Origin of the sequence: Streptomyces sp. CB02058 (genome assembly GCF_001905505.1) — a bacterium.
Taxonomy (GTDB): domain Bacteria; phylum Actinomycetota; class Actinomycetes; order Streptomycetales; family Streptomycetaceae; genus Streptomyces.
In genome coordinates this window covers 226,896-283,805 of sequence record NZ_LIPG01000005.1, presented here as the reverse complement: position 1 = coordinate 283,805, position 56,910 = coordinate 226,896, and the positions used below count along the sequence as shown (strand labels likewise).

General features: G+C 70.4%; 51 protein-coding genes, 1 tRNA gene and 2 pseudogenes (2 of these 54 running past the window's edge). 24 read left to right on the top strand and 30 right to left on the bottom strand.

The genetic code is table 11. The features are described from left to right. Positions 1–920, bottom strand: the 5' portion of a protein-coding gene (locus AMK10_RS26240) for an ABC-F family ATP-binding cassette domain-containing protein (protein WP_073750422.1). It extends 739 nt beyond the left edge of the window; only the first 920 of its 1,659 coding nucleotides appear in the window; the start codon lies at positions 918–920; the stop codon falls past the left edge of the window. A 469-nt stretch (positions 921–1,389) separates the two neighbouring features. Between AMK10_RS26240 and AMK10_RS26235 the strand changes: the two genes are divergently transcribed. Then, positions 1,390–2,721 (top strand): SGNH/GDSL hydrolase family protein, encoded by a 1,332-nt coding sequence (locus AMK10_RS26235; protein ID WP_073750421.1) that lies wholly within the window; start codon positions 1,390–1,392, stop codon positions 2,719–2,721. 10 nt (positions 2,722–2,731) lie between these two features. On the opposite strand, the gene AMK10_RS26230 is transcribed toward AMK10_RS26235, so the two are convergent. From AMK10_RS26230 to AMK10_RS26190, 9 genes are all read right to left on the bottom strand, one after another. Beyond that, complete coding sequence (locus AMK10_RS26230) at positions 2,732–5,680, bottom strand: trypsin-like peptidase domain-containing protein (RefSeq protein WP_073750420.1); 2,949 nt, start codon at positions 5,678–5,680, stop codon at positions 2,732–2,734. Further along, complete coding sequence (locus AMK10_RS26225; RefSeq protein ID WP_241839688.1) at positions 5,670–5,981, bottom strand: trypco2 family protein; 312 nt, start codon at positions 5,979–5,981, stop codon at positions 5,670–5,672. The genes AMK10_RS26230 and AMK10_RS26225 overlap by 11 nt, the downstream gene beginning before the upstream one ends. Before the next feature lie 170 nt (positions 5,982–6,151). Further along, entirely contained in the window at positions 6,152–6,868 is a 717-nt protein-coding gene (locus tag AMK10_RS26220) for an ABC transporter ATP-binding protein (RefSeq protein ID WP_073750419.1), read from the bottom strand. Further along, a complete protein-coding gene (locus AMK10_RS26215) occupies positions 6,865–7,755 on the bottom strand; it encodes an ABC transporter ATP-binding protein (protein WP_073750418.1) in 891 nt (296 codons plus the stop codon). Before AMK10_RS26215 ends, AMK10_RS26220 begins: the two co-directional genes overlap by 4 nt. Beyond that, a complete protein-coding gene (locus AMK10_RS26210) occupies positions 7,752–9,461 on the bottom strand; it encodes a branched-chain amino acid ABC transporter permease (RefSeq protein ID WP_073751018.1) in 1,710 nt (569 codons plus the stop codon). The genes AMK10_RS26215 and AMK10_RS26210 overlap by 4 nt, the downstream gene beginning before the upstream one ends. 5 nt (positions 9,462–9,466) lie before the next feature. Beyond that, positions 9,467–10,426, bottom strand: coding sequence for a branched-chain amino acid ABC transporter permease (locus tag AMK10_RS26205; protein ID WP_073750417.1), 960 nt, complete (start codon positions 10,424–10,426; stop codon positions 9,467–9,469). 186 nt (positions 10,427–10,612) lie between these two features. Next, complete coding sequence (locus AMK10_RS26200; RefSeq protein WP_073750416.1) at positions 10,613–11,854, bottom strand: branched-chain amino acid ABC transporter substrate-binding protein; 1,242 nt, start codon at positions 11,852–11,854, stop codon at positions 10,613–10,615. A 229-nt stretch (positions 11,855–12,083) separates the two neighbouring features. Next, positions 12,084–13,769 carry a PucR family transcriptional regulator gene (locus tag AMK10_RS26195; protein WP_073750415.1) on the bottom strand — a complete coding sequence of 562 codons (1,686 nt, stop codon included), beginning with the start codon at positions 13,767–13,769 and terminating at the stop codon, positions 12,084–12,086. A 153-nt stretch (positions 13,770–13,922) separates the two neighbouring features. Beyond that, positions 13,923–15,584: a PucR family transcriptional regulator gene (locus AMK10_RS26190; RefSeq protein WP_073750414.1), complete on the bottom strand. Its 1,662-nt coding sequence runs from the start codon at positions 15,582–15,584 to the stop codon at positions 13,923–13,925. A gap of 180 nt (positions 15,585–15,764) precedes the next feature. Between AMK10_RS26190 and AMK10_RS26185 the strand changes: the two genes are divergently transcribed. The 3 genes from AMK10_RS26185 to AMK10_RS26175 all read left to right on the top strand — a co-directional run bounded on the left by AMK10_RS26185 (position 15,765) and on the right by AMK10_RS26175 (position 21,101). Beyond that, a complete protein-coding gene (locus AMK10_RS26185; protein WP_073750413.1) occupies positions 15,765–16,721 on the top strand; it encodes an SMP-30/gluconolactonase/LRE family protein in 957 nt (318 codons plus the stop codon). A gap of 294 nt (positions 16,722–17,015) precedes the next feature. Beyond that, a complete protein-coding gene (locus tag AMK10_RS26180) occupies positions 17,016–18,227 on the top strand; it encodes a S8 family peptidase (protein WP_073750412.1) in 1,212 nt (403 codons plus the stop codon). A 567-nt stretch (positions 18,228–18,794) separates the two neighbouring features. Continuing rightward, positions 18,795–21,101: an esterase-like activity of phytase family protein gene (locus AMK10_RS26175; RefSeq protein ID WP_073750411.1), complete on the top strand. Its 2,307-nt coding sequence runs from the start codon at positions 18,795–18,797 to the stop codon at positions 21,099–21,101. 58 nt (positions 21,102–21,159) lie between these two features. Here the strand turns inward: AMK10_RS26175 and AMK10_RS26170 are convergent, their stop codons facing one another. Continuing rightward, entirely contained in the window at positions 21,160–21,909 is a 750-nt protein-coding gene (locus AMK10_RS26170; RefSeq protein ID WP_073750410.1) for a DUF1838 family protein, read from the bottom strand. 323 nt (positions 21,910–22,232) lie between these two features. Here AMK10_RS26170 and AMK10_RS26165 point away from each other — a divergent pair, with 323 nt between their 5' ends. Both AMK10_RS26165 and AMK10_RS26160 read left to right on the top strand, forming a co-directional pair. Next, on the top strand, positions 22,233–22,832 hold the full coding sequence (locus AMK10_RS26165) for a hypothetical protein (RefSeq protein WP_073750409.1): 600 nt from the start codon (positions 22,233–22,235) through the stop codon (positions 22,830–22,832). A 240-nt stretch (positions 22,833–23,072) separates the two neighbouring features. Then, positions 23,073–23,837, top strand: a complete 765-nt coding sequence (locus AMK10_RS26160; protein ID WP_073750408.1) for a polysaccharide deacetylase family protein — start codon at positions 23,073–23,075, stop codon at positions 23,835–23,837. Positions 23,838–23,993: 156 nt separating this feature from the next. On the opposite strand, the gene AMK10_RS26155 is transcribed toward AMK10_RS26160, so the two are convergent. Further along, the gene (locus AMK10_RS26155) at positions 23,994–24,209 is read right to left on the bottom strand and encodes a DUF6243 family protein (protein WP_073750407.1); all 216 of its coding nucleotides are present in this window, start codon (positions 24,207–24,209) and stop codon (positions 23,994–23,996) included. Between the two features lie 397 nt (positions 24,210–24,606). Between AMK10_RS26155 and AMK10_RS26150 the strand changes: the two genes are divergently transcribed. From AMK10_RS26150 to AMK10_RS26125, 6 genes are all read left to right on the top strand, one after another. Beyond that, positions 24,607–25,887 (top strand): phospholipase D-like domain-containing protein, encoded by a 1,281-nt coding sequence (locus AMK10_RS26150; protein ID WP_079180878.1) that lies wholly within the window; start codon positions 24,607–24,609, stop codon positions 25,885–25,887. Between the two features lie 226 nt (positions 25,888–26,113). Next, a complete protein-coding gene (locus tag AMK10_RS26145) occupies positions 26,114–26,749 on the top strand; it encodes a DUF998 domain-containing protein (RefSeq protein ID WP_073750406.1) in 636 nt (211 codons plus the stop codon). Further along, the gene (locus tag AMK10_RS26140; RefSeq protein WP_143194988.1) at positions 26,746–27,849 is read left to right on the top strand and encodes a sensor histidine kinase; all 1,104 of its coding nucleotides are present in this window, start codon (positions 26,746–26,748) and stop codon (positions 27,847–27,849) included. Before AMK10_RS26145 ends, AMK10_RS26140 begins: the two co-directional genes overlap by 4 nt. After that, on the top strand, positions 27,846–28,505 hold the full coding sequence (locus AMK10_RS26135) for a response regulator transcription factor (protein WP_073750405.1): 660 nt from the start codon (positions 27,846–27,848) through the stop codon (positions 28,503–28,505). Before AMK10_RS26140 ends, AMK10_RS26135 begins: the two co-directional genes overlap by 4 nt. Before the next feature lie 166 nt (positions 28,506–28,671). Next, on the top strand, positions 28,672–29,157 hold the full coding sequence (locus AMK10_RS26130; RefSeq protein ID WP_241839687.1) for a hypothetical protein: 486 nt from the start codon (positions 28,672–28,674) through the stop codon (positions 29,155–29,157). A gap of 174 nt (positions 29,158–29,331) precedes the next feature. Continuing rightward, entirely contained in the window at positions 29,332–29,841 is a 510-nt protein-coding gene (locus tag AMK10_RS26125; RefSeq protein ID WP_073750404.1) for a GNAT family N-acetyltransferase, read from the top strand. A gap of 158 nt (positions 29,842–29,999) precedes the next feature. Here the strand turns inward: AMK10_RS26125 and AMK10_RS26120 are convergent, their stop codons facing one another. The 3 genes and pseudogenes from AMK10_RS26120 to AMK10_RS26110 all read right to left on the bottom strand — a co-directional run bounded on the left by AMK10_RS26120 (position 30,000) and on the right by AMK10_RS26110 (position 31,762). After that, positions 30,000–30,287: a hypothetical protein gene (locus AMK10_RS26120; protein WP_241839686.1), complete on the bottom strand. Its 288-nt coding sequence runs from the start codon at positions 30,285–30,287 to the stop codon at positions 30,000–30,002. Between the two features lie 107 nt (positions 30,288–30,394). Continuing rightward, positions 30,395–30,532: pseudogene (locus AMK10_RS37770) on the bottom strand (transcriptional regulator); the annotation flags it as partial. 90 nt (positions 30,533–30,622) lie between these two features. After that, the gene (locus tag AMK10_RS26110) at positions 30,623–31,762 is read right to left on the bottom strand and encodes a PucR family transcriptional regulator (RefSeq protein WP_073750402.1); all 1,140 of its coding nucleotides are present in this window, start codon (positions 31,760–31,762) and stop codon (positions 30,623–30,625) included. Positions 31,763–31,849: 87 nt separating this feature from the next. Between AMK10_RS26110 and AMK10_RS26105 the strand changes: the two genes are divergently transcribed. Both AMK10_RS26105 and AMK10_RS26100 read left to right on the top strand, forming a co-directional pair. Next, positions 31,850–32,905, top strand: a complete 1,056-nt coding sequence (locus AMK10_RS26105; RefSeq protein WP_073750401.1) for a ferredoxin reductase — start codon at positions 31,850–31,852, stop codon at positions 32,903–32,905. A 7-nt stretch (positions 32,906–32,912) separates the two neighbouring features. Further along, positions 32,913–34,031: a fatty acid desaturase family protein gene (locus AMK10_RS26100; RefSeq protein ID WP_073750400.1), complete on the top strand. Its 1,119-nt coding sequence runs from the start codon at positions 32,913–32,915 to the stop codon at positions 34,029–34,031. Positions 34,032–34,462: 431 nt separating this feature from the next. On the opposite strand, the pseudogene AMK10_RS26095 reads toward AMK10_RS26100, so the two are convergent. The 9 genes and pseudogenes from AMK10_RS26095 to AMK10_RS26050 form a co-directional block, all read right to left on the bottom strand. After that, positions 34,463–34,651 (bottom strand): annotated as a pseudogene (locus tag AMK10_RS26095) (DNA-binding protein); the annotation flags it as partial. Between the two features lie 21 nt (positions 34,652–34,672). Continuing rightward, complete coding sequence (locus AMK10_RS26090) at positions 34,673–35,422, bottom strand: SDR family NAD(P)-dependent oxidoreductase (protein WP_073750399.1); 750 nt, start codon at positions 35,420–35,422, stop codon at positions 34,673–34,675. An 822-nt stretch (positions 35,423–36,244) separates the two neighbouring features. After that, the gene (locus tag AMK10_RS37095; RefSeq protein ID WP_107428503.1) at positions 36,245–36,424 is read right to left on the bottom strand and encodes a transcriptional regulator; all 180 of its coding nucleotides are present in this window, start codon (positions 36,422–36,424) and stop codon (positions 36,245–36,247) included. Between the two features lie 401 nt (positions 36,425–36,825). After that, entirely contained in the window at positions 36,826–37,116 is a 291-nt protein-coding gene (locus tag AMK10_RS26075; protein WP_079180876.1) for a hypothetical protein, read from the bottom strand. Between the two features lie 29 nt (positions 37,117–37,145). Beyond that, on the bottom strand, positions 37,146–37,511 hold the full coding sequence (locus AMK10_RS26070; RefSeq protein ID WP_073750396.1) for a hypothetical protein: 366 nt from the start codon (positions 37,509–37,511) through the stop codon (positions 37,146–37,148). A gap of 28 nt (positions 37,512–37,539) precedes the next feature. Continuing rightward, positions 37,540–37,734, bottom strand: a complete 195-nt coding sequence (locus AMK10_RS26065; RefSeq protein ID WP_073750395.1) for a type II toxin-antitoxin system Phd/YefM family antitoxin — start codon at positions 37,732–37,734, stop codon at positions 37,540–37,542. Between the two features lie 257 nt (positions 37,735–37,991). After that, positions 37,992–38,663, bottom strand: a complete 672-nt coding sequence (locus AMK10_RS26060; protein ID WP_073750394.1) for a nucleotidyl transferase AbiEii/AbiGii toxin family protein — start codon at positions 38,661–38,663, stop codon at positions 37,992–37,994. Then, positions 38,660–39,007 (bottom strand): transcriptional regulator, encoded by a 348-nt coding sequence (locus AMK10_RS26055; RefSeq protein WP_073750393.1) that lies wholly within the window; start codon positions 39,005–39,007, stop codon positions 38,660–38,662. The genes AMK10_RS26060 and AMK10_RS26055 overlap by 4 nt, the downstream gene beginning before the upstream one ends. Positions 39,008–39,103: 96 nt before the next feature. Further along, positions 39,104–39,177, bottom strand: a tRNA-Gly gene (locus tag AMK10_RS26050). Between the two features lie 487 nt (positions 39,178–39,664). Between AMK10_RS26050 and dcd the strand changes: the two genes are divergently transcribed. Then, positions 39,665–40,240, top strand: coding sequence for a dCTP deaminase (gene dcd / locus AMK10_RS26040; RefSeq protein WP_033296629.1), 576 nt, complete (start codon positions 39,665–39,667; stop codon positions 40,238–40,240). A 6-nt stretch (positions 40,241–40,246) separates the two neighbouring features. Next, positions 40,247–40,747, top strand: coding sequence for a phosphoribosyltransferase (locus tag AMK10_RS26035; protein ID WP_073750391.1), 501 nt, complete (start codon positions 40,247–40,249; stop codon positions 40,745–40,747). Positions 40,748–40,849: 102 nt separating this feature from the next. Here the strand turns inward: AMK10_RS26035 and AMK10_RS26030 are convergent, their stop codons facing one another. From AMK10_RS26030 to AMK10_RS26020, 3 genes are all read right to left on the bottom strand, one after another. Further along, positions 40,850–41,779, bottom strand: a complete 930-nt coding sequence (locus AMK10_RS26030) for a Yip1 family protein (RefSeq protein WP_073750390.1) — start codon at positions 41,777–41,779, stop codon at positions 40,850–40,852. Positions 41,780–41,995: 216 nt separating this feature from the next. Continuing rightward, positions 41,996–44,278 (bottom strand): (Fe-S)-binding protein, encoded by a 2,283-nt coding sequence (locus AMK10_RS26025; protein WP_073750389.1) that lies wholly within the window; start codon positions 44,276–44,278, stop codon positions 41,996–41,998. A 92-nt stretch (positions 44,279–44,370) separates the two neighbouring features. Then, positions 44,371–44,928 (bottom strand): sugar transferase, encoded by a 558-nt coding sequence (locus AMK10_RS26020; protein WP_382563191.1) that lies wholly within the window; start codon positions 44,926–44,928, stop codon positions 44,371–44,373. Between the two features lie 427 nt (positions 44,929–45,355). On the opposite strand from AMK10_RS26020, the gene dnaK reads away from it, so the two are divergent. The 4 genes from dnaK to AMK10_RS26000 all read left to right on the top strand — a co-directional run bounded on the left by dnaK (position 45,356) and on the right by AMK10_RS26000 (position 49,591). Beyond that, a complete protein-coding gene (gene dnaK / locus AMK10_RS26015) occupies positions 45,356–47,209 on the top strand; it encodes a molecular chaperone DnaK (protein WP_073750387.1) in 1,854 nt (617 codons plus the stop codon). Continuing rightward, on the top strand, positions 47,206–47,856 hold the full coding sequence (grpE, locus tag AMK10_RS26010) for a nucleotide exchange factor GrpE (protein ID WP_073750386.1): 651 nt from the start codon (positions 47,206–47,208) through the stop codon (positions 47,854–47,856). Before dnaK ends, grpE begins: the two co-directional genes overlap by 4 nt. Positions 47,857–47,949: 93 nt before the next feature. Then, positions 47,950–49,143: a molecular chaperone DnaJ gene (gene dnaJ, locus AMK10_RS26005; protein ID WP_073750385.1), complete on the top strand. Its 1,194-nt coding sequence runs from the start codon at positions 47,950–47,952 to the stop codon at positions 49,141–49,143. A 1-nt stretch (position 49,144) separates the two neighbouring features. After that, entirely contained in the window at positions 49,145–49,591 is a 447-nt protein-coding gene (locus tag AMK10_RS26000; protein WP_014155378.1) for a heat shock protein transcriptional repressor HspR, read from the top strand. Positions 49,592–49,626: 35 nt separating this feature from the next. Here the strand turns inward: AMK10_RS26000 and AMK10_RS25995 are convergent, their stop codons facing one another. After that, complete coding sequence (locus tag AMK10_RS25995; protein ID WP_073750384.1) at positions 49,627–50,628, bottom strand: helix-turn-helix transcriptional regulator; 1,002 nt, start codon at positions 50,626–50,628, stop codon at positions 49,627–49,629. A gap of 181 nt (positions 50,629–50,809) precedes the next feature. Continuing rightward, positions 50,810–51,793 carry a helix-turn-helix transcriptional regulator gene (locus AMK10_RS25990; RefSeq protein ID WP_198959792.1) on the bottom strand — a complete coding sequence of 328 codons (984 nt, stop codon included), beginning with the start codon at positions 51,791–51,793 and terminating at the stop codon, positions 50,810–50,812. 128 nt (positions 51,794–51,921) lie between these two features. Here AMK10_RS25990 and AMK10_RS25985 point away from each other — a divergent pair, with 128 nt between their 5' ends. Together AMK10_RS25985 and AMK10_RS25980 are read left to right on the top strand one after the other, a co-directional pair. Further along, positions 51,922–52,197, top strand: coding sequence for a hypothetical protein (locus tag AMK10_RS25985; RefSeq protein WP_073750383.1), 276 nt, complete (start codon positions 51,922–51,924; stop codon positions 52,195–52,197). Then, positions 52,194–52,514, top strand: a complete 321-nt coding sequence (locus tag AMK10_RS25980; protein ID WP_073751012.1) for a (2Fe-2S)-binding protein — start codon at positions 52,194–52,196, stop codon at positions 52,512–52,514. Before AMK10_RS25985 ends, AMK10_RS25980 begins: the two co-directional genes overlap by 4 nt. A gap of 99 nt (positions 52,515–52,613) precedes the next feature. On the opposite strand, the gene AMK10_RS25975 is transcribed toward AMK10_RS25980, so the two are convergent. Next, positions 52,614–53,015 carry a pyridoxamine 5'-phosphate oxidase family protein gene (locus AMK10_RS25975; protein WP_073750382.1) on the bottom strand — a complete coding sequence of 134 codons (402 nt, stop codon included), beginning with the start codon at positions 53,013–53,015 and terminating at the stop codon, positions 52,614–52,616. A 138-nt stretch (positions 53,016–53,153) separates the two neighbouring features. Here AMK10_RS25975 and clpB point away from each other — a divergent pair, with 138 nt between their 5' ends. Both clpB and AMK10_RS25965 read left to right on the top strand, forming a co-directional pair. Further along, positions 53,154–55,754, top strand: coding sequence for an ATP-dependent chaperone ClpB (clpB, locus tag AMK10_RS25970; RefSeq protein ID WP_073750381.1), 2,601 nt, complete (start codon positions 53,154–53,156; stop codon positions 55,752–55,754). 345 nt (positions 55,755–56,099) lie between these two features. After that, positions 56,100–56,910, top strand: partial view of an MFS transporter gene (locus AMK10_RS25965; RefSeq protein WP_073750380.1) — the 5' portion only. It continues 458 nt past the right edge of the window; only the first 811 of its 1,269 coding nucleotides appear in the window; the start codon lies at positions 56,100–56,102; its stop codon lies off the right edge, out of view.

The following is a 56,910-nucleotide window of genomic DNA, read 5'->3' as shown; positions in this document are numbered from 1 at the left end:
TCGTGCAGACCGCGCAGCTTGCCCGCGGCCTCCTGGGACGACCGCTTGTGCTCGCCCGCGACGATCCTCGGCGCGCGCCGCTGGGCGTCCATCTTCTTGTTGTGCCGCTGGCGGCGGGCGACCTTGATCTGTGCCTCCTCCAGCTCGCGCTTCTGGCGGCGTACGTCGGACTCGGCGGCCCGCACCATGCGCCCGGCCGCCTCCTGCTGGGTGGCGAGCGCCTCCTCGTACGCCGACCAGCCGCCGCCGTACCAGCTCACCGTGCCGGCGCGGAGGTCGGCGATGCGGTCGACTCGTTCCAGCAGGTCACGGTCGTGGCTGACCACGAGGAGCACACCGGAGCGCCAGGACTCGACGGCGTCGTACAGCCGGCGACGCGCGAACACGTCGAGGTTGTTGGTCGGCTCGTCGAGCAGCAGCACGTCGGGGCGCTCCAGCAGCAGTGCGGCCAGCCGGAGCAGCACGGTCTCGCCGCCGGACAGCTGCCCGGCGGTGCGGTCGAGGCCGACGTCGCCGAGGCCGAGCGAGCCCAGGGTCGCCAGGGCTCGTTCCTCGACGTCCCAGTCGTCGCCGACCGTCTCGAAGTGCTGCTCGGAGACGTCGCCGGCCTCGATCGCGCGCAGCGCCGTACGCCGCTCGGTGATGCCGAGGGCGTCCTCGACACGCAGGTCCGTGTCGAGCGTGATGTTCTGCGGCAGATACGCGAGGTGACCGCCGACGGTCACCGAGCCCGCCGAGGGGTGGAGCCGGCCGGCCAGCAGCCGCAGCAGGGTGGACTTTCCGGAGCCGTTGGTGCCGACGAGACCGGTGCGGCCCCTGGGGACGCTCAGGGAGAGCCCGTCGAAGACCTCCGTGCCGTCCGGGTGGCTGAAGGACAGGGCGGAGCAGGAGAGCGACGCGGCGGGCGTGGGCTGGGACATGTGATCCTCGCGGTCGTAAGCATGTGATCAGGGGCTTCGTGTGCGAGCACCACGCGGCGACCGGCCGAGGAGAAAAAGGGGTGCGGTCCTCCGGAGAAACGGAAGGACGGTCCATGCACCGAGGTCGCATCCACGCGGGGTCACGGGGCGGCAGGAGAGCCGACGGCGGCGTGACGGGCTACGGCAGGGGCCGTACCGCGCGATGATCGCGGACCTCAGATGCGCAACGTCCACCTCTATCGGAGACAACAGGACTCAAAAACTGTACACCGTGTGCGGGCCGGCGGCCCGGGATTTCACGGGGACGCCGTCTTGACGCGGGGGCGCGGGTTCCTTAGCGTCTGCTCGCCCGATCGCGGAGTGTTCCGAAACATTCGGGATCGGCGCTGTGTGACGCCCGGGGAGGGTTCCTCGGCAGGCCCGCCCGGCCTGACACCCTTCCGTCTTCCTCCCGCACAGGAGACCCCGCATGAGACCGCACTCCACGGGCCCCGCCCGCCCCACTGCCTTACGGGCACGACGCGCGGCCCGCCATCTGGTGGCCCTGGTCACCGGCGCCCTGCTCCTCGCGGCGGCCCCGGCCGTCTCCGCCGAGCCCGCGCCCCGGGGCGCGGGCGCCCCCTCCTGGACCGGGACCTGGGCCACCACACCCACACAGACCCCGGCCTCGGACACCACGGCCTTCGACGACGAGACGATCCGCCAGACCGTCCACACGAGCATCGGCGGGGACCGGGTCCGCGTCCGGCTGTCGAACGAGTTCGGCAGCGGGCCCCTGGTCATCGGCGAGGCCCGGATCGCCCGCGCGGCCGGCGGACCGGGCACGCGCATCGACCCGCGCACCGACCGGCCGCTCACCTTCGGCGGGCGCACCTCCGTGAGCGTGCCCGCGGGGGCCCCGCTCCTCAGCGACCCGGTCGCCCTGAAGGTGCCCGCGGGGACCGACCTCGTGGTGAGCATCCATCTGCCCGGACCCACCCCGGGCTCGACGCTCCACGCGTTCGCCCTCCAGCACAACTACAGGGCCGCCGGGAACGTCACCGGGGACACCGACATCGAGCCGACCGAGACCTTCGACCGCTGGTACTTCCTGACCGGCGTCAGCGTGAGCACCGGCAGGTCCTCCTCGGCGGTCGTCGCCTTCGGCGACTCCATCACCGACGGCTCCGTCACCGAGACCGGCGCCAACCACCGCTGGCCGGACCGTCTCGCCGGCCGGCTGCGCACCACCCTGGGACCGGACGCGGTGGGCGTGCTCAACCAGGGCATCAGCGGCAACCGCCTTCTCCACGACCCCAATCCCCCGGCCGGGTCCGACGCCGAGAACTTCGCCGCGTACTTCGGCCAGAGCGCCCTGCGCCGCTTCGACCGCGACGTCGCCTCCCAGCCCGGTGCCGAGCACCTGATCGTGCTGCTCGGCGTGAACGACCTCGGCCACCCCGGCACCGTCGCCCCGGAGTCGGAGCGGGTCACGGCGGCGGAACTCATCGGCGCCCACCGCCAGATCATCGCCCGCGCGCACGACCGGGGCCTCAAGGCCTACGGCGGCACGGTCCTCCCCTTCAAGGACGACACCCTCGGCTTCTACACCCCGGAGAACGAGGCCGCCCGCCAGGCCCTCAACCACTGGATCCGCACCGGCGGGGAGTACGACGCGGTGATCGACTTCGACAGGGCGCTGCGCGACCCGTCGGACCCGCAGCGCCTCCTCGCCCGCTACGACAGCGGCGACCACCTCCACCCCAACGACGCGGGCGCCGAGGCGATGGCCCGCGCCGTCCCCCTGCGCCTCCTGCGCTGAGGGGACCGGCTCACGCTCCGCGCAGGCGCTCCGCCTCCTCGACGAGCCAGGCGGGCCGGACCATCTCGACGTTGCGTCCGGTGCCCTGGGCGGCCCGGACCAGCGCGTCGGCCGCCGCCGCCGGGCCGGGCGGGGTCAGGGCCAGTGCCCCGGCCGCCTCGGCGAGCGCCTGCGCGGCGGCGGCCTCCACCGCCCCGGCGAGCTGGAGCGAGGCGGCCGAACGCTCGGCCGCCTCGGCCGCCTCTGCGTACCGGGCCTCGGTCCAGTGGGCCCAGGCGGTGTTGTAGAGGCAGACGCCCTCCGCCCGAGGGTTCTCCATCTTCGAGGCCTCGTCGAGCGCGCCGCCCAACGCGGTCAGTGCCTCGGCCGTCCGCCCGGTCGCGATCAGGGCGATCCCCTGGGCGTTGAGTGCGTAGGCGACCGCCTCCAGACTGTCGGCCTCCCGGTACGCGCGCACCGCCTCGCCGCCCGCCGTCACCGCGTCCTCCCAACGGCGCAGCACCAGAAGGGCGATGGACCGGGCGTTCCATGAGCGCGCCTCGGTGAGCGTGTCGCGCGAAGCGCGGGCATGCGTGTACAGCCGGTCGGCACCGGCCAGCGCCGCGGTCCCCTCGCCGAGGTAGCTGTGCGTCAGGCTGAGGCTCAGGAAGGCGTGGACCTCGGCCTCGGAATCACCCAGCTCGTGCGCCAGTTCACCGGCGCGGGCCAGCGGTTCCACCGCCGCGTCGAGGCTGCCCAGCTGACGGTGGGTGTCGCCCAGGCCGAACAGGGCGTTCTGCCACGAGGGACGGTCGTCCAGCCGCTCGGCCAGTCCGGCCGCCTCGGTGAACAGCCCGACCGCGTCGGCCATCGGGCCACCGCTGAGCCGGGCGTGTCCGAGGCCGATGAGATGGGCGAGCCGCGCCCGGTCGTCGGTCACATGTCCCTCCAAGGTCATGTGCAGAGAGATCGCGGCCAGCACCGACCCGTGCCAGACCAGCCACTCGCTGATCGAACCGAGCAGCAGCGCGGCCTCGTTCATGTCCCCGGCGCGCACCAGGTGGTCGAAGGCGCGCCGGTGGGGGCGGATGTCGTCCAGGGTCCGCCAGTCCTCCCGGGGCGGCGCGATGCTCGCGTACCAGCCGGCGGCCCGCCGCTCCACGGCCCTCCGGCCCAGGGAGCCTTCCCGCGCCATCGCCCCGTACGCGAGGTCCGCGTCCATCGGGTGCAGCGCGAGGGTCCGGCTGGCCCGGTCGACCGAGAGCATGCGCGTCCGCAGCAGCCCCGCGAGCACGGGGCCGACGGCCAGGCCCGGTTCGAGGCCCGCCACGATCCACTCGACGGCCTCCCGGGTCACCGGCGTACGCAGCACCGCGAGGACGTTCAGCACGGTGCGGCCCTCGGGGCCGAGCCGCTGGTAGCGGTCCTGGGCGAGCCCCGCGACCACATCGCCGCGCAGAGCGAAGTCCTCCAGCACCTCCTGGAGCGTGGGCAGGGTCAGCATGTCGTCCGCCATGACGCCCACCAGCAGCTCCAGCGCGCGCGGGACGCCGTGCACATGGACCGCGGCCTGCAACAGCTCCTCGTCGGACAGCTGCCCCACCCCGATGCTGCCGTCCTGGTCGAGCTCGCGCAGGAGCGCGACGGACTCGACCGGCGGAAGGCCGTCCGCGAGATCGACCTCGGCCGCGAAGCGGCGCAGCTCGGGCGCGAGCCGCAGGGGTATCTGCGAGGTGGCCAGCAGCCGGGGGGTGGAGCGGGCCCGGAACAGGCAGTCCAGGAAGACCGCGAGCTCGTCCTCGTCGTCGAGCCGGCCGTCGTCCGTGAGCCGGTCGTCGAGGTTGTCCATCAGGATGACGAACAGGTCGCCGCGCATCGCCGCGAACAGCTCGCCGATCTTGTCCTGGACGGGCCGGTCCGTGGCCCAGACCTCCAGCAGCCGGGTCCGCTCCTCGCCGCCGATCACCTCGGCGCAGTCGAAGTAGAGGCGCTCCAGCGAGATCCCCGACGTACGGGTGCTGAGATTGACCAGCCCGCGCGGCAGGGGCGCCCGCAGCTGGCCGGGCCACTCGCCGTGCTCCAGCAGCTCCATGACCTTGGCCGCGACGGAGCTCTTGCCCATGCCGCGCCGCCCGGTGACGGTGACCATGCGGACGGCGGGATCGGCCAGGTGACGGCCGATCCGGTCACGCACCTCGACACGGTCCTTGAACAGCTCCAGCCCGTGGGTGACCGGCAGCCCGATGACCCTGGAACCGGCCGGTCCGCCCGCCGGGCCCGCGTAGGGCAGCGCCGCCGGATCGGCGATGGCCAGCAGCCGTGCCAGCTCCGCCGCGCGCGGGGCGCCGACCCGGCCCAGGACGTGGTCGATACGGGCCGCCGTCAGCCGGCCCGCGCCCTCACGGCGGTGGTGCTCGGCGACGACCCCGACGATGCGGGCCCCCGCCCACACGGCGGCGCCCGACATCCCCGACCACGGCGACACCTCGGGGTCGGGATCTGCGGCGGCCTCCCGCACGGTGATCTCCAGGGTGCCGGTGCGCAGATTGGACAGCGCCGCCACGGTCCCGTCCGCCTGGTGCAGCTCCCGGAACTGCCGGCCGTCGGCCCCGCGCCGCCGTTTCCACAGCGGGAATCCCGCGGCGTGCACTGGGACGAGGGCATGCCGGTCGTCGCCGATCCGCCCGAACAGCGCGGGCCCCACGGCCCCGGTGCCCGGCGGCGGCGCGAAGGTCAGCACCGCCACATCGGTCCCGCCGTCCGACCAGGCGACGACCGCCGCCGCCGACCACTGCCCCGGCCGGTCCGCGTCGAAGCGCACCTTCACCCCGGCGGCACCGGCCACCACGTGCAGCGCGGTCAGCACCGCCGTGTCGCCGACCCGGTACCCGGACCCGCGCCTCCCGCCTGAGGCCGTGGTGACGATGACCTCCGCGATGCGGTGCGGATCGAGGCCGCCCGCCGCCGTCTCAGTCCTCACCGAGCAGCTCGTCTCCGGAGATCAGCGCCATCTGGTCCGGCGCGTCCGCGAGGACCGGCTGAAGGGTCAGCGTGAGCCGCTGGGTGACCGTCGACGACCGCTTCGCCGCCGCACTCGCGTCGAACACCCAGAACCGGACCTTCACCCCCGGCTCCCGGCTCCGCTCCACCCCGACCGTCAGCTCCAGCTCGACCCGCTCCGCCTTGAACCGCAGCCCGGAGCCCTCCCCGTCCGCAAGGGCACGGCTCAGCTCCTCGCGCAGCTGCGCGATCATGTCCGCCAGCTCGACCGCATCGTTCACAACCAGATCCCCCACGGGCTCGTACCGCCAACTACCCACCGGTCAGGCCCACATCATCACGCACGGAGCCCCGGTCGCGTCGGCCGATCCGCCCCGCGACAGGGCTCCGCCCCCGCACGCACGCGGGGAGGCGTGCACGTGCGGGGGCGGAATCGGGGGACGGGGCGTGGTCAGTCCTCGCCGAGGTACGCCTTGCGGACGCTCTCGTCGTGCAGGAGCTCGGCGCCCGTGCCGGACAGCACGATGCGGCCGGTCTCCATCACGTACGCGTGATCCGCCAGCGCCAGCGCGGCGCGGGCGTTCTGCTCGACGAGGAGGATCGTCGTGCCGGACGCCTTGAGCTCGGCCACGGTCGCCATGATCTTCTGCATCATGATCGGCGACAGCCCCATGGACGGCTCGTCCAGCATCAGCAGCGACGGCCGGCACATCAGCGCGCGGGCCATCGCGAGCATCTGCTGCTCACCGCCGGACATGGTGCCCGCCGGCTGGGAGCGGCGCTCCCGCAGGCGGGGGAAGAGCTCGTACGAGCGCTCGATGTCCTCGGCGATCGACGGGTCGTCCTTGCGGATGTACGCGCCGAGCAGCAGGTTCTCCTCGACGGTCAGCCGGGGGAAGATGTGCCGCCCCTCCGGCGAGTGGGCCAGGCCCAGCGAGACCACCTTGTGGGCGGGGACGCCCGCGAGGTCCTGGCCGTCGAAGCGGATCGAGCCCGCCGACGGGAGCAGCTGACCGCTCAGGGCCTGGAGCGTCGTCGTCTTGCCGGCGCCGTTGGTGCCGATCAGGGTGACGACCTGGCCCGCGTCCACGGTGAAGGAGATGCCCTTGACGGCCTCCACCTTCCCGTAGGCGACGCGCAGTTCGTTCACTTCCAGCAGCGCGCTCATGGCGTCTCCTCCTCGGCGGTCGCGGTGGTGGCACCGGGGGTGGACGGGGCGTCGCCGTCGAGCGCCTCCTCCAGTTCCGGCGGGGCGCCCAGATAGGCGTCGATGACGCGCGGGTCCGCCTGGACCACGGCGGGGGCCCCCTCGATGATCTTGCTGCCCTGGACGAGGACCGCGACCCGGTGGCAGAGGTTCATGATGAAGCGCATGTCGTGCTCGATCACCAGGATCGCCACGCCCCGCTCCCGTATCGCCAGGACCAGTTCCTCGGCCTCGCGGGTCTCCTGCGGGTTCATGCCCGCCGTCGGCTCGTCGAGCAGGAGCAGCGCGGGGTCGGACGCCATGGCACGGGCGATCTCCAGGCGGCGCTGGGCACCGTAGGAGAGGTTGCGGGCCAGTGAGTCGCCCTGGCCGTCCAGGCCGGTGAAGGCGAGGAGTTCGTCGGCCTTCGCCCGCGACTCGCGCTCGGTGCGCCGGTGGCGCGGGCCGTGGCCGATCGCGGAGAGCAGCCCGGCCCGGCTGCGGGTGTGGTGCCCGACCATGACGTTCTCGCGGACCGTCATGTTGGCGAAGAGCCGGATGTTCTGGAAGGTACGGGCGACTCCGGCGCGGGTGACCTTCGCGGGGCGCGGCGGCAGGGTCGCGCCCCGGAACCGCACCTCGCCCTCGGTGGGCACGTACAGGCCGGTCAGACAGTTGAAGAAGGTGGTCTTGCCGGCGCCGTTCGGGCCGATCAGCCCCACGATCTCGCCCGCGCGGACGGTCAGGTCCACGCCGTCGACGGCGGTCAGGCCGCCGAACCGCATGGTCACACCCCGGGCGTCCAGGATCGCTTCGGCGGTGGCCGCTTCCGCGGGCTCCGCCGCGGCGTGTTCGGTGGTCTCGGTCATGCCCTGGCCTCCACAGCGGCCTCGTGTGCCTCGGCTTGCGCCACTTCTTCCTCGTGGAACTCCAGTTGCCGCTTGCGGTCGGGCACCAGGCCCTCCGGGCGGTAGCGCATCATGAGGATGAGCGCGAGACCGAAGAGCATCATCTGGTACTTGCTGAAGAACTCGAACTTCGCCGGGATCAGGTAGAGCAGCGCGGCCCCGACCAGCGGACCCGAGATCGTGCCCATGCCGCCGAGGACGACGGCCGCCAGCAGGAACGCCGAGTTGGGCGGGGCGGTGTCGGCGAACTTGTAGTTGTCCGGTACCGCGTTGGTCTGGAGATGGGCCATGACCGCCCCGGCGAGCCCGGCCAGCGAGGCGCCGAGGCCGAAGGCCAGCAGCTTGAAGCGGAAGCCCTCGATGCCCATCGCCGTCGCCGCGGTCTCGTCCTCACGGAGCGCGACCCAGGCCCGGCCGACACGGGAGTTGCCGACCTGCGCGTAGACGAAGACCACCAGGGCGATCACCGCGAGCAGCAGCAGGTAGTAGTTGGCGAACCGGCCGAACGTCACACCGAGGACGGTGTGGCTCTGCCCGAAGTCGAAGCCGAGGACGCTCAGGTTCGGGATGGAGTTGATGCCGTTCGGGCCACGGGTCAGCAGCGGACCGGACGTGCCGTCGAGGTTGTTGACGGTGATGCGGAAGATCTCGCCGAAGCCGAGCGTCACGATCGCCAGGTAGTCGCCGTGCAGACGCAGCGTCGGCGCTCCGATCACCACACCCGCCACCAGCGAGACGGCCATGCCGAGCAGCGCCGCCGCCCAGAACGGCAGGGTGATCCCGATCGTGGAGAACGAGGACCCGGAGACCAGGGCGGCGGTGTACGCGCCGGTGCCGAGGAAGGCGACGTAACCGAGGTCGAGCAGTCCGACCATGCCGACCACGATGTTCAGCCCCAGCGCCACGGCGGCGAACACGAGGATGTTGTCCGCGATGGCGGTGTACTGCTCGTTGCTCTGGGTGAAGGGGAAGACGAGCGCGGCGGCCAGGGTGGCGACCGCGACGGCGATCCGGTGACGGGAGTTGATCTCGCTCATCCGCGCGGTGAGGCCGCTGACCACCAGGGCGCGCAGACCGAGTCCGGCTGCGGGCAGGAAGGCCAGGAACTCCTCGGCGGAGCCCGTGGTGATCCCGTACGTCAGCGTGTACATCGCGGCCAGGAACACCACGGTGATCAGGGCGACCTCGGCGGCGTGCGGCAGCCGTACGGCGGCCTTCCTGGCCACCGGCGCGTCCTCGCCCGGCGGCAGCCCGTAGGCCCCGGCGGTGAGCAGCAGGACGGCCGCGGCGGCGAGCCAGCCGCCCGGTTCGACGTTGACGGCGCCGCCCAGGGTGACGGCGATGGCGCCGACGGTGATCAGGGTGCTGGTCAGCGCGGCGAGCGCGGCGGCCCGGACGGCCCCGACCTGGCGCATCACGGCGAAGAGCAGGGTCAGCAGACCCGTGGCCAGCGTGACGAACTGGCTGCCGCCGGGATAGCCGGCCAGGGTCAGGTTGCCGGGGAACGCGGCGGTCCACGTCCACGGCAGGAACGGCGAGACGAGGGTCAGGGCGAGGCCGGTGCCGGTGAGGGCCTTGGCCACCACCGGGTTCATGGGCTTCATGGGCATCACGGATTTCATGGAACGCGCGGGGGTGCGGGCGTCGGAGGCGGGAGTCGTCGTCATCGCGGTCACGCCCTGTCCGCGACGCGTTCGCCGAGCAGGCCCTGTGGCCTGATCAGCAGCACGACGATGAGGATGACGAAGGCCCACACGTCCTTCCAGACGGACCCGCCGAACATCGACAGCGACGGGATGTGCGGGAGGATTCCGGAGGCGGCGGACTCGGCGACACCGAGCACCACCCCGCCGAGCATGGCTCCGCGGATGTTGCCGATCCCGCCGAGCACGGCGGCGGTGAAGCCCTTCAGACCGGCGATGAAGCCCATGTTGTACGAGATGAGCCCGAGGCGGAGCCCTTGGGTGATGCAGGCGACGGCGGCCAGCACGGCGCCGATCGCGAAGGCGATGACGATGACCCGGTCGGTGTCGATGCCCATCAGCCGTGCGGTCGCCGGGTCCTGGGCGGTCGCCTGCATGGCGCGGCCGGTACGGGTGCGGCGCACGAACCAGGCGAGGGCCGTCATGCACAGCGCGGCGACGACGACGGTCAGTACGGCCGCGTGGCTGATGGCCACTCCGCCGATCTCCAGCGGCTTGCCAGGGAGCTGGGGGAACGCCACGGGGGCGGTGACACCGACGGACTCGCCCGGCAGCGTGAAGAAGTTGAAGACGACCTGCTGGAGGAAGAGCGACAGGCCGATCGCCGCGATCAGCGGGGCGAGCCGGGGCGCCCGGCGCAGCGGCCGGTAGGCGAAGCGCTCGGCGGCCACCGCCGCGGTCACCGCGATGATGATCCCGGCGATCAGCAGGACGGGCAGGGCCAGCCAGAGCGAGACCGACTGGAGCCCGGGGACCCAGGCGTAGACGAAGAGGGCGCCGAAGCCGCCCAGCATGAAGATCTCGCCGTGGGCGAAGTTGATGAGCTGGAGGATGCCGTAGACCATCGTGTATCCGACGGCTATCAGCCCGTACATGGAGCCGAGGACGAGTCCGTCGGCCAGGAGTTGTATGAGTTCGGTGAGGGTCACCCGGGGTCCTTAGGGGCGGGGTGGATCTGGGGCGCTGGGTGCGGGGGCGGCGGGGCCGCGTCCTGGGCGGGTCCGGGACAGGCCGCCGGAGCCGGGTGGCCCGGGGGAGTCCTCGCGGGGGAACGGCCGGGTGCGCGGGAGGGCGGGCCGCCGGGGAAGAGGCGGCCCGCCCGCCGTGCGCCGCCGCTACTTCTCGACGGTGACGACCTCGACGCCGTCCTTCCAGGCGCCGTTCTGCACCGCGTTGACGCTGATCACCTGGTTGACGCTGTCCCCGAACTCGTCGAAGGCGACCTGGCCGGTGGCGCCGGAGAAGGAGACCTTCTGCATCGCGGTGACGACGTCGGGCCGGAGGTCCTTCACCGCGCCGATCTTCCCTTCCTTGCCCTCGGCCGCCGCCTTGACCGCCTGGATCAGGGCGGTCGTCGCGTCGTAGGTGTACGCGCCGAAGACGCCGTACGGCTCGGAGTAGCCGGCCGCCTTGTAGTCGGCGATGAAGCTCTTCGCCGAGTCGAGCGTGTCCACGGGGGCGCCGTCGGACGTCGTGTACGTACCGTTCGCCGCCTCCTTGCCCGCGAGCTCGACGAGCTTGTCGTCCTTCACGGCGTCACCCGCACCCATCGGGCCGTCGAAGCCGGCCGCCACGAGCTGCTTCTTCAGCGGGCCCGCCTGCGGGTACTCGCCGCCGTAGAACACGCCCTGCGCCCCGGAGGACTTGACGCTGTTGACGACGGCCGCGTAGTCGCTCTCGTCCGGGTTGATGCTCTGGTGGATGGCGATCTTGCCGCCGAGCTCCTTGTAGGCGTCGGTGAAGTTGACGACGATGCCGGCGCCGTACGTCTTCTTGTCGTCGACCGTGGCGATCTTCTTGATCTTGAGGTCGTTGAAGAAGTACTCCGCCATGACCGGGGCCGCCACCGCGTCCGTGGTGATGGTGCGGAAGTAGCTGGCGTACTCCCGCTTCGGCGTCTTCTTGTAGTCGGAGCCCTGGGTGAGGGTGGGGTTGGTGTTGGCGCCGGACACCTGGACGAGCTTCGCGTCGGCCAGGGTGGACTGCATGGCCGCGGACACCGAGGAGTTGTACGCCCCGACGACGCCGATCACGCTCTCGTCGGCGGCGAACGCGGCGGCGTTCTGCTGACCGATGTTCGGCAGCGCCTGGTCGTCCTTGGCGAGGAGCTCGAACGTGACGCCCGGGACGGTCTTGTCCTTGTTGGCCTTCTTCACGGCCAGCTCGGCGGCGTTCTTCATACCGAGGCCGACAGCCGCCAGGTCCTTCGAGAGCGGGGCGTCGAAACCGATGGTGACGGTGGTGGAGCCGCCGGCGGCATCGGTGCCGTCCCCGGTGTCCCGGCTGCCGCACGCGGACAGGGCGAGCGCCCCGGCCATGACGGGCACACCGATTCTGAGCAGGCGAACGTGACGCATGGTTCCTCCCCAAGACATGTCCGCGGCCGACGGGCGTCCGGGCTGCGCGGTGACTGAACGTTATGGGGGCGGTGGCTTGATCCAGGCTGTCTGCGCGGACGACGTTGGCGCCCTCACGTTGTCCGACCGGACAATGCGCGACACGCGAGGGACGCATTGCCGCGACCTGAGCGCGCGGAAACCCCCCATCCCGGGCGGCACAAGGGATTTCAGGGCTCCGGCAGCCCGGTCAGGAGGTCGGTCCGACCGCCGTACGGAGCTGGAGCATGGCCATCAGCCGCTGCTCCGGGTCGTCGAGGTCGAGGCCGCTGAGGGAGACCGCGCGCCGGATGCGGTGGCGCAGCGTGTTCGGGTGGATGTGCAGCCGCTCCGCGACCTTGGAGACGTCCCCGAAGGCGTCGAGGTACAGGAGCAGCGAGGACGCCAGCTCGGTGCGCTGTCTGCGGTCGCGCTCGATCAGCACGTCGAGCGCGGGATCGCGTACGTCGGGTCTGGAGTCCAGCAGTTCGAGGATCGCGCCGAGCGCGACGGAGGACCGCACGTCGTCGTACGTCGCCACCGCCCGCCCCGGGGCACCGGCCATCGCGTCCAGCACGGTGTCGGCGGTGCGCCGTGCCGTCGGGGCGTCCGCGAGCCGGGCCACCGGCCGGGCGAGCGCTCCCTGCACGGGCGTCCCGAGATGACTGCGCAGCGTGGACACCAGATCGGCCGCCCAGGCCAGCACCGCGGGATCGGACGGCGCGGTCCCGGCCTGCGGACCGGCGGCCCCGGACCCGCTGCCGGCCGCGGGCTCCTGGGCGCCGGGTCCTGGCGGGGTCTCCGGCAGCAGGACGTAGACCCGGCCGTCCAGCCGCGCCGCCACGGCGCTGCGCCGGTAGGCGGCGGCGTGCACGGCGACGATCCCGGCCGCCCGGGTCCTGCGCAGCTCCAGCTCGGGCCCGGCGGACCCGGTGGCGTCCTCGCGTTCCCGCAGGTCGAGCCCCATGACCGTGGCCCCGCTGTCGGCGGCCACCCCCAGCTGCCCGGCGGGCGAACCCGCGGTCAGCCGTCCGGCCAGCAGCCCCGCCACCAGCTCCTCGCGCAAGGCGGAGCCCGGTCCCGCCCTGCCGTGCCCGCGTACGAGGAGGAGCGCCGCCAGCCGGGCGGCACCGCGCAGCACCCGGTCGGTGCGCTCCTCCAGGGGACCCTGGCCCTCCTGCACCCAGATCGTCCCGAGCAGCCTGCTGCCCGCGCTGATCCCGGCGACCCGGCGGCTGCGGATGCCCAGCTCGGGTCTCTCCCGCACGGCCACGATCTCCTCGCCGCCCCGCAGCCGGGTGTAGACCCCCCAGTCGCGCAGGACGGCGAGGAACTCCTCGGGGCAGACCCGCCCGAGGATCGAGAGCCGGCGCAGCTCGTCGACCTGGTCGCCCGAGCGGCTGTACGCCAGGACGCGGTTGGCCGCGTCCTCGATGCTCACGATGCCGCCGGTGAGGGTCGCCACGGTCTGGGCGAGCGAGAACAGGTCGCCGTCCGTGCCGAGTTCCGCCGGATCGGGCACCCCGCCGACGGAGTCCACGACCGCGCGGGCCGCCGACTCCACCTGCTCCCAGCGGGCCCGCGGGTCCACGGCGAGCAGCGCGGTCCCGCACTCCGCGGCGGCCCTGCGCAGCTCCTCGCCGTCGTCGGCGCCGGTCTTGACGGCGACCGCGACCGCGCCGGCCCGTCCGGCGGCGATGAGCGCGCGCAGCGCGGCCCGGCCCCGGGCGCCGATCAGGAGCACCAGATCCCCCTGGCAGTCCAGGAGTTCGGTGTCGCACGGCTCGGCGATCACGACGTCGCGCAACGGCGCCTCCAGACCGCGCGGAGCCGTCAGCAGGTCCACGCCCGGACCGCCGAGCGCGCTCACCACGTGGTGCAGCTGGACGGCGGGCACAACGACCTCCCCACGATCGGCAGCTGCGTCAGCAGGCACGCTAGCGGCGGAGAAGGGGCGGCCGGGTTGTCCTGCCGGACAACATCTGGCGGCCCGGACTGTCGAGGCGTCCAGCGCGGTGGTGCCGGTCGTGGCGTGCGGGAGGCCGCGGGGTCAGCGCGCCGGGAAGGGGCTGGGCCCCGCCTCCCCCGTGCCGTCGAGCAGCCGCAGCTGGAGCATGGCCGCGAGCCGGTCCTCGGGGTCGTCCAGGTCGAGCCCCGTGCGCTCGGATGCCTTGCGCACCCGGTACCGCAGGGTGTTGGGGTGGACGTTCAGGGACTTCGCGACCCGGGTCACGTCGCCGAAGCCGTTCAGATACGCGAGCAGGGAGGCCGCCAGCTCCGTACCGTTCTCCGCGTCGTGGGCGACCAGCGCCTCCAGCCCCGGGTGGCGGATCTCGCGGTGGCTCTCCAGGACCTCCAGCAGATCGCGCACCATGAGCGACGCGGTGAGTCTGCTGTGGCTGTCCACGGCACGGTCGGGGGTACGGGCCATGACCTGGAGCGCGTGGTAGCCGCGGAGTTTGACCGAGGGGATGCCGTCGAGCCGCTGCGCGGTGCCCGCGACGGCCGCCTGGACCGGGGTCCTGTGGTGGCGGCGCAGCGTGGCGACCAGATCGGCGGCCCAGCGGAGCAGCGGCGCCTCGTCGGTGTGCCCCGCGGGGCCGGGCAGGATGGCGTAGATCTGCCCGCAGGCCTGGGCGACGACGGCGTTGGTCCGGTAGGCGGCGGCGTGCACGGAGACGATCTGCGCGGCCTCGGCCCGCCGGGCGTCGTGCCAGGCCGTGTCCCCGTCGTCCGGGTCGCGCAGGTCCACGGCGACGACGGAGGCGGACGCGGCGGGGGCGATCCCCAGCTGGGTGGCGAGCGCGGTGGAGTTGAACCGCCCGGTGAGCAGGCCGTGCGCGAGGTCGGCCCGTGCGGGGAGCCGGGCGGTGGAGTCGCCCCTGTAGTAGTGGTCGACCATCTGCGGCACGGCGAGCCGGGCGGCGCCCCGCAGCACCTCGTCCGTGCGGTCGGAGAGCGGGCGCCGCCCCTCCTGCACCCAGATGGTGCCCAGCGGCCTGCTGCCCGCGTTGATGCCGATGACCAGCCGCCGCCGCACCCCGAGGTCGGAGCGGTCCGGCACCTCGATCACCTCTTCCCCGGCGCGGGCCTGCCGGTAGACGCCCCACTCGCGGAGCAGGGCGAGGAACGCCTCGGGGCAGGCGCGGCCGAGGATGGACTCGCGCCGGAAGGCGTCGGCCTCCTCACCCGATCCGGCGTAGGCCACGATCCGGTGGGCGTTGTCCTCGACGGCGACGACGCCGTGCGTCAGCGTGACGACCGTCTGAGCCAGGGAGAAGAGGTCGCCCGACCGGTCCGCCGGCTGTGTCGCCCCGCTGTCCAGCAGCCCGCGCACCCGGGCCTCGACCTGGTCCCAGCGCAGCCCGTCGGGTACACCGAGCACGGAGACCCCGGCCCCCATGGCGGCGGCCCGTACGCCCTCGGTCAGTCCCTCGGGCCCGACCCGCACCGCGACGGCCACCGCGCCCGCCGCACCGGCGGCGCCCACGGCCGCCACCGCCGCGGCTCCCCGCGCCCCGGCGACCAGCACGAGCGCGCCGGGAACAGGGCCGAGCGCCTCCCCGGGCGCGGCGATGACCACCTGGGCCACGTCGTCGTCGGCGCTCCCTCCCGCCTGGACGACGGGAACCCCGAGATACGCGACGAGCAGCGGGAGAGCCACCCCGGCGCGGGGGCGTGCCGACGTGTCGCGTCTGTCAGCCAGATCCATGTGCGAAGGGTAAGGGCACTTCCTGGGAACGACGGTGGGCGTCTACAACGGTTCCGCTACTTCCCCGCCCGGGGTCCGTACACCCCCGTACCCAGGGGCTCTTGATCTCCGCCCGGCCGCCGGGCAATCCTTCGGCGGGCGGCCGAAAGCGGTCGGCGCCCGCCGAAGGGATGGATGGCCATGACCAGCGAGCACCCCGGGCTGTACGAGAGCTTCGACGACCGGTTCCGCGCGGGGCGGTGCATGAACGGGGACGACGGCCTGGAGGTCCTGTACACGGGCTGCCGCTGGGCCGAGGGGCCTGTGTACGTGCCCGCCTGGCGGCAGCTGGTCTGGAGCGACATCCCGAACGACCGGCTGCTGCGCTGGGACGAGGAGACCGGCGCCGTGAGCGTCTTCCGGCGCACCGCCGGGCACCCGAACGGCAACACCCTGGACCGCGAGGGGCGGCTCATCAGCTGCGAGCAGGGCAACCGCCGGGTGACGCGGACCGAGCACGACGGCACGGTGACGGTGCTGGCCGAGCGGTGGGAGGGCAGGCGGCTGAACAGCCCGAACGACGCGACGGTGAAGTCGGACGGCTCGGTCTGGTTCTCCGACCCGGACTTCGGCATCACCAGCGACTACGAGGGCTATCGCGCGGAGAGCGAGATCGGCGCCAACAACGTCTACCGCGTCGATCCGTCCACCGGCGAGGTGCGTCTGGTCGCCGACGGCTTCGGCGCGCCGAACGGGCTGGTCTTCTCGCCGGACGAGCGGCAGTTGTACGTCTCCGACACCCGCGCCGGCGTCGTCCGCGTCTTCGACGTACGCGAGGACGGCACGCTCTCGGACGGCGAGGTCTTCGCGGAGGCGGCGGCGCGCGGGGCCGCCCGCTTCGACAACCTCCGCTTCGACGACGGCGGCAGGCTCTGGGTCGCGGCCATGGACGACGGCGTGCACTGCTACGACCCGGACGGCACGCTGATCGGACGGCTCGTCGTCCCCGAGGCGGTCGCCAACATCTCCTGGGGCGGGGCCAAGCGCAACCGCCTCTTCCTCACCGCGGAGACGAGCCTCTACTCGGTCGTCATGGGGGTCACGGGCACCCACCCGACGGGCCCCGGACGCAGGCCCTGGCTGGACACGGCACGGTGAGACGGGCCGGCCGGCCCTGACGCGGGCCGGGCCGTTCCACGGTCCCGGGGCCGCCGCCGCGCGTCGCCCGGGACCGTACGCGCCTGTGCACGAGGTGCGAAGCCTGTGTTGCCTTGTGTTTACGCCGGATGACGCGCAGTCAACAGTGTGGCGCGGTCATGACAGCTGCCCGGGAATCCTTGCCCCTCCCGAACGCGCCCGGCCATCGTCGGATGCGGCGCACGAACCCCCGTACGCCACACCCGTCGGCGCGCCGGACCCAGGGGCGCGCCACCTTTCGAGGAGGACCTCTCGATGGCAGCAGTGCGCAACACCAAGCGGCGGATCGCCGCCGCGATCGCGACCGCGACGACCGTGGCACTCGCAGTCGGAGCAGGAGCGGCCTTACCCGCCCAGGCGGCCCAGCCGGAAGGCAGAGTCCTGCACGCCGGGGCGGCAGGGGCGGTGCCCGGAAGCTACATCGTCACGCTCAAGCAGACGGCCGGCTTCAAGGCGTCCGCGAGCGAGGGCAAGCGGCTGATAGCCGAGCACGGCGGCACGATCAAGCGCACCTACGCGTCGGCGCTGAACGGTTACGCCGCCACGCTGAGCAGCACCGAGGCCAGGCGGCTCGCCGCCGACCCGGCGGTCGCCTCGGTCGAGCAGGACCAGAAGGTCCACTCGACCGCCACCCAGACGAGCGCGCCCTGGGGCCTCGACCGGATCGACCAGACCAACCTCCCGCTGAGCGGCACGTACACCTACCCGGACACGGGCGGCAACGGCGCGACGGTCTACGTCCTCGACACCGGCGTGCGCATCACCCACCAGGAGATCAGCGGCCGGGCCTCGTACGGCTACGACTTCGTCGACAACGACGCCACCGCCCAGGACGGCGCCGGCCACGGCACCCACGTCGCCACGACCGTCGCCGGCACCACCTACGGCGTGGCGAAGAAGGCGAAGATCGTCGCGGTCCGGGTCCTCGGCAACGACGGCTCCGGCACCACCGCCGGAGTGATCGCCGGCGTCGACTGGATCACCGCCAACCACGTGGCCAACTCCGTCGCCAACGTCTCGCTCGGCGGCGGGGCCAGCACCACGCTGGACAACGCGGTACGCCGCTCCATCGCGTCCGGGGTGACCTACTCCATCGCGGCGGGCAACTCGGGCGCCCTGGCCTCCGCCTACTCACCGGCCAGGGTCGACACCGCGATCACGGTCGGCGCCACGACGAGGACCGACGCCAGGGCCACGTACTCCAACTACGGTCCCGTCGTCGACATCTTCGCGCCGGGCTCCGCCATCACCGCGGGCTGGAACACGTCGGACAGCGCGACCTACACCGGCAACGGCACCTCGTTCGCCGCCCCGCACGTCTCGGGCGCCGCGGCGGTCTACCTGACGAGCCACCCGGGCGCCAGCCCGGCGACGGTGGCCTCGGCACTCGTGAACGGCGCGACGTCCAACGTCCTCACCGGCGTCGGAACCGGCTCCCCGAACAAGCTCCTCAAGCTCGTCCCGTAAGTCCCGTAAGTCCCGTAAGACCCACAAGTCCCGCAGGACCCGTGCGTCCTGTGACACCACCGGCGGCCGGGGACCCGTGTGCCGGGGCCCGTACGGGGCGATCCCCCGTACGGGCCCCGGCTCCCGCCGTTCCCGGCCCTTCTCGGACGTACGGTCCGCCGGTTCCCACAGCGCATTCACAGGTGTTCTTCAGACGGTGCTCATCCCCGCGCCGCAAGGTGGACGCACACACCCCGCAAGGTGGACGCACACACCCCGCAGGGTGGAGGCACACACCCCGCACGGTGGGCGGCGCGCCCATCGAGGACGACCATGGAGACCCGACCGCAGGACCGTACACACCGAGCACCACCCCTGGACGGGCGTCCGCCGGAGCACCTCGCAGGCTCCGGCACACCCCTGGACATCCGCCGCGAACGACGGGGAGGCCCCGGGCCGCGCACACGCGGTCCGGGGCTTCGCCGTACCGCCACCCGGCCGCACACGCGCTGTTCACCCGGACGCCGCTTCACGCTCGCCCGCAGGTGGGACGCTCTCGCTCCGTCACTGTCGCGCAACGGAGAAACGATGCCCCCGAAGAGAACCTACGCCGCGCTCACAGCCGTGGCTGTCGCCGTCGGCACGCTGGCGGTCACGGGCGCGGCGAGCGCCCACCAGGAGACGCGGCGGCCCCTCGCCTTCGACCGCACCGCGACCTACCCGGTCTTCCAGAACCGGCCGGCCGGCGAGGACCCGTCCGCCGCGACCGTCGCCGAGATCTCCGCGACGAGCGAGGACGGCAGGACCCTGATCTACACCGACGCGCTCGCGCGCCGGATCGGCTTCCTCGACATCAGCCGGCCCGGAGAGCCGCGCGGGCTCGGCACGCTGTCGCTGGCCGAACTCGGCGACGCGGAGGACGAGCCGACCTCCGTCGCCGTGGTCGGCGACCACGTCCTGGTGGTGGTGAACACCAGCGCCGGCCACACCACCCCGTCCGGACGCCTCGACGTCATCTCGCTGCGCGACCGCAAGCGGGTCACCAGCTTCGACCTGGGCGGCCAGCCGGACTCCATCACCGTCACCAAGGACAAGCGGTACGCCGCCATCGCGATCGAGAACGAGCGCGACGAGGAGGCGACCCCGCCCGGAGGCGAGGAGGGCGACCTCCCGCAGGCCCCGGCCGGCTTCGTCCGCATCGTCGACATCGAGGGGAGCAAGCCCCAGGGCTGGAGCACCCGGTCCGTCCCGCTGACCCGCCCGGACGGCACGGCGCTCCCCGTGCTGGCCGACGCCGGTATCGCGGAACCCACCGACCCGGAACCGGAGTACGTCTCCGTCAACAGCCGGAACCAGCTCGCCGTGACCCTCCAGGAGAACAACGGCATCGCCCTGGTGGACCTGCCGACGGGCCGGATCATTAAGGCATTCGGCGCGGGTACGGCCACGGTGCACGGCATCGACACGGTCAAGGACGGAGTGATCGACCAGACCGGCTCGATCACCGGTGTGGCACGCGAGCCCGACGCCGTCAGCTGGGTCGACGACCGCTATCTGGCGACCGCCAACGAGGGCGACTGGAAGGGCGGCACGCGCGGCTGGTCCATCTTCGACAGCCGGACCGGCAAGGTCGCCTGGGACGCGGGCAACAGCTTCGAGCGGATCGCCGTACGCCACGGCCTGCACAACGAGGACCGCGCGGGCAAGAAGGGCACCGAGCCCGAGGGCGTCGTGGTCGCCACCTTCCGAGGCGTGCGCTACGCCTTCGTCGGCTCGGAACGCAGCAACTTCGTCGCCGTCTACGACCTGACCCGGCCGACCGCCCCCGTCTTCCGCCAGGTCCTGTCCACCACCAACGGCCCCGAGGGCCTGCTGCCGATCCCGTCGCGGAACCTGCTCGCGGTCTCCAGCGAGGAGGACGACGCCTCGGTCAACGTACGTGCCTCGGTGAGCCTGTTCGAGCTGGGCCGGGGCCCCGCCGCCGCGTCCCCGGGCATCGTCTCCGCCCCCGGCTCCACGGGCGCGCCCCTCGGCTGGGGTGCCCTCGGGGCCCTGTCCGCGGCCCCCGGCAGGCCGCACGAGCTGTACACGGTCACCGACGCGGCGTACGACGACACCCGCATCATGACCCTGGACACCTCACGCACCCCGGCGGTCATCACCCGGGCCCTCACGGTCAAGGACGCGGACGGCCGGCCGGTCGGCTACGACGCCGAAGGCATCTTCGCCCGGCCCCAGGGCGGGTTCTGGCTCGCCGTCGAGGGCGCGACGGGCGACGGCAACAAGCTGGTCCGGCTCGACCGCGACGGGGTGACCCGACAGGTCGTCACCCTCCCCGCCGACATCGCCGCGGGCCTGACGAAGCAGGGTTTCGAGGGAGTCACCGCCACCACGGACCGCACGGGCCACGAGGTCGTCTGGGCCACGCTGCAACGAGAGGTCAAGGGCGACCCGGCCGGAACGGTCCGGCTCGGCCGGTACGACGTCCGCGCGGGCACCTGGAGCTGGTACGGCTACCGGATCGGCACCACCGACACCCCGGGCGACTGGATCGGCCTCTCCGAGATCACGGTGGTCGGCGACAGGCTCGCCCTGATCGAACGGGACAAGCTCAACGGCCCGTCGGCCGCGGTCAAGCGGATCTACACCGTCGCCCTCCCCGGGTCCGCCGCCCCCTCGGGCCCGCTGCGCGTCCTGCCCAAGACGCTCGCCCACGACGTGCTGCCCGACCTGCGGGCGACGAACGGCTGGACCCAGGAGAAGCTGGAGGGCCTGACCGTGGGCGGAGACGGCCAGGTCTACGCCGTGACGGACAACGACGGAGTGTCCGACGCCACCGGTGAAACGGTCTTCCTGCGCCTCGGCTCCAGCAAGCGGGTCCTCGGCCGCGACTGACCCGCGGAACCCGCGCCCGACGAGGCAGCCGCACCGGGCCCATGGGAGCCCGGTGCGGCTACCGGCGCGGGTGGAGCGTGCGGTAGTACGTCCAGCTGGTCTCGTTCGGCTCGCTCCACTCCTCCGGCGCCCGGGCGAACTCCGGGTGCCGGTCGGCGATGTAGGCGCGGGTGCGCTCGGGGACCTCGGCGTACGAGCCGAGCTTGCGGCCCCGGCAGTGGAACGTGAGACCGCCGGGCCGCTGCCCCTGGGCCATCCACGGGAGCCAGGGGGACATCCGGGTCCACGACATGGTGGCCGGGACACCGGGCGCCGAACCGGCCAGGTCCGCGCGGTCGGCGAAGAACTGGAACAGCTCCAGGGCCTTGTACGTGTCCCCGGCCGACTCCACCGGGTACCGGGCCACCGGCAGCGGTGACGGATACGCCAGCGGGATCTCCAGGCTGAAGCAGACCTGCCCACCGAGCTCGGTCACAGGGATCGGGAACGGACGCCACCTCTGGTTCGCCGGATCGTTCCAGACGTGCACCACCGGCAGGTCCTGCCAGGTCTCCAGGATCTCGCGGCTCACCGGGTCCAGATAGAACGCGGCTTCGCGGGTGAGCAGTCGGTACGCGTCCGGACCGGCCTCGGTGTCCTGGACGAGGCGGGCGACATTGAGCCCCTCGAAGCCGAAGAGGCGCTGGTAGGGCTCGTCGGGTGCCCAGGAGTACACGTCGCCCGACCACCAGTACGTGACCTCCTCCCCGTCGAGGGAGGCGCGGGTGCGGGCGAAGGAGCGGAGCAGCCCTGCCGGTGTCGTCGTCATGGGAACCACTCTGCGCGACCCCCGTCCCGGCAGGGCGGAAAACAGCCAGGACCGGGCGCGTCCACGAACGGACGAACGGTCCCGCACACCGCTCGTCCGCTGCCGGTGCTGCCGGTGCTGCCGGTGCTGCCGGGAATACCGAACCGTGAGGTCTTTTTCGATCCTCGCCCCGACAGGTTTGTTCCGGTGTTTCGTGCAGAAAAGCGCTCGAAAGGTTCACCGTATTTTCGAGGGGGTTGAGGTGCGTAAAGGAGCTGGGGTGTCACACCCCCATGATATAGTCCTAATGAATTTACAGGACGCCACGAAAAAAGGGGAATGGCGTGAATACCGAGAAGGTCACGGCTCGACGTCTCACGGCCGAAGACGTTGCTGAATTGGGCCTCCAGGACGCCATCTTCGTCTCGGCGGAGATGGACGGCCTCCCTCTCGACTGCTACGCCCCGGCTTTTCTCACCGAGCCGGGTAAGAATTTCGAAGGAGGGTCCTTCGTCGCGAGGACGGTCTTCGGGAAGGAAATTCATGTCCTTCCGAACAATTCCGATGAGCCCGGGATCTGGATCGCCGACAAGGCGGGAGAAGAGATCGAGGTTCTCCAGAGTGCCGGTGTCCTCCTGAACCTCGCCCTTTTCGTTCCCGGCGGCAACAAGGAATCCCTGGATTCGCTCTACGCCGCCGCGCGGGATGCCTTCGGCGCGGGAATCGTCCAGCGCTGGAGCGAGGAGACCGTCGAGGTCCCGGACGTCAAGATCGACCTCTACGAGGAGCCGGCCCGGGCGCGGAAGAACACGAACAACCAGAACCGCGACCGCCGCGCCCTGGACATCTACCCGACCCGGGTGCGCTTCCTGGAGCCCAGCGACGGCTGGAAGTTCGTGGTCGAACCGCACAAGGAGATCGTCGACGACACACCGACGATCTGACCTGATCGCAGGTTGAGCTCGGCCCTCGCGGGAGCCCGTCAGCATGCTGACGGGCTCCTCCGCGTCCGCCCGGCCCGCGTCTCCCGGCCCCTCGCGCCCTCCCTCTGTCGCGGAACTCCCGCGTTTGTCGCCGGCCTCCCCCGGGTTCGTCCGCGATCCGTAACAGGGGCTGCTCACAGCGGTGTTCGTGTGACTTGATGAGGGCACGGCATCGGCGGAGGCAGCAAGGGGCGGGCGGACATGGCGAAGCACAAGGGAAGGGGATGGCACAGCAAGCTTCTCGCGGCGGGACTCGGGGTGACGGCGCTGGCCGCGGCCACCTCCGTGTGGACCGCACAGGCCGACCCCGCCGGAGGACGGCAGCCGCAGGCGCAGGCCGCGGCGCCGGAGACCCCGGCCAAGGTGTCGGCGGAGATCGCGCACGCGTCGGACCGAGGTGACCGGGGCGTCAACATCACGATCGACGACGGACCGGACCCGGCCTGGACACCCCAGGTGCTGCAACTGCTCAAGGACAACGGGGTGAAGGCCACCTTCTGCATGGTGGGCACACAGGCCAAGGCCTACCCCGACCTCGTCAAGAAGGTCGTGGCGGACGGGCACCGGCTGTGCGACCACACGGTCTCGCACGACACCACCATGGACACCAAGTCCGAGGAGTACCAGTCCCAGCAGATCCTGGACGCCGAACGCATGATCACCGAGGCGTCGGGCGGCGTCCGGCCGCAGTACTACCGGGCCCCCGGCGGCGCCTTCACCCCGTACAGCAGGCAGCTCGCCGCGTCCCGGGGCATGCGCCCGCTGGGCTGGAACGTCGACACCAAGGACTTCGAGCACCCCGGCGCGGCCACCATGGTCGAGACCGTCAAGACCGAGATCTCCAACGGGCCGACCATCCTCTTCCACGACGCCGGAGGCGAACGCTCCCAGACCCTGGAGGCCCTGCGCGAGGTGCTGCCCTGGCTCAAGGAGCAGGGCTACTCCTTCGGCTTCCCCGTACGCTGACCGACGAGCACGGAGCAGGCGGGGCGGAGCCGGGGACGCAGATCACGGTCTCGGGCAGCCTGCCGACCGAAGCGCCCCCGGACAGTCGTCAGGGCCCGGACCGCGTGTCGCGGTCCGGGCCCTGCCGCTTGCGTGCCGCTCTGCGGCGGTGGCACGTCAGCTCTGCGAGGTCTCGTCGCCGGTCTGCCCGTCGCCCTCGGCCGCACCCGTCTTCTCGCGCATCTTGCGCACCAGCTCCGCCTTCAGGTCGGCGGCACCCTTGCGGTCGAGATTGCGGTGCGGACCGTTGTTCTGCCGCTCGGCACGGGACAGCCGCTTGCGCTGGCCGCCGCCCATGCCCACGGGGTTGTTGATGTTCTTGCTCACGGTCATGGGTTCTCCCGGAATGATGCGAAGTGATCTACGGACTCAACGGTGGGGGACGGGTGCGGCGACGTCGAGGGGACGTCCGCTGGGTCCGTCACGCTCGCACTCGTACATCACATGACAAAGACGTTACCCGGTTCCGTGGACCCCGCACGCCAGGCCCTTCACCACCCAGGGCGCCGTCATGGTGGCGTCACGCTCCTCGTACTGCTCTTCGCCGGAGCCGGGTGGCCGTCCTGGGCGCTCACCCCGTCGCGACGGCGACCGGCCACGACGCCTCGGCGACACGGTGCCTGAACCGGCTGTCCTCCTACCGAAGTCGTGCTTTGCTGGGCCGGTTTGACGGTCCGGCGGGTCCGGACGGAGCACCGCCGGGAAGCTCGACGAAAGAGGAAGGCCGACGATGATATCGACGCTCGCCAGAACCCGTCCGTGGCCACTGCCCCGGTGGTCCGCCTCCCCGCGTTCCTCCGCGCCGGGCAAGCGTGCGGCCGGCGTGCTGCTCGCCGTCGCCGCCTGCGTGGCCGCGCTGCTCGCGCCCGCGCAGACCGCCGACGCGGCGACCGTTCCCACCACCCCGGTGTTCAACAAGCCGGCCGGCACCACCGCCGAGCAGCAGGCCATCCTCACCCAGGTCCGCTCCGTGATCGCGAACGCGGACAGCGGCTCGGTCCTGCGGCTCGCGATGTACCACCTGTGGGACGAGACGGTCGCCGCGGACCTCGGTGCCGCGAAGGCCCGGGGCGTCAGCGTCAAGGTCGTCCTCGACGAGAGCACCCTGGAGTACCCGTCCTCCTACGACCTCCTGAAGAGCAGCCTCGGCACCAGCACCTCCGCCGCCTCCTGGGTGGCCCTGTGCGCCAAGGGCCGCTCGTGTCTCAGTACGGAGACGACGGGCATCAACCACAACAAGTTCCTGCTCGCGAGCAGCGTCGGCGGCGGCGCCCAGAAGAACGTCGTCGTCCAGCTCACCTCGAACCTGACGCCGTCCAACTACAAGCGCTACTGGAACAGTTCGGTGACCGTGGCGGGCAACACCGCCCTGTACGACGGATACGTGGACTACTTCACCCGCCTCCCGGCCCAGAACCGCACCGCCTGGTCCTACACGTACGGCAACGCGGGCGACTACAAGTACTACTTCTTCCCCCGCGCGGGCAGCGACGCGACCACGGACACCGTGGTCAACGCGATGGACAACATCACCTGTCGCTGGACCGACTCCGCGGGCACCGCGCGCCGCACCACCGTCCACGCCGCGATGCTGAAGATCACCCGGCAGGCCGTCGCGGACAAGCTGCGCGCGCTGGCGGGCCAGGGATGCCTGATCGATCTGGTCTACAGCGAGAGCGACTCCGGCACCTGGAACGCCCTGCACGGCGTCTCCGGCATCACGAACCGCTGCTACCAGCACGACGACGACGGCGACGGCGGCGCCGAGACGCCCAACCGGATCGTGCACTCCAAGAACTGGATGGTCGACGGCATGTACGCGGACACCGTCCAGAAGGTGATGTTCACCGGCAGTCACAACTGGAGCGGCCCGGCCCTGCGCAACAACGACGAGGCCATGCTCCGCATCACCACCCCGGCGGTCTTCGACGCGTTCGAGTCCAACTTCCAGGCCACACGGTCCGCCGCCGTGCCCGGCACCAGCGACAACGTGACCGCCTGCAAGAGCTGACAGCGCCCGGACCCGCCGCCGTGCGGAACGCACACCGGTGCGCGTTCCGCACGGGGTGGCGCCGCCGAGGGACTGCCCGCCGCGGTGATGGGGAACAGCGCACCGCCGGTCGGGCGTCGGCCCGACGTACATCGATCGGAGTAGCCGTGTACTCCGCTGACGCAGGCGCGAAAGACGCCCCGGGGACGATGTTCCCGAGGGGAGGCCGGACCTACCGTCTGGCCCCATGACCAAGACATTCTCTCTGGCGGGCTTCGCCCTCGCCGTCCTCGCCTTCACGGTGTCCGATGCGGTCAACAGGGGGTACGACCCGTTGGCCGAGACGATCAGCAGGTACGTCAACCTGCCGCACGGCTGGCTGGTGACCGTCGGCCTGCTGGCGGTCGCGGCCGGGTCGGCGGCCCTGGCCGTCCGCGTCACCGGCGATGGATGGGGTGGGTGGCTGCTGCGCTGCTGGGCGGGATGCGTACTCGTCGCCGCTGTCTTTCCGGCGGACCCGCCGGGCAACTGGAGCAGCCCCTCGGTCTCCGACGGGGTGCACGGAGTCGCGGCCTGGGCGGGATTCCTCGCGTTGGCGACCGCTGTCGTCCGGCTGACCGTCGTATGGCGGCGCGATCCGGCGTGGGCCTCGAAGGCGCGCGGGCTGACCGTACTCGCGTGGGCGTCGTCGGTGGCCTTCGTGCTGTTCGCCGTGGCGATGGTGGACAGGGCGGCCCTCACCCACACGGCTCCTCTGGGTCTGGCCGAACGTATCCTCCTCGTCCTGAATCTCGCCTGGCTGGCTCTGGCCGCCACCTCGGCGCAGTCACGGCCCTCGGCGTCGGGCACGATGGGGCGCATGACGTCAGGCATCGTCAAGTGAGCCCCCGTCCGCAGACCGGGTGGCACCCCCGGCTGGTGGACCTGGCCCTTGCGCTGCTGACCGCCGTGGGTGTCGGTGCGGGTCCCGCCGCGATGGGCGCACCGCCGACGTGGCACGGCACGTTCGGCCTCGGTGTGATCCTGGGCGGCCTGCTGCTGGTCCGCAGACGCCGCCCCGTGCTCGTGCTCGTCCTGTCCGCCGCCGCGCTGGTCGGCTACCGAAGTGCCGGTCTGTTCGAGGGCGGCGCCGTCTGGCCGCTGACCGTCGCCCTGTTCACCGCCGCGCTCAGCCGCCCGGTCCGGGCCGCCGCCGTCGGCGCCCTCACCTTGACATGCGGCGTGGCCCTGCAAGGGCTCGACGCCTCCGAAGTCCTCGCCCGAGGGGGCGTCGAGCTGCTCTGGCTGGCCCTGGTGTCGGCCGCGGCGAGTTCCTGGCGCCAGTACGGCCGTTGGCGGGCCGAACACCAGGCCCGTCTCCTGCAACTGGAACAGACCCGGCTCGTCGAGCAGCGCCTGACCATCTCCCGGGAGGTTCACGACGTGGTCGCCCATACGCTGGCCGTCGTCGGCGTCCACCTGAACGTCGCCGTCGAGGCCCTGGACGATTCGCCCGAGGAGGCGCGCGCCGCCCTGCGCACCGCGATCGCCGTGCGCAAGCAGGCCATGACCGACCTGAAGACGTTCGTGGGTGAGCTCCGCGACGTGCCGCAACACGGCTTGGAGTCCGTCTCCGGACTGGTCGCGCAGGCCGAGGCCGCCGGGTTGGAGGTGAGCTACGTCTCGGAGGGCGACCCCGAGGCCGTTCCGGCGGCCCAGGCGCTCACGGCCTACCGGGTCGTCCAGGAGGCCGTGGTCAACACCCTGCGCCACTCCGACGCGGGGCGCCTCACCATCCGGATACAGGCCCGGCCGCGAACCCTGGCGGTGCGGGTCACCGACGACGGGCGCTCAACGGCGGCCCTCACGGAGGGGCACGGCCTGACCGGTATGCGCGAGCGCGTCACGGCCCTCGGGGGAACCCTGCGTGTCGACGCCGGCAGCGGCTTCGCGGTACAGGCCGTCCTGCCTCTGACGGACCACGTGACAGGCTTGGCGCCATGACCATCAGCGTGCTGCTCGCCGACGACCAGGCGCTCGTGCGGGCGGGGTTCCGCAGCCTGCTCGCCCGCGCCAGGACCCTGGCCGTCGTCGGCGAGGCCGCCTCCGGGGAGGAGGCGGTACGGCAGGCCGCCCTGCTGGGGCCGGACGTGGTGCTGATGGACATCAGGATGCCGGGCATGGACGGCATCCAGGCCACCCGCCGCATCCTGGCCGAGCTGCCGACGACCAGGGTGATCATCCTGACCACGTTCGACACCGACGAGCACGTCTTCGAGGCGCTCCGAGCAGGCGCGAGCGGCTTCCTCACCAAGGAGGTCGAACCGGCCGAACTGCGCCGGGCGGTCGAGGTCGTCGCGGCGGGCGACTCCCTGCTGTCACCGGGCGTCACCCGCCGAGTCGTCGAACGCTTCACACACCGCCCCCGGCTCACCGCCACCCTGGACGCACTGACGGCGCGTGAGAACGAGGTGGTCAGGCTGGTGGCGGAAGGACTGTCCAACGACGAGATCGCCGCCGCACTCGTGATCAGCCCGCTGACCGCGAAGACTCACATCTCCCGGGCCATCACCAAGCTGGGCCTGCGCGACCGCGTGCAACTGGTCATCACCGCCTACGAGCACGGTCTCGTCAGGGCCTCGCGCGCCGGTGATCGATGACGGCCGGAACCGAGCCCCAGGTTCGCTGCCCTGTGGTGGGCCGGGGGCGGTCCAGGAAGGGAAGACGGCCAAGGTGGTGCGGAGACGGCGCGCGACCTCGGGCCGGAGCGGGTGGCGAGGTTGGCGGGGGCACACCGTCCGCCGGCGGGCCCGGGGGGACGCTGACGTGCGGGAGGGCACACCGGGGTTGCGGTACCTGGCCGCCGTACCGCACGATCCGTACGGGGTGACCATGGAGCGGCACGAGCTGGAAGCGCTGTTGACCGGTGACGACGAGGCGACCGCGACAGCTCTGGCCGCCGTCCGCAGCGGAGCCCCGTACTCGGTGGAGGAGCGGGTACAACCCACCGGTGCGCATGCCGGAGTCTTCAGCCGCCGGCTCCAGCGTCTGCGGAGGCAGGGAATCGAACCTCCCGGGCTGGAGCGAGCGGTGCGGCTCATCAGGGAACACGGCCGGCCTGTGCGCTCAGCGCTGATCGATCCTGACAATCGGACACGGTTCACCCTGCTGTTCCTCACCGAGGACGGCAGCGCACTGGTGGCCTGCGTCAGCTGGCCGCTGCCACTGGTGGTCAGGGAGCCACCGCTCCAGGACGTCGCTTCGTGCGGGCCTCGCCAGGGCTGTCCGGCCGCGGCGGACAGCGGCGAATGACGTCCCGCATCCGCCCTCGTCGACGCTGTACCCGTCCCCGAAGCTCCCCAGGGGCCATCCGGGCCCACTGTGCACCGTTGTTGACCGGTACGTAGTGTCACAGCGCAGTTCGGGGCCCGTGCCCTGCGCCGAAATCAATTGTCCGGGTCTTCCGCGGAGTGCTGGGATGAGGGCATGAGTCTTCCGCCCTCCGGGGCTGCCGAGGCCGTCGTCCGTGTCCTGGTCCGCGATCTGACGCCCGCTGACCTGCCGGACTGCGCATGGTCCGGCTCGGCGACCCATCTGGTCTCGGTGGCACGTGAGTTGGAGCGTGCGGCGGCCGGGGAGGTGGACTACCTGGCGGTCTGTACTCCGGCGGGTCCGCCGGTGGCGATCGGCGGTGTCGACTACCAGGTCGCGGCCGGTGCCGGAACGCTGTGGCAGCTCGGGGTGCTCCCGGCCCTCCAGTCGTGCGGTCTCGGTACCGTCCTCATCCGCGCCGCGGAGGACCGCATCAGGTCACGCGGTCTGCGCCGTGCGGAACTCGGTGTGGAGGAGAGCAATCCACGCGCCCGGGCGCTGTACGAACGCCTGGGGTACGTGGCCTGCGGCAGCCGGCCGGACGCCTGGGACGTGGAGGCGCAGGACGGTTCGCTGCGCCGGTACGAGACCGGGTGCACGCTCATGCGCAAGGACCTGTCCTAGGGGGACGGCAGGGCTCTGGAGGTGCTGACGGGAAGCCGACGCGTCAGAAGGGAGGCTCGAGATCGCCGCAGCCATCGCTGCCCCCGGCCCCGGCTCTCCTCCCGGAAAGGCTCGGCGGCGGGGACGTCGTGGCGCCCGCAGACCGGAGCGCCCGAGGCTCAGGCGCCGCCGGAACCGCTCGGTTCCTGGTGCCCGCACTCCAGCTTCCTGCCGCCGGCGTCGACCACCTCGTAGTCGAGGATCATGTTGTAAGGGTCGCCGTCCTCGTAGAGCCACACCGTGATCAGACCCGCCGCTACGACCACCGAGAACTGCACGTTGCCGTCGCTCAACGGCACCACTTCGAAGGAGTCCGCGGGCCTCATCCAGAAGTCCTCGCCGTACGGCTCGACGAGCAGGCGGACATCCGTGTCGCCCGCGTTCTGCACGGGCAGTCTGTTCCTCACGCGTTCCACCTGGTGGAGTACTGGCCGTCGTGGCTCCGTAACTGCGGCCCGGCACCGTTCAGGGTATCGAGCAGGCGGATCGCGTGGACCTCGGGCATGCGCTCGGTGGTCCGCCCGGACCACGCAAGGTGGAGCGGCAGATGCACGGGGCCGTGCTGGGGGCCGGCGAGTTCGGAGAGCGCTGCAGGCAGGCGGCGGGCGAATCTGGCACGGCGGAGATCGGGAAGACCGGGCTGGGATGCCATGCGTCGATTTCCAGGAAGAGCCGGCGGCGAGCTGCTTTGTCCATGGGCAACGCTCCCGCGAGCACGACGCGGCGGTGGACAGGTGACGCGTCAGCGGCCCCGGAGACCGACCGCCAGCGTCAGTTCGAGGACCCGGTGTGGTGAAGCGAGATCGGGGAACAGCTCCCGGAGCTGCGACATCCGGTACCGGACCGTCTGGGGGTGGACGAACAACGCCGCCGCGACCTCGTCCCGTCTGCCCTGGTGCAGCAGCCACGCCCGCAGCGTCTCCTCCAGCCGTCGTGCGGTCGCGGCAGGCAAGGTCTGCAACGGCGCGAGGGCTCGGGCACGCAGGTCTGCGAACGCGTCCGCGTCGGCGCTGAGCACCAGGGCGGGCAGGTGGTCCTCGGTGTCGCGAATCTCGGAGGAAAGCGAGCGCGCGCGTAGGGCTCGTGCGTACGAGGCGGACGCGTGGGTCCATGGCCGGGCCGGGCCGACCACGGCGGAGCGGTCGGTCAGCTGCCGTAGGAGACGTGATCGGTCGGCATCGGGGACGAGGAGCACACCGGTGTCATCCGGCAGATCGTCGAGGACGAGGGTGTTCGGGTCGAGTGTCCGGTAGGCAGGCCGGGCCTGGGCGGCGGGCAGGAGGACGGCGGTCAGCGAAGCGGGAGGCTGCCACCTGGCCCGTCGGCCGGAGGCCAGCAGCGCGTCCGGGCTCGCGCCGGCGAGGAGATCGCGGGCCAGGTGTTCCAGGTGGCGCTCGTGGGCTCTGCCCCGGGCGGCCAGTTCGTCGGCGTGGCCCGCGGCGCTCGCGGCGGAGAGCTCGTCGATGTAGGCGAAGGTCAGCTCGGCGAACTTCGCGACCTCGGCGGCGGGCAGACCCGCTGGGACGGCACCCGCTGCCAGACATCGCCAGGCGACCCGGGCCCCGACGCGGTAGGCGCTGAGCAGGGCGTCCATCGAACGGCCGTCGCGCACCTCGCCGCGGCCCAGTTCGTAGGCGGCGTCCCCGGCGTCGCCGCCCGTGGCGTTCCCGCTCGCAAGGTCCAGGTAGTGCCCCAGGGCGGTGCGGACGGCTCGGCGGATGGTGGCGCCCATGCGGCCCGACAAGGCACGGGCGTAGGGAGGAACCTCGTCGATGATCGCCTGGACGACTTCGTCGGCGGTGGCCTTCAGCGCGGCTCGAAGGGCGGTGACCGTCGTCTCGTCCAGGGTCAGTTCGCTGGCTCTCCGGAGTGCATAGCTCATTTTTTTGTTCCCTGCGAACAATTCAGCCGACCAGATTTACGTCCTGTGGTCAGGACTTTACGCCTGGAGGCACAGCAAGCTGGAGTCATGACGAGTACAGCCCTCCGCGGCAGGGCGTGGAAACTGCTGGAGATGGTCACGACGCCGCTGCTGCCGTCGGACTACCTCGACCTGGTCAGCCCGCTCCGTACGGGCGCCGACCTACGGGGGCGCATCGAGGCCGTGCACCCCGAGACGAGTGACGCCGCGACCGTGGTGATCAGGCCGGGACGGGCATGGCGCGGCCACACAGCCGGTCAGTACGTGCGGATCGGGGTCGACGTCGACGGGGTGCGCCTGTGGCGTGCCTACTCCATCACCTCGCCGACGAACTGCCGGGACGGCCGTATCACGATCACCGTGAAGGCGATCCCGGACGGCAAGGTCAGCAATCACCTGGTCCGCAGAGCGAAACCGGGCACGCTGATCCAGCTCGACCAGGCGACCGGTGACTTCGTCCTGCCGCGGGCCAAGCCCGCCAAGGTGCTCTACCTGACGGCCGGCAGCGGCATCACGCCCGTGATGGGCATGCTGCGCGCCACCGAACTCGACGACGTCGTCATGGTCCACTGCGCGCCACGGCCTCAGGACGTGATCTTCCGCAAGGAACTGCACCGCCTGGTCGTGGACAAGAAGCTTCGGCTCACCGAGGTGCACACCGACACCGAGGGCAAGCTCGACATCGCCCGTCTCCAGGAACTCGTGCCCGACTGGGCCGAGCGCGAGACCTGGGCCTGCGGGCCCGCAGGTCTCCTCGACGCCGCCGAAGAGCACTGGACCGAACAGGGCGTCCGAGAACGCCTGCACACCGAGCGGTTCCGCGCCGGCATCGTCGTCGCCGGCGAGGGCGGCGAGGTCACGTTCAGCGCCACCGGCAAGACCATCGACGCTGACGGTGCCACTCCGTTGCTCGACATCGGCGAGGAGGTCGGCGTGCTCATGCCCTCCGGGTGCCGTATGGGCATCTGCTTCGGCTGCGTCACGCCGCTCAAGGCCGGCGCCGTCCGTGACCTGCGTACCGGCGAGATCACCGAGGCCGAGCCGGGCGTCCTCATCCAGACCTGTGTGTCCGCCGCGGCGGGCCCCTGCGACATCGAACGGTAGGAGCACCGTGACCGCCATCGACCCCACCGCCCACCTGACCGCGGAGCAGATCGAGGAACTGGGCCGCGAGCTGGACGCCATCCGCGACGAGGTGATCGCCGACCGCGGCGAGAAGGACGCCGCCTACATCCGCCGGGTCATCTCGGCGCAGCGCAAGCTGGAGCTGGTCAGCAGGGGTGTGCTGCTGTTCTCGATCTTCCCGCCCGCGTGGCTGATCGGCACCGCCGGGCTGTCCGTGGCGAAGATCATGGACAACATGGAGATCGGCCACAACGTCCTGCACGGCCAGTGGGACTGGATGCGCGACCCGAAGATCCACTCCACCACCTGGGAGTGGGATCACGTCTCGCCGTCCGACCAGTGGAAGCACTCGCACAACGAGCTGCACCACACGTACACCAACGTGATCGGCAAGGACAACGACCTCGGCTACGGCATCATGCGCGTCGACGAGGACCAGCGGTGGCACCCCTTCCACCTCGGCCAGCCGCTGTGGAACTTCCTCAACGCCTGCTTCTTCGAGTACGGCATCGCGGCGTACGACCTGGAGCTCGGCAAGAACCTCACCAAGCGCCGCCGCAAGAACCCGGAGTTCCGCGCGCGGGCCAGGGCCGTGGGCCGCAAGATCCGCAAGCAGGTGCTCAAGGACTACGTGATCCACCCGCTGCTGTCGGGCCCCTCGTTCCTCACCACACTCGGCGCCACGTTCACCGCGAACCTGGTCCGCAACCTCTGGACCCACTCGGTGATCATGTGCGGGCACTTCCCCGAGGGCGTACAGGTCTTCGAGCGCCGGTCGATCACGGGCGAGACACGCGGGCAGTGGTACCTGCGCCAGATGATGGGCTCGGCGAACATCAGCGGCAGCAAGGCCATGCACTTCATGACCGGCAACCTGTCGCACCAGATCGAGCACCACCTGTTCCCGGACCTGCCGAGCAACCGGTACGCCGAGGTCGCGGTGAAGGTGCGCGCACTGTTCGAGAAGTACGAGCTGGAGTACGTCACCGGCCCGCTGCCCAAGCAGGTGTTCTCCGCGTGGCACAAGGTCTTCCGGCTCGCACTGCCGAACAAGCAGCCCAAGGCCGGAACGCCGGACCGTGAGCAGGACCTCATCGCCGCCTGACTCCCCGGCGGCACCTCCAGCCCTTGGCCGCCGTCACTGCTGCGCCACGACGGCCTACTCGGCCAGTAGGGTTCGTTCCCTGCTGCCCAGGTCCTACAGCTTGGTGAGCGCACGCCGGACAGCAACCGAGGGGGAGCTTCTCCCGCCGCCCGCCGGCGACATCCGGACTCGCTCCGGGCCGAAAAGAAAGCCCCGGGCCTCCGGCCTGGGGCTTTCATGTGGAGCGGGTGACGAGAATCGAACTCGCGCTCTGAGCTTGGGAACCAATGGTTCCTGGATTGTCGCAGGGGACCTGACCTGCGATTTCGGATCGGCCAGGGGGCGGCTTCCGGTCTCTGAGAGCCATATCTGACCGCTGTTGTCCGCTCCGCTGGGCACGGATGGGGCACGAGAGCCGGCAGCGCGACGCGTGCTCCGAGCGGGCCGGCTGGTCAGAGAGGGATGATGCGAACCTGGCTGCCGCAGAGCTTGGCCATGTCGTCGCTGTCGGAGGTCAGCAGGGCGACGGGTTTCGGCTGGCGGAGCGCGACCTCGGCGACCGTGGCGTCGATGGCGTACTTGTGCCCGTGCAGTCTGGCGCCCTTGAGGAGCTCCGCCGCTGTCGCCGCTTGCCCGGTGACCTGCGCACCCATAGCGGACCGTCACCGTCCCAGTGCGGCTCCCCCGTTCACATGCACGATCTGCGCCGTCATGTACGCCGCTTCAGGTGACGCCAGATAGTGCACCGCAGCGGCGATGTCCGAGGGCCGGCCCGCCTGGCCCGTCAGCGACTGCTTGGTCCGGGCGGCGACGAAATCGGGCGTGGCCCGGTCGCCGAAGAACTCGGTGTCGGCTACGAAGCCTGGGGCGACCGCGTTCACGGTGATGCCCTGCGGGCCGAGCTTCTGCGCCAGGTCGACGGTGTAGGTGTTGATGGTGGCCTTGGAGCCGCCGTACGAACCGGGGCCGCGCAGCGCGGCGATGGACGACATCTGGATGATCCGGCCGCCGGGCCGGGTGAGGTGCGGCAGCAATCCTTCGGTGAGCAGCACGGCGGTGAGCACGTTGGCCTCGAAGTTGCGGCGGAAGCTGTCCGCGACGCCTTCGAGGGTGCCGTCGTGGGCCGGTGCGACGTTGCCGCCGGCGTTGGCGACGACCACGTCGACCTGCGCGCCGCCCGCGGTGCAGAACTCCACGGCTCTGCGGGCCTGGCCGGGGTCGCTCAGATCGGCGGCGACCCAGGACGCCGTTCCCGCACCGTGCGCTGCGTCGAGCTCTCCGGCGGTTTTCTCCAGGGGCCCCTCGCGCCGCCCGATGAGGACGACGTGGTCGCCGTCCGCCGCAAAGACCTCGGCCACCGCCCGCCCGATCCCCGTGCCGCCACCCGACACCACGACCCTGCGCTGCCCCACGAGCCCACCCCATGTCCTCGTTTATGAACGACGGTCACATCTCTGTCCGTCGCACGGTACGACCGCCGGTGGTCGGCGTCAACGGGCAGGTGCCGCAGGCTCCTCAGCCGGATGGCGGAGCCGCGATCCGCTCCCACATCCACCCTTCGCACCGGGTCGCCGATCCGGAACGGATCGCAAGAGGCCTTTGCCGTTTCGATCTTGAGTGCGGTGTGATCGAAAGCGCCTGGCAGGCCGGGTGATTCCGCGATCGTTGTACATGAAGACAGGGCCCCTGGCGCAGTTCGGAGTTGCTGAGGCTCGAGTGCGCCAGGAGCCCTGCTGGCCTTGTTGTACGTGCCGGTGCCCGTGGACTTCAACTCGTCCGACGTGTCGTGCGATTGTCTCGCTCGCCGCTTCGGGAACGCGGCCGACCGGCCCGACCGGTCCGGCCTACGACTCGAATCTGGCGGATGCCGAGTGACAGCGGATCCGGCCGTCGCTGCAGGTGCCCCGGTGGCTGGAGGACCGGGGCGGCTCGCCGGACGGTCAAGGCCGACACGGTCGTCGGCGCCGGTCCCCGGGGCCTTGACGGCGCCGAGAAGATCAACGGCAGGCGACGGCACCTGATTCGCGACACCCTCGGCCTGCTGTTGATGATTGACGTGACCGCGGCAACGTCCTCCATGCGATCTGGGTTCTCGGTCGCGACATCGAGGTCCTGACTGAGCCGGTCCACCGGGCCGTGTGCCTGGACCGCGTAGCCGACGGTGAGCGCGAGGGGGTACGCGTCGCCCACGGCGAGTACGTCCGCAAGTAAGTGGCGATGCAGGTCGGTGAGGTTCACGCAGTGGCTCGCGCGCTGCCGCCCGGCTCGTCGAAAGTACTCTCCCGGACTTCACGGACCTCTCGGCCGACCAGTGTGCGCGGTGTGGGCCACGGGCCGACGAGAAGGTCCTGGTCGAGGTGCTGAATCAGGTCGTCGTGCCGGCCCTCGGCCAGGAGGATGCGGTAAAGGCTCATCCGCCCGCAGCGACCTGCTTCGTCCGCAGGCCACGCTCCAGTGGGAACGATGCGGGCCCGATCGGCGGCTGCCCCGCCAGCTGCGAAGTTGCCAACAAAGAAGCCCCCGGTCGCTGGCCTGGGGCTTTCATATGGAGCGGGTGACGAGAATGGAACTCGCGCTCCGAGCTTGGGAATCAGCGGTTCTTGGGATGCCAGAAGGGGTCTGACTGGGGTTTTGCAGCGGGTATGTGGATGGGCTCCTGTCTCTGAGAGCCGTATCTGACCGCTGTTGTCCGCTCTGCTGGGCAAGGATGGGGCACGTCGACTGTGGGGCGTCAGTCCGAGGTTCTGTGCTGGACCGGGTGACGGAAAACGGAACGGGAGCCACCTGTGCTGTAGACGCTCCGGTGGCGCAGACGTCAGGCCCAGAAGGCTTCGGTGACGACGATCTGGGGATCGGTGTGGCGCCGCATGAAGGTGTAGATGAGCCAGCCGCGCCCGCCGGCCAGGTCGACGATGTGGGGACCACCGGGGCTCGTGGAGGCCAGCGGTCGGACGGTCATCCAGTGCGGGAGCGAGGCATCGGCGTCGATCCCCCGGAAGTACGGGTCTTCGGCGGTGATCAGTTCCGCACGGGCACTCATGATCAGGTCACTGCCTTCGGCAGGCATGTTCTGGAAGTCGTGCTGCGCCTGCTTCGTCCAGTCCATTTGCCAAGGCGGCCGGAGTGGTTCGTCGATCACTCTCCGGGCTTCCTCTCAGCGGCTTCGTGCCGGAGGCGGCTGTACTCCTCCAGAAGCCGGAGGGACTCTTCGGGGTCCTCGGACTTGGCGGCGCAGGCTTCGAGGTCGCGAAGGTGCGCGTCGAGGACGGGATTTCGCGCGATGGCGTACTGCGTCCACCACAGACGCATGAAGGCCGGCACCGGGGTGATGTTGAAGGCGTCGCCGATGACGCGCTTCCAGTGAGCCTCAAAGTCCGGGAGCAGGTGCGGAGTGTGTTCCTGAATCGCCAACCGAAGTGCTTGAGGCGTGTGTTCGGGCATGGGCGGCAACCGCAGGGGTTCCCCCTCGTACCCATCGAAGTTGAGTGCGTGGGCGGGCATGGTCCGTGCTCCTTGCTGTGGGGGCGGGTCAGGCCGCCTCGTGTCGGCCCTCGTGTGGCTGGCGCCCGCGGGCCATCTGCTCGAACCACTCGGCCGGCACCAGGTAGGCGACCGTCTTTCCCTTGCGGGTGATGGCGGCGGCCTCGCCGGCGATCCGGGTCCGGTCCAGGATCTCGCCCATCCCCTTGCGCAGGTCGATGGTTGTGTACGTCTTCGTCTCCATATGCTGAAGCATATAGCAACTATCATAGTTGACATACATGCCGGTGGGGGTGCGACGGCTGGAGGAGGCCAACGGGCACGTCGGGTGCGGAATGGGCGCGGGGTACCTGATCGGGCTTGTGGCAACAAAGAAGCCCCCGGCCGCTGGCCTGGGGCCTTCATGTGAAGTGGGTGACGAGAATCGAACTCGCGCTCTGAGCTTGGGAATCAGCGGCCTGGCGTGCACCGCGCTGAGCCCGTCCGGCCTCCATGCGGCCATCAGTCTTCGTGCGGAGTCTCCAGCTCTTGAAGCCGTTCGCCGATGTCGCTGGCCCATGCCTGCGCCCACTTGCGCAGCCCGGTGATCGCTTGTTCGTCGAGTCCGTAGGCGGCGAATTCCGTGTCGTCGATCCAGTCGGCTCCCATCAACCGCGCTTGGAGCTCGCTCAGGTCGAAGGAGTCGCGCGCGTGGCGCCGACCGAGCTCTTCGAGTTCGATATGGCTCCAGCGGTTCGCGGCAGCCTGCACGTCGATCAGGTCCCTGGCGAGTCCGCGGTCGAAGAGTGCGCGAACTTTTGTTCTGACGACATCTTCGAGGGACAGCACCAATCCGTGCTCGGTGTGTACGGGCGGTCGCCAGAGCGCTTCCTTGAGGATGTCGACCTCGCACTGTTCGTGACTGACGGGATCAGTGACGATCAGGCGTGCGGAGAGCGGGTCTGTTTCCCGAGCGCTGACCTGCCACCCGTGTTGTTCCAGGCCGGCGCGCACGGCAGCAGCAATGTCCTCCATACGATCGGGGTTCTCGGTCGCTACGTCGAGATCCTGGCTGAGCCGGTCGACCAGGCCGTGTGCCTGAACTGCGTAGCCGCCGGTAAGTGCCAGAGGGTAGGCACCGCCTACGGCGAGAACATCAGCCAGCAGGCGACGGTGCAGGTCGGTGAGGTTCACGCAGCAGCCTGGGCGCTGTGAGCGAGCTCGTCGAAGGAGTGTTCCCAGACTTCACGGACATCACGACTGATCAGTGTGCGCAGTGTGGGCCACAAGCTGACGAGGAGGCCGCGGTTGAGGTACCGGACCAGGTCGTCGTGCTGGCCCTCGGCCAACAGGATGCGGTAGTAGCTCATTCGCAGCCGTGGCTGGTCGAGGTCGAACGTCGTCAGTCCCGACCATGCCAGGTGAAGCGGCAGGCTCACCGTGCCGTGCTCGGCGCCGGCAAGCTCGGAGAGCGCTGCGGGCGTTCGCCGGGCGAACCTGGCACGGCGGAGATCGGAAAGACTGGGCTGTGATGCCATACGTCGATTATCCAGGGAGAGGCCACCGAAGCCGACCGGACGCATCCAAGCCGACCAAACAAAGAAGCCCCGGGCCGTTGGCCTGGGGCTTTCATGTGGAGCGGGTGACGAGAATCGAACTCGCGCTCTGAGCTTGGGAAGCTCATGTTCTACCATTAAACTACACCCGCGAAGCGCGCCGATGATCGGCAGTGCATCGTCGCACACTGTACCCCATCGCAGGCCCCCGGTGTATTCGCCGTGGGGCCCGTGTCACGTTGCGCGGGGTGGACGCGGTTGTGGGTGGCGGGAGTTGGGGGCGTAGCGTACGCAGTCGGAGTGCCGCCTGGAGTGGCGTCCTGTTCATCCCCTAATGTGGCGGTCTCGTCCATGGCTGGTTGGGGAAGGGACTTGATGGAGTCGATGGAGCGCACCGTCGTCCGCTGTGCCGAAGGGCACGTTTTCGCTACCTCTTCGTTCCCGATGCAGCAGCTCGGGTCCGAGCGGATCGGTCCCGGGAGGCTCATCCGCTGTCCGCGCTGTGCGCGGCTGAGGCAGGCGGTTCCCGTGGCGTTCGAGGAGCGCTAGCGGCGTCGGAGGGTGTCGTAGGTCTGTAGGCAGGCGCGCGCGGGACGGTCCGATTGGGGGCGGCTCGCGCGTTCTGCGTATCCTCGGTGCGTGCTTCTCTCAGATAAGGACCTCCGGGCCGAGATCGACGCCGGGCGGGTTCGCATTGACCCGTTCGACGCTTCGATGGTGCAGCCCTCGAGCATCGATGTGCGGCTCGACCGCTACTTCCGGGTGTTCGAGAACCACCGCTATCCGCATATCGACCCCGCCGTCGAGCAGGTGGACCTGACGCGTCAGGTCGAGCCGGACGGCGACGAGGCGTTCATCCTTCACCCGGGCGAGTTCGTCCTGGCGTCGACGTACGAGGTCATCTCGCTGCCCGACGATCTGGCGTCGCGGCTGGAGGGGAAGAGCTCGCTGGGGCGGCTCGGGCTGGTGACGCATTCGACGGCCGGCTTCATCGACCCCGGATTCTCGGGGCACGTGACCCTGGAGCTGTCGAATCTGGCGACGCTGCCGATAAAGCTCTGGCCGGGAATGAAGATCGGGCAGCTGTGCATGTTCCGGCTGACCTCTTCGTCGGAGTTCCCGTACGGATCCGAGCGCTACGGATCGCGTTATCAGGGCCAGCGAGGGCCGACCGCCTCGCGTTCGTACATGAATTTCCATCGGACACAGGTGTGATGCGGTATGGCTGGTGAAGAGCGGGAGAACCTGACGTACGAGGCCTTCGGGCATGCCGTGCGTGAGCTGGCGCAGGCGGTCGCCGACGACGGCTACGAGCCGGACGTCGTGCTGAGCATCGCGCGGGGCGGGGTCTTCGTCGCCGGTGGACTGGCGTACGCCCTGGACTGCAAGAACATCCACCTGGTGAACGTCGAGTTCTACACCGGGGTGGGCACCACCCTGGAGATGCCGGTCATGCTGGCGCCCGTTCCGAACGCCATCGACTTCACGCGGAAGAAAGTCCTCATCGCCGACGACGTCGCCGACACGGGCAAGACGCTGAAGCTCGTCCGGGACTTCTGCATCGACCATGTGGCCGAGGTGCGCAGCGCGGTCATCTACGAGAAGCCGCAGTCGCTCGTGAAGTGCGAGTACGTGTGGAAGAAGACCGATCAATGGATCAACTTCCCGTGGAGCGTGGAGAAGCCCGTCGTGCGCCGTGAGGGGCAGATTCTCGACTCCTAGGCTCTCGAACCCCTGGGCACGCGCGCGACGAGAGACAGGCGCGAGAGAGACAACAGGAGGGGCCCCGGTGCACCGCACCGGGGCCCCTCCTGTTGCGTCGGGTCAGATCGTGCCGAGCTTGATGATCGAGAGCAGCGCGATCAGCTGGATCGCCGAGGCGCCCAGGGCCTTAGGCCACGGCAGGTCGTGCGACTTGCTCACCATGGACGTGAACAGCGCTCCGGCGGCCAGCCAGGTGATCCAGCCCAGGATCTGGACCAGGGAGTTCTCGCCGCCCAGGAACAGGGCGAAGACCAGGCGGGGCGCGTCCGTGATGGACATGATCAGCATCGACAGGCCCACGGTCGGCTGCCACGAGCCCGTGCCGCCGAGCTGGCGGGCCAGGGTGTGGGTGACCGCGCCGAGGACCAGGCCGCCGATGACGAAGCCGATGCCCGTGAAGATCACGTACGGGGCGGCAGTGGAGACCTCCGCGTGGATCGCCTCGTCGCGCGCCTGGTCGAAGCCGAAGAGCGCGAGCAGGCCGTAGACGAACGTGACGACGATCGCGGTGCCCCACACGGGGTAGTCGCGCATCTGCCAGAACGTCGGGCCCGGCCGCATCACGATGCCGCTCAGCAGCTGCTTCCAGTGCAGGCGGGGCCCCGACGGCTGCGCGGGGGCCTGGCCGGCCTGGTAGGTGCTGCCGTCGCCGTACGGGTCCTCGTTGATGCTGAACGCCTGGGTGTGCCCCGGGGCGTTGGCGTAGGGGTCGTGCTGCGAGGGCTGGTGGTGCGGGTCGCCGAAGTACTCCGGCTCGCCGTGCCCGCCTCCGTGTCCGTGCCCACCCCCGTGTCCGTTGCCGCCGTGCCCGCCGCCGTACGAGGCGCCCTGCGGGCCGCCGTACGGTGCGCCGCCGTTGCCCCCTGCCGGGGGCCACGACTGCCCGCCGTACGGCTGCGATGGTGCCTGCGCGCCGTACGGCTGTTGCTGCTGCGGGTGTTGTTGCGGTGTGCGGTTGTCCCGGCCGCGTCCGATCCTGAATCCAGCCACCCATCGAACGTACCTGGTCCGTACGGGTATGGGGCGGGAGCCGGGGGAACAGGGGTGCCATTGCGGCCTAGCTGTGACATCCCCTAGGGGGACCCTGGGGGGACAGCCCCACCCCCGGGGGTACTCCCGGAGCGGCCCGGGAACGTCCCGTATGCACCGAAGCGGCCGGTCCTGCCCCCGAGGCAGGTCCGGCCGCTTCGGTGCGGCGGGAGTGGACTACTTGACCGGCTCGGGCTCCGGCTGGTCCGCGGTCTCCGCGTCGCCCGCGGGGTCGACGGGGGTCTTCACCGAGTCCAGGAGGAGCTGCGAGACGTCGACCACCTGGATCGACTCCTTGGCCTTGCCGTCGTTCTTCTTGCCGTTGACCGAGTCGGTCAGCATGACGAGGCAGAACGGGCAGGCGGTGGAGACGATGTCCGGGTTGAGCGAGAGGGCTTCGTCGACGCGCTCGTTGTTGATGCGCTTGCCGATCCGCTCCTCCATCCACATCCGGGCACCACCGGCACCGCAGCAGAAGCCGCGCTCCTTGTGGCGGTGCATCTCCTCGTTCCGCAGACCCGGGACGCTGGCGATGATCTCGCGCGGGGGCGTGTAGATCTTGTTGTGGCGGCCCAGGTAGCACGGGTCGTGGTACGTGATGATGCCCTCGACCGGGGTCACCGGGACCAGCTTGCCCTCGTCCACCAGGTGCTGGAGCAGCTGGGTGTGGTGGATGACCTCGTAGTCGCCGCCGATCTGCGGGTACTCGTTGCCGATCGTGTTGAGGCAGTGCGGGCAGGTCGCGACGATCTTCTTGGCCGTCCTCGGCTTCTTCGACTCGTCGGTGACCTTGCCGTCGTCGTCGTACTCCTCGCCGAACGCCATGTTCAGCGCCATGACGTTCTCCTGGCCGAGCTGCTGGAACAGCGGCTCGTTGCCGAGGCGGCGGGCGGAGTCACCGGTGCACTTCTCGTCGCCGCCCATGATCGCGAACTTGACGCCCGCGATGTTGAGGAGCTCGGCGAAGGCCTTGGTGGTCTTCTTGGCGCGGTCCTCCAGGGCACCGGCGCAGCCGACCCAGTAGAGGTACTCGACCTCGGTGAGGTCCTCGATGTCCTTGCCGACGACGGGCACCTCGAAGTCGAGCTCCTTGAGCCACTCCAGGCGCTGCTTCTTGGCGAGGCCCCAGGGGTTGCCCTTCTTCTCCAGGTTCTTGAGCATCGTGCCCGCCTCGGACGGGAACGCGGACTCGATCATCACCTGGTAGCGGCGCATGTCGACGATGTGGTCGATGTGCTCGATGTCGACCGGGCACTGCTCCACGCACGCACCGCAGGTGGTGCAGGACCACAGCACGTCCGGGTCGATGACGCCGTTCTCCTCGACGGTGCCGATCAGCGGACGCTCGGCCTCCGCCAGCGCCGCCGCGGGGACGTCCTTGAGCTGCTCCTCGGAGGCCTTCTCGTTGCCCTCCATGTCCTTGCCGCCGCCGGCCAGCAGATACGGCGCCTTGGCGTGCGCGTGGTCGCGCAGGGACATGATCAGGAGCTTGGGGGAGAGCGGCTTCCCGGTGTTCCAGGCGGGGCACTGCGACTGGCAGCGGCCGCACTCGGTGCAGGTGGAGAAGTCGAGGATGCCCTTCCAGGAGAACTGCTCGACCTGGGAGACGCCGAAGACGTCGTCCTCGCCCGGGTCCTCCCAGTCGATCTCCTTGCCGCCCGAGGTCATCGGCAGCAGCGCGCCGAGCGAGACCGCGCCGTCGGCGTTCCGCTTGAACCAGATGTTCGGGAAGGCGAGGAAGCGGTGCCAGGCGACGCCCATGTCGGTCTTCAGGGCGACCGTGATCATCCAGATGAAGGAGGTCGCGATCTTCAGACCGGCGAAGAAGTAGGTGAGGTTCTGGAGCGTGGAGATGTCCATGCCCTCGAGCCAGGAGACCACCGGGTACGAGATGAAGAACGACGCCTCGTAGCTGTCCACGTGGTGCTGGGCGCCTTCGAGGGCGTGGAGCATGAAGATGCAGACGCCGACGATGAGGATGACGGCCTCGACGAAGTACGCCTGGCCGAAGTTGGAGCCCGCGAAGCGGGACTTGCGGCCCGGCCGGTCCGGCCTGCTGAGCTGGCGGATCACGATCAGGACCACGATGCCGAGCACCGTCATCGTGCCGATGAACTCGACGAAGACGTTGTAGGGCGCCCACTCGCCGACGATCGGCAGCAGCCAGTCGGCCTGGAACAGCTGGCCGACGGCGTTGACGATGGTCAGCAGCAGCGAGAAGAAGCCCACCGCCACGAACCAGTGCGCGACACCGACGATGCCCCAGCGGTTCATCCGGGTGTGGCCGAGGAACTCCTTGGCCACGGTGACGGTGCGCTGTACGGGTTCATCGGTGCGGGTGCCCGCGGGCACGTTCTGGCCGAGCCGCATGAAGGTGTAGATCTGCAGGAGGGCGCGGGCGAAAAGTGCCACGCCGACCACGATCAGAACCAGCGACACGATGATCGCGGCGAGTTGCATTTGGGGGCTCCTCGGGCCTGCGAGGGTGGGATCCAGCGCGTACAAGAGATTACTAAGCAGTAACTTAATCAGTCTGTGCTGACACTATCCACTTATTCCGCCACGCTGTAGCCGGGCAGGCGGTGATCTGTGTCGCTCAGGTGAGCCTTCCCCGGGTGGCGCAGCCGGTGCAGTGCCGCACGGAGCGGGATCGCCGCGGACTGCGCCAGGATCGCCAGGTCGAGCCCTGTTCCATGATGCTCTGTGTAGTGCGCATCCAGGAGGGCGGGTTCGTCCCAGGGCATTCCGGAGCGGGCGCGGACCTGGGCCAGGCCGGTCAGGCCGGGCCGCAGACCGTGTCGCCAGTACCCCGCCCAGGGCCCCAGGAGGGCGGCCTCGTCCGGGGTGAGGGGGGCCGGGCCGACCAGGGAGAGCTCTCCCCGTACGACGTGGGGCAGCCGGGACAGCAGGTCGAGCCTGAGCCGGCGGGTGCGCAGCGAACGCAGCTCGAAGGGGTGGCCGCCGGCGCCGACGCGGGCCTCACATCTGAGCACCCCCGCGACACCCCGGGTCCGGACGGCGAGCGCCAGGGTCGCGAGGATCAGCGCGGGGGCCGCCAGCAGCAGGAGCGCCGAGCCGAGCGCCAGGTCCAGGCACCGCTTCGCGGTCACGGCCGCCAGTGCCGATGCGGCCCGCTCGCCGGCCCGGCCGACCGCACCGGCCGCCGCGGACGCGGCGGGATGCCGTGTCCTTCGTGCCGCAGTCTGCTTCGCGTTCCGCATGGCGCCTGCCCGGGTCGGTGAGGTGACGGTTTGACCGTCTCGCTGCATTTTGTGACAGAACGATCCCACGGTGCGAAGGTGGGTGGGGTGTGTGTGACGCGCCCCGCGTGGCAGGTGTCGCGGGTTGTCGCGGACCTGGCCCCCGCCGGGGTTGTCGCCGAGGGTTTCCCGGGACCTTCTGTTTCCAGGAAATGCCTGGTCGGGCGGCATGCGAGCACATAAGTTGAGCGTAAGTGGCTCAGGTCCTTTGACTCCGGGGTGGGTGTCATGCATCCTTGAGTCAGATCCACTCAAGTAGTCAGTTGGAGGAATTGAAATGGCACGTGCGGTCGGCATCGACCTGGGCACGACTAACTCCGTCGTGAGCGTTCTCGAAGGCGGCGAGCCCACCGTCATCACCAACGCCGAAGGCGCCAGGACCACGCCGTCCGTCGTCGCCTTCGCGAAGAACGGCGAGGTGCTCGTCGGCGAGGTCGCCAAGCGCCAGGCGGTCACGAACGTCGACAGGACGATCCGTTCGGTCAAGCGCCACATGGGCACTGACTGGAAGATCGAGCTCGACGGCAAGAACTTCAACCCGCAGCAGATGAGCGCCTTCATCCTGCAGAAGCTGAAGCGCGACGCCGAGGCGTACCTGGGCGAGAAGGTCACCGACGCGGTGATCACCGTCCCGGCGTACTTCAACGACTCGGAGCGCCAGGCGACGAAGGAGGCCGGCGAGATCGCGGGCCTGAACGTCCTGCGCATCGTCAACGAGCCGACCGCCGCCGCGCTGGCGTACGGCCTCGACAAGGACGACCAGACGATCCTCGTCTTCGACCTCGGTGGCGGCACCTTCGACGTGTCCCTCCTGGAGATCGGCGACGGCGTCGTCGAGGTGAAGGCCACCAACGGTGACAACCACCTCGGTGGTGACGACTGGGACCAGCGCGTCGTCGACTACCTGGTGAAGCAGTTCGCCAACGGGCACGGCGTGGACCTGTCCAAGGACAAGATGGCTCTCCAGCGTCTCCGCGAGGCCGCGGAGAAGGCGAAGATCGAGCTCTCGTCCTCGACCGAGACCACGATCAACCTGCCCTACATCACCGCGTCCGCCGAGGGCCCGCTGCACCTGGACGAGAAGCTCACGCGCTCGCAGTTCCAGCAGCTGACCGCGGACCTCCTGGACCGCTGCAAGAACCCGTTCCACAACGTCATCAAGGACGCGGGCATCCAGCTCTCCGAGATCGACCACGTCGTTCTCGTCGGTGGCTCGACCCGTATGCCGGCCGTCGCCGAGCTCGTCAAGGAGCTCACGGGCGGCCAGGACGCCAACAAGGGTGTGAACCCGGACGAGGTCGTCGCCATCGGCGCCTCGCTCCAGGCCGGTGTCCTCAAGGGTGAGGTCAAGGACGTCCTGCTCCTCGACGTGACCCCGCTGTCCCTCGGCATCGAGACCAAGGGAGGGATCATGACCAAGCTCATCGAGCGCAACACCACGATCCCGACCAAGCGTTCCGAGATCTTCACGACGGCCGAGGACAACCAGCCGTCCGTGCAGATCCAGGTCTACCAGGGCGAGCGCGAGATCGCGGCGTACAACAAGAAGCTCGGGATGTTCGAGCTGACCGGTCTGCCGCCGGCCCCGCGCGGTGTGCCGCAGATCGAGGTCGCCTTCGACATCGACGCCAACGGCATCATGCACGTCGCTGCCAAGGACCTCGGCACCGGCAAGGAGCAGAAGATGACCGTCACCGGTGGCTCCTCGCTGCCGAAGGACGAGGTCAACCGGATGCGCGAAGAGGCCGAGCAGTACGCCGACGAGGACCACCGTCGTCGTGAGGCCGCCGAGTCCCGCAACCAGGGCGAGCAGCTCGTCTACCAGACGGAGAAGTTCCTCAAGGACAACGAGGACAAGGTCCCCGGTGACGTGAAGACGGAGGTGGAGACCGCGCTCGCCGAGCTGAAGGAGAAGCTCAAGGGCGAGGACACCGCCGAGATCCGTACCGCCACCGAGAAGGTCGCGGCCGTCTCCCAGAAGCTGGGCCAGGCGATGTACGCCAACGCGTCCGAGGGCGCGGCGCCGGGTGCCGAGGCGCCGGGTGACGGTCAGGCCAAGGCCGCCGACGACGACGTCGTCGACGCCGAGATCGTGGACGACGAGAAGGACCAGAAGGGCGGTGCGGCGTGACCGAGGAGACTCCGGGCTTCGACGAGAAGCCTGACGTCCCCTCCGGCGCCAACTCCGACGACGCCGACCCGAAGGCCGCCACCCCCTCCGAGGAGGAGGCGGCGGCCCCGGCCGGGGACGCACAGCAGACAGTGGCCCTGACAGCTCAGCTGGACCAGGTCCGCACCGCGCTCAACGAGCGTACGGGCGACCTCCAGCGGCTCCAGGCCGAGTACCAGAACTACCGCCGCCGCGTCGAGCGCGACCGGGTGACGGTCAAGGAGATCGCGGTCGCGGGTCTCCTGACCGAGCTCCTCCCGGTGCTCGACGACGTCGGCAGGGCCCGCGAGCACGGTGAGCTCGTCGGTGGCTTCAAGTCGGTGGCCGAATCCCTGGAGACGGTCGTCGCGAAGCTCGGGCTCCAGCAGTTCGGCAAGGAGGGCGAGCCCTTCGACCCGACGATCCACGAGGCCCTGATGCACTCGTACGCGCCGGACGTCACCGAGACGACCTGCGTGGCGATCCTGCAGCCCGGGTACCGCATCGGGGAGCGCACCATCCGCCCCGCGCGGGTGGCCGTGGCCGAACCGCAGCCGGGCGCCACGCCCTCGGCCGTGAAGGAAGAGAAGGCAGACGACGAGGAGAGCGGTGGCACCGAAGAGGTCTGACATCACGTCCGACCACTGCGGTGAACACCGACTGGGCGTGCGGCCGGCCACAGGGTCGGCCGCACGGCCTGTCGTCCGGAAGGAGGGACGTCGATGAGCACGAAGGACTTCGTCGAGAAGGACTACTACAAGGTCCTCGGCGTCCCGAAGGACGCCACCGACGCCGAGGTCAAGAAGGCGTACCGGAAGCTCGCCCGCGAGTTCCACCCGGACGCCAACAAGGGCGACGCCAAGGCCGAGGAGCGCTTCAAGGAGATCTCCGAGGCGAACGACGTCCTCGGCGACCCCAAGAAGCGCAAGGAGTACGACGAGGCGCGCGCCCTCTTCGGCAACGGGGGCTTCCGGGCGGGTCCCGGCGGCGCGGGCGGCAACTTCAACTTCGACCTGGGCGACCTCTTCGGTGGCGCCCAGGGCGGCCAGGGCGGTGCCGGAGGCTTCGGCGGCGGCGGTGGCGGCGGCGGTGGCCTGGGCGACGTGTTCGGCGGGCTCTTCAACCGCGGTGGCGGCGGCACACGGGTCCAGCCGCGGCGCGGCCAGGACATCGAGTCCGAGGTGACGCTCAGCTTCACCGAGGCGGTCGACGGGGCCACGGTCCCGCTGCGGATGTCCAGCCAGGCGCCCTGCAAGGCCTGCTCGGGCACCGGCGACAAGAACGGCACCCCGCGGGTCTGCCCGACCTGCGTGGGCACCGGACAGGTCTCCCGGGGCACCGGCGGCGGCTTCTCCCTCACCGATCCCTGTGTCGACTGCAAGGGGCGGGGCCTCATCGCCCAGGACCCCTGCGAGGTCTGCAAGGGCAGCGGCCGGGCGAAGTCGGCGCGCACGATGCAGGTCAGGATTCCCGCGGGAGTCCTGGACAACCAGCGGATCAGGCTGCGCGGCAAGGGCAGCCCGGGCGAGCGCGGCGGACCGGCCGGCGACCTCTACGTCGTCGTCCATGTCGACGCCCACCCGGTCTTCGGCCGCAAGGGCGACAACCTCACGGTCACCGTGCCCGTCACCTTCCCGGAGGCGGCGCTCGGCGGCGAGGTGAAGGTGCCCACGCTCGGCGGGCCCCCGGTCACCCTGAAACTCCCGGCGGGCACCCCCAACGGACGTACGATGCGGGCCCGGGGGAAGGGCGCCGTGCGCAAGGACGGCACCCGGGGCGACCTCCTGGTCACCGTGGAGGTGTCCGTCCCCACGGACCTCGGCGCGGACGCTCAGGACGCGCTGGAGGCCTACCGGAAGGCGACCGCGGGGGAGGACCCGCGGGCGGAGCTGTTCCAGGCTGCGAAGGGAGCTTGAGATGGACGGCCGTCGACGCAATCCGTACCAGCTGACCGACGAATCACCGGTGTACGTGATCTCGATCGCGGCCCAGCTCTCGGGCCTGCACCCGCAGACGCTGCGCCAGTACGACCGTCTCGGCCTGGTCTCGCCCGACCGCACGGCCGGGCGCGGCCGGCGCTATTCGGCGCGGGACATCGAACTGCTCCGCACCGTCCAGCAGTTGTCGCAGGACGAGGGCATCAACCTCGCCGGCATCAAGCGCATCATCGAGCTGGAGAACCAGGTCGCCGCGCTCCAGCAGCGCGTCGCCGAGCTCTCGGCGGCGGTGGACGGCGCGGCCGTCGCCATGCAGCAGCGCGAGGCCCAGGTGCACGCCTCCTACCGGCGCGACCTCGTGCCGTACCAGGACGTGCAGCAGACCAGCGCGCTGGTCGTCTGGCGGCCGAAGAGGCCCAAGGACTGAGGCGTCCGCCCGGCAGGGCCCGCCCCGGGGTTCCACTACTCCGGGGCGGGCCCTGTCCGCGTTCCGGGGGTGTCCACGATGCCCGACCGCACGATGAGGGCGCCGAGATGGGTGCGGCTGGTGGCGCCGAGGGCCTGCATGAGCTTGGCGATGTGGGAGCGGCAGGTGCGGACGCTGATGCCGAGCTTGCGGGCCACGACGTCGTCGACATGGCCCTCGCTGAGGAGCCGGGCGACGGTCTGCTGGACGGCGGTGACCTGGGCGCCGGGGGCGGTCGTCCGCAACTGCTCCGTGAACGGGGTGGCCTGGGCCCAGAGGACCTCGTAGACCTGGACGAGATAGCGGACGAGCGCGGGGTGGCGGATCTCCAGGGCGATGTTGCGTTCGGGGGTGGCCGGAATGTACGCGAGTGCGCGGTCGAAGATGATCAGGCGCTCGACGGACTGCTCCACCGTGCGGATCTGGAGGCAGTCGGACGGCACCTGCGCCATGTAGTCCTTGACCCGGGGGTTGTAGCGCGCCGGGTGCTGGTAGATGTGCCGGAGCCGCGCTCCCCCGGCGATGGCCGAGCGGGCGTTCTCCAGCCCCTGCCGCATGTTGTGTTCCAGCCGGTTGCCTCCCGGCTGCGCCGTCAGCACCTCCTCCCGGGCGTGGAGAGCCGCCTCCTGGAGCGCCGACACGATCTGCGGCCGCCCGGTGAGCACCGTGATCGCCAGATTGGGGTCCTCGTCCACGACGGAGGCCAGCGGCGCCAGGGCGTGGCTCAGGGCGGTGCTCAGCCGTATCCGCTCGTCGATCTCACGCGTGATGGGCTGCAGCAGGTGGGCCAGCGCGGCGGAGGGCGGTACGGGGCGCATCCAGGCGTCGTCGCCCGGGTCGGGGTGCACCAGGGCCATCTCGACCAGACAGGGGGCCGGTGCGAGGGCGGTGCGGGAGACACGGCCGACGCGGAGCGCTCCCTCGTACAGCCGGATCGCCGGTGCGCAGAGTTCCCTGGGGCCGTGTGAATGCGTCGGAATTGTCTCATCGGTATTCATTTGATGACCCCTCACTTTGTGCAGTGCCAAAAGATGACGGTGGTGCGAGCGGCGCCGCCGGTGGAGTGTGGACCTGTCGGGAGAGGGGGGCCCGCCCGGCACGATGTGGGCATGGCCGCCGCTCTCCCCTGATGGGGGGCATGCCCTCGGCCCTTGGGGGGGATGCCTCGGGCCTGCACGTTCAGGAGTCCTGGTCCAGGATTCCTGAACGTGCGATCAGATAGCCGAGCTGGGCGCGGCTGGTACTGCCCAGGGTGGCCGACAGCTTGGCGACATGGGCCCGGCAGGTGCGGACGTTCATGCCGAGGCGGCGGGCGATGGAGTCGTCCACATGGCCCTCGACGAGGAGTTGGGCGATGGAGCGCTGGACGCCGCTGATCCCCTCGGGGGTCGGCTCGTACTTGATCTCTTCGAGCAGGGGGGCGGCCCTGGTCCAGAGCTGCTCGAAGACCTTGGCCAGATACTCGACCAGGCCGGGGTGACGTAGTTCCAGGGCGACCATGCGGTCGTCCTGGGCGGGAATGAAGGCGACGGTGCGATCGAAGACGATCAGACGCTCGATGAGCTCTTCGAGCGTGCGTATCTCCACGTGGTCGCCGGCCATGCGCTCGGCGTAGGCCAGCGTGCTCTGGCTGTGGCGCGCCGTGTGCTGGTACAGCGTGCGGATCCTGATGCCGCGGTCCACGACGGACAGACCGCGCTCCAGGGACCGGCTGAGGATGTCCTCGGGCCTTCCTCCGCCCGGCTGGACGGTGAGAACCTCGGAGCGGCACTCCGCGGTCGCGAGGTCGAGGGACGCGTTGATCCGGTTGACGCCCTCCAGCACGGTGATCGCGTGGGTGGCCGAAGGACCCTGCGCGCTGATGTCCATGAACGGCTCGAAGCATTCGGTCAACGCCAGGGAGTGCCGCCGGCGTTCCTGAATCTCGCGTTCTATGGGATGAAGGTGTTGTGCGAGTGCCGCCGACGGTGCGACGGGGCGGAGCCAGTCCGCGGCATCGGGATCGGGGTGCAACAGCGCGAACTCGATCAGACAGGGCGCCGTCTCCACTTCGGCGCGTGCGATGCGTCCGGTGCGCAGCGCGATGGCGTAAAGGCGTGCTCCGTCCTCACATAGTTCGGCAATCCCGTGAGGATGTGTCGGTTTTGTGGTTCTTGCGCCCATATCTCCACCCCCCAGGTTCCTGAACTTGCAGGAACATGATGCATCGACGCAGTGGTGTTCGAGTGCCCAGGTGAGACATCGTCTTCAGTGCGGGGGAGAAGAATCCACAAGTGAGGACGAAGCCGACTATGTACAAGCGAATGCTTCGCTCGGCGCTTGCCGCCACGTTCGTCGCGGCCATGGGTTTCGGGCTGTCGAGCGCAGGCGACATCGGCTGGAGCAGCGAGGCGGCTGCTGCGCCGGGTGACATCGGCTGGAGCGTGCAGGCAGCCGCGCCGTCCGACATCGGCTGGGTCGCTCCCGCGAGCGGCCAGGGCGACATCGGCTGGTCTTCTCCGACCGACATCGGCTGGTCCTCTCCGACCGACATCGGATGGGCCGCCCCGACCGGCACCGCGGCATGACCACCCCACCGGACGACCGCACCTTCCGGCGGGAGATGGCCACGGCGTACCGCTCAGGGTGGCATTTCATCGATCTGCTCACGGCACTTACCCGCCAGGGCGATTCGTTGATGGTCACCCTGTTCGGAGAGCCGATTGTCGTCGTCATGGAAACGGACGACGATATCCGCGCCTATCGCTGTCTGCGCCGGCCGCGCGGAGCGCCGCAACCGGTTCGCTGTGCCGTGAGGTACGGCATGATTTTCGTAAATCTCGATCAGCGCGACCATGAGCTGTTCGAACCAGAAGCCATTTCCGCCACCCCCCGCAGTGCCTGAACGATTCCCCCGTCGTTCCATATCGTTCCGGCACTTCCCCCACACAACGGCGCCATCGTGACCTGAACACGGTGGCGCCGTTGTGCTGCCCGGAATTGTTCAGCCTTTTCCGAGAGCCCTGTCGACGGCGATCTCGATGACGACCCGGTCCGGGTTGTGCCGGGGTGTGCGCTCGTAGCGCTCCGCGTAGCGGCGTACCGCGTCCGCCACCTCTCCGGGCTCCGCGCGGACCACCGCCCGGCCCTCCAGGGTGGCCCAGCGGCGTCCCTGCATCTGGCAGACCGCGACCCGTGCCCCGTCCGGGCCGGCCGCCAGGACGTGGGCGACCTTCCTGCTGTTCTTGTCGGTGATGACCCGGGCGGTCCGCGTCTCCGGGTCGTACGTCACGCCGACCGGCACCACGTGCGGGGTGCCGTCCGGGCGGAGCGTGGTCAGGGTGCACACGTGGCGTTCCCGCCAGAAGGCGAGGTACTCGGGACCGGGGTTGCGTACGTCAGGCATGGGGTCAGCCTAGAGACAGCGGGACATCGAGGCCCGGGGAGGCGCACGTACAGCCTTGAGTGGAATAGACTCAAGTTTGTACCTGTTGTGGGAGTCATAGTTCCCAGGAAGCACCCGTACGAGGAGGAGACAGCGCCCGTGGACGCCGAGCTGACCAACAAGAGCCGCGACGCCCTCAACGCGGCCACCGGCAGGGCCGTCAAGGACGGCCACCCCGACCTGACCCCCGGGCACCTGCTGCTGGCCCTGCTCGCGGGCGAGGACAACGCCAACATCACCGACCTGCTGGCCGCAGTCGAGGCCGACCAGGCGGCCGTACGCGCCGACACCGAACGGCTCCTGGGCTCGCTGCCCAGCGTCACGGGATCGACCGTGGCACCGCCGCAGCCCAACCGTGAGCTGCTCGCCGTCATCTCCGACGCCGCGCAGCGGGCGAAGGAGCTCGGCGACGACTACATCTCCACCGAGCACCTGCTGATCGCCGTCGCGGCGAAGGGCGGCCGTGCCGGTGAGATCCTCGACGGGCAGGGAGCCAGTGCGAAGAGGCTGCTGGACGCATTCGAGAAGAGCAGGGGAGGGCGCCGGGTGACCACTCCGGACCCCGAGGGCCAGTACAAGGCGCTGGAGAAGTTCGGCACCGACTTCACGGCGGCCGCGCGCGAGGGCAAGCTCGACCCGGTCATCGGCCGTGACCAGGAGATCCGCCGCGTCGTGCAGGTGCTGTCGCGCCGCACGAAGAACAACCCCGTGCTCATCGGTGAGCCCGGCGTCGGCAAGACGGCCGTCGTCGAGGGGCTCGCCCAGCGCATCGTCAAGGGCGACGTCCCCGAGTCCCTGCGCAACAAGCGGCTCGTCTCCCTGGACCTCGGCGCGATGGTCGCCGGCGCGAAGTACCGCGGCGAGTTCGAGGAACGCCTCAAGACCGTCCTCTCCGAGATCAAGGAGAGCGACGGCCAGATCATCACCTTCATCGACGAGCTGCACACCGTCGTCGGCGCGGGCGCCGGGGGCGACTCCGCGATGGACGCGGGCAACATGCTCAAGCCGATGCTCGCCCGCGGTGAGCTGCGGATGGTCGGTGCCACCACGCTGGACGAGTACCGCGAGCGCATCGAGAAGGACCCCGCCCTGGAGCGCCGCTTCCAGCAGGTCCTGGTCGCCGAGCCGTCCGTCGAGGACACCATCGCGATCCTGCGTGGCCTCAAGGGCCGCTACGAGGCCCACCACAAGGTCCAGATCGCCGACTCCTCGCTGGTGGCCGCCGCGACCCTCTCGGACCGCTACATCACCTCCCGCTTCCTCCCCGACAAGGCGATCGACCTCGTCGACGAGGCGGCCTCCCGGCTCCGCATGGAGATCGACTCCTCGCCCCTGGAGATCGACGAGCTCCAGCGGTCCGTCGACCGGCTGCACATGGAGGAGCTGGCGCTCAGGAACGAGACCGACCAGGGCTCCAAGCAGCGGCTGGAGAAGATCCGCCGCGACCTCGCCGACAAGGAGGAGGAGCTGCGCGGTCTCACCGCCCGCTGGGAGAAGGAGAAGCAGGGCCTGAACCGCGTCGGTGAGCTCAAGGAGCGCCTCGACGAGCTGCGGGGCCAGGCCGAGCGCGCCCAGCGCGACGGTGACTTCGACACCGCGTCCAAGCTGCTCTACGGGGAGATCCCCGGTCTGGAGCGCGAGCTGGCCGAGGCGGACGAGGCCGAGCAGGAGGCCGCCGTCGACACCATGGTCAAGGAGGAGGTCGGCCCGGACGACATCGCCGACGTCGTCGGCGCCTGGACCGGCATCCCGGCCGGACGGCTCCTGGAGGGCGAGACCCAGAAACTGCTGCGGATGGAGTCGGAGCTCGGCAGGCGGCTGATCGGCCAGGGCGAGGCCGTGCGGTCCGTGTCGGACGCCGTGCGCCGCACGCGCGCGGGCATCGCCGACCCCGACCGGCCCACCGGCTCGTTCCTCTTCCTCGGCCCCACCGGGGTCGGCAAGACGGAGCTGGCCAAGGCGCTCGCGGACTTCCTGTTCGACGACGAGCGGGCCATGATCCGCATCGACATGAGCGAGTACAGCGAGAAGCACAGCGTCGCCCGGCTCGTCGGTGCCCCGCCCGGTTACGTCGGCTACGAGGAGGGCGGACAGCTCACCGAGGCCGTCCGCCGCCGCCCGTACAGCGTCGTGCTGCTGGACGAGGTCGAGAAGGCCCATCCCGAGGTCTTCGACATCCTGCTCCAGGTGCTCGACGACGGCCGGCTCACCGACGGGCAGGGCAGGACGGTGGACTTCCGCAACACCATCCTGATCCTCACGTCGAACCTGGGAAGCCAGTACCTCGTCGACCCGGTGACCGACGCCGAGACCAAGAAGGCGCGGGTCCTGGAGGTCGTGCGCGCCTCCTTCAAGCCGGAGTTCCTGAACCGGCTCGACGACCTGGTGGTCTTCTCCGCGCTGTCCGGCGACGAGCTCGCCCACATCGCGGGGCTCCAGGTGGCCCGGCTCGCCGACCGGCTGGCCGACCGCAGGATCCGCCTCGACGTCACGCCCGAGGCCCTGGCCTGGCTCGCCGAGGAGGGCAACGACCCGGCGTACGGCGCCCGGCCGCTGCGCAGGCTCATCCAGACGGCGATCGGCGACCGGCTCGCGAAGGAGATCCTCGCGGGCGAGGTCAAGGACGGCGACACCGTCCGGGTCGACCGGGCCGGTGAGGGTCTGATCGTGGGGACCGCGACGGCGGCCAAGACCCTGTAGACGCGGTACGGACGCTCCCCGTGTCCCCGGCCGGCGGCTCGCGCCCCGGCCGGGGACATCTGTGTGAGGGCACCGCGCCTATTGATGTGTGCATCCAGCACGCATCAACGGTGGAACCGCCCACGATATTGAGCCGAAAATTTACATTCCGTGGCTGATTGGCGGACGGGGAAGGCTCCTGGCCGTTCTTATTTGTACCCGGGCGATACATATCGACACCCTCGGCGGGAGCGGGAACAGCCGAGTTCGGCGTGATCGTGATCCGCGCAATATCGGGACACTCCGGGCCCTTTTCCTTTACGCGGGAGAGGCTCTGCGGAATTCGGAAGCCGGTAAGGTACGCGCATGACGGAGCGGATACCTGGCGGGACGAGTGCGGAGTCGAAGGATTGCAGAAGTGACAGTCTGATTCGCCTCAGCGAATTCAGAACGCTGTGGGCTGCTTTCGCTCAGTCCGTGCTGGGCGACCAGCTCGCCCGGGTCGCGCTGTCGCTCCTGGTCTTCGAACGCACCGAGTCGGCGGGCTGGACCGCGGCGACGTACGCCCTGACGAGCCTGCCCGCCCTGCTCTCCGGAGTCCTGCTCTCCGGTCTCGCCGACCGCTTCCCCCGGCGCACGGTCATGATCGGCTGCGACCTGGTGCGCGCCGCCCTCGTCGGACTGATGGCCCTGCCCGGTACGCCGCTGCCGCTGCTGGCCGGACTGCTGGTCCTGGCCCAGCTCGCCGAGGCTCCGTTCGGGGCCTCGCAGGGGGCCCTGATGCCCGCCGTGCTGGGCGAGCGCCTCTACGAGCGCGGGCAGCGCGTGATGATGATCACCCATCAGACGGGGCAGCTGCTCGGCTTCGCCGCGGGCGGGGTGCTCGTCGTGTGGCTGGGGAGCCACGTCTCGCTCGGGCTGAACGCGGTGACCTTCCTGATCTCCGCGCTCCTGATCAGGCTGGGCGTGAAGGCGAGGCCCGTGGAGAAGGGCGCCGACGAGCAGCCGAAGCGGGTGCGCACCCAGGTGTGGAGCGCGGCGGCGCTGATCTGGTCGGACCCCCGGCTGCGCTCGCTGGTCGCGCTCGGCTGGCTTGCGGGGTTCATCGTGCTGCCGGAGGGCCTCGCCGCCCCCTTCGCGGAGGAGGCGGGCGGGAGCGCGGCCTCGGTGGGGCTCC

Bases quoted from the DNA above. Each gene is read 5' to 3' on its own strand.
- AMK10_RS26235 (WP_073750421.1), top strand. From the start codon at position 1,390: ATGAGACCGCACTCCACGGGCCCCGCCCGCCCCACTGCCTTACGGGCA.
- AMK10_RS26220 (WP_073750419.1), bottom strand. From the start codon at position 6,868: ATGAGCGCGCTGCTGGAAGTGAACGAACTGCGCGTCGCCTACGGGAAG.
- AMK10_RS26215 (WP_073750418.1), bottom strand. From the start codon at position 7,755: ATGACCGAGACCACCGAACACGCCGCGGCGGAGCCCGCGGAAGCGGCC.
- AMK10_RS26210 (WP_073751018.1), bottom strand. From the start codon at position 9,461: ATGACGACGACTCCCGCCTCCGACGCCCGCACCCCCGCGCGTTCCATG.
- AMK10_RS26200 (WP_073750416.1), bottom strand. From the start codon at position 11,854: ATGCGTCACGTTCGCCTGCTCAGAATCGGTGTGCCCGTCATGGCCGGG.
- AMK10_RS26190 (WP_073750414.1), bottom strand. From the start codon at position 15,584: ATGGATCTGGCTGACAGACGCGACACGTCGGCACGCCCCCGCGCCGGG.
- AMK10_RS26185 (WP_073750413.1), top strand. From the start codon at position 15,765: ATGACCAGCGAGCACCCCGGGCTGTACGAGAGCTTCGACGACCGGTTC.
- AMK10_RS26180 (WP_073750412.1), top strand. From the start codon at position 17,016: ATGGCAGCAGTGCGCAACACCAAGCGGCGGATCGCCGCCGCGATCGCG.
- AMK10_RS26175 (WP_073750411.1), top strand. From the start codon at position 18,795: ATGCCCCCGAAGAGAACCTACGCCGCGCTCACAGCCGTGGCTGTCGCC.
- AMK10_RS26170 (WP_073750410.1), bottom strand. From the start codon at position 21,909: ATGACGACGACACCGGCAGGGCTGCTCCGCTCCTTCGCCCGCACCCGC.
- AMK10_RS26160 (WP_073750408.1), top strand. From the start codon at position 23,073: ATGGCGAAGCACAAGGGAAGGGGATGGCACAGCAAGCTTCTCGCGGCG.
- AMK10_RS26155 (WP_073750407.1), bottom strand. From the start codon at position 24,209: ATGACCGTGAGCAAGAACATCAACAACCCCGTGGGCATGGGCGGCGGC.
- AMK10_RS26150 (WP_079180878.1), top strand. From the start codon at position 24,607: ATGATATCGACGCTCGCCAGAACCCGTCCGTGGCCACTGCCCCGGTGG.
- AMK10_RS26145 (WP_073750406.1), top strand. From the start codon at position 26,114: ATGACCAAGACATTCTCTCTGGCGGGCTTCGCCCTCGCCGTCCTCGCC.
- AMK10_RS26135 (WP_073750405.1), top strand. From the start codon at position 27,846: ATGACCATCAGCGTGCTGCTCGCCGACGACCAGGCGCTCGTGCGGGCG.
- AMK10_RS26125 (WP_073750404.1), top strand. From the start codon at position 29,332: ATGAGTCTTCCGCCCTCCGGGGCTGCCGAGGCCGTCGTCCGTGTCCTG.
- AMK10_RS26110 (WP_073750402.1), bottom strand. From the start codon at position 31,762: ATGAGCTATGCACTCCGGAGAGCCAGCGAACTGACCCTGGACGAGACG.
- AMK10_RS26105 (WP_073750401.1), top strand. From the start codon at position 31,850: ATGACGAGTACAGCCCTCCGCGGCAGGGCGTGGAAACTGCTGGAGATG.
- AMK10_RS37095 (WP_107428503.1), bottom strand. From the start codon at position 36,424: ATGAGCCTTTACCGCATCCTCCTGGCCGAGGGCCGGCACGACGACCTG.
- AMK10_RS26075 (WP_079180876.1), bottom strand. From the start codon at position 37,116: ATGGACTGGACGAAGCAGGCGCAGCACGACTTCCAGAACATGCCTGCC.
- AMK10_RS26070 (WP_073750396.1), bottom strand. From the start codon at position 37,511: ATGCCCGCCCACGCACTCAACTTCGATGGGTACGAGGGGGAACCCCTG.
- AMK10_RS26065 (WP_073750395.1), bottom strand. From the start codon at position 37,734: ATGGAGACGAAGACGTACACAACCATCGACCTGCGCAAGGGGATGGGC.
- AMK10_RS26055 (WP_073750393.1), bottom strand. From the start codon at position 39,007: ATGGCATCACAGCCCAGTCTTTCCGATCTCCGCCGTGCCAGGTTCGCC.
- AMK10_RS26035 (WP_073750391.1), top strand. From the start codon at position 40,247: ATGGCTGGTGAAGAGCGGGAGAACCTGACGTACGAGGCCTTCGGGCAT.
- AMK10_RS26025 (WP_073750389.1), bottom strand. From the start codon at position 44,278: ATGCAACTCGCCGCGATCATCGTGTCGCTGGTTCTGATCGTGGTCGGC.
- dnaK (WP_073750387.1), top strand. From the start codon at position 45,356: ATGGCACGTGCGGTCGGCATCGACCTGGGCACGACTAACTCCGTCGTG.
- dnaJ (WP_073750385.1), top strand. From the start codon at position 47,950: ATGAGCACGAAGGACTTCGTCGAGAAGGACTACTACAAGGTCCTCGGC.
- AMK10_RS26000 (WP_014155378.1), top strand. From the start codon at position 49,145: ATGGACGGCCGTCGACGCAATCCGTACCAGCTGACCGACGAATCACCG.
- AMK10_RS25995 (WP_073750384.1), bottom strand. From the start codon at position 50,628: ATGAATACCGATGAGACAATTCCGACGCATTCACACGGCCCCAGGGAA.
- AMK10_RS25990 (WP_198959792.1), bottom strand. From the start codon at position 51,793: ATGGGCGCAAGAACCACAAAACCGACACATCCTCACGGGATTGCCGAA.
- AMK10_RS25985 (WP_073750383.1), top strand. From the start codon at position 51,922: ATGTACAAGCGAATGCTTCGCTCGGCGCTTGCCGCCACGTTCGTCGCG.
- AMK10_RS25980 (WP_073751012.1), top strand. From the start codon at position 52,194: ATGACCACCCCACCGGACGACCGCACCTTCCGGCGGGAGATGGCCACG.
- AMK10_RS25975 (WP_073750382.1), bottom strand. From the start codon at position 53,015: ATGCCTGACGTACGCAACCCCGGTCCCGAGTACCTCGCCTTCTGGCGG.